Here is a 46631-nt window from a genome sequence, read left to right on the forward strand (position 1 = left end):
CGCCATACGTCCTGCGGGCAAGGCGCAGCAGCGACCAGGCGACCAGCGCGAGGACGACCAGCGAGCCGGCCTGGATCTCGCCCCGGTAGGCGCTGCCCTCCCCGACCAGCGCCTGCAGCCAGCCCTGCGCGAGCTTCCAGTAGGAGGCGTGCGAGATCGCCTTGCTCGTGCGGGTCACCGGGCCGACGGAGTCGGGACCCGCGACGGCGTACCCGGCGACCACGACCGCCAGCGCTACCCCCGCCATCACCGCCAGCCGTCCCGGCCGGCGTCGCAGCTCCCACGCGGGGCCGAGCGCGGCCAGGCCGGCGTTCACCTTGACGGCCACGCCCAGGCCGAGCAGCAGCCCCGATCGGGCGGGACGGGACCGGGCGAGCAGCGCCGCCACCATGCAGGCCACGGCCAGCGTGTCCACGTGCATGCCGGCGACGAGGTGGTGGAGCAGCAGCGGGTTGGCCGTCCACAGCAGTGCCGCCCGCAGCCTGAGCCGGGGGTCGTCCCGCGTGAAGCGGTCCACGAGCAGCCCCGTGGCCACGAACGCCGCCGCGTTGACCAGGGCCAGCACGAAGACCGTCAGCCTCAGGGAGTCGCCGCCCGCCCAACTCGCCAGCGCCTGCACCGCCGTCGCGACGGGGCCGTACACGCTGGGCTCCTCCCGCCAGGGCGCCTCCACGGCGTCGGCGACGGGATCGCCGGGCAGGTCGACTGCTCCGTGCGTGTACGGGTTGAGGCCGAGGGCGACCATGCGCCCGTACGCGGCGTAGTTGAGGTGGTCACCGGAGCCGGACGGCGGCAGGAACGCGAGCACGCCGGCGGCGAGGCAGCCCAGCGCCACGAGCCGCCCGGCCAGGCCGCCGTCGCGCAGGGTGCGCAGACCGGCCAGCGTGCCGAGGCCGCCGATCAGGACGGCGGCGGCGGCCAGCGCGACCACCAGGTGCGGCGCGGGCCCCACCCCCAGCGAGAACGGCGGCAGCCAGGCGGGCCCGCCCAGGTCCGGCACCATCGCGGACGGCCCGAGGAGGCCGATGACGACCGTCAGCAGGATCGAGCCGCCGATCGCCGCCAGGGTCGCTCGCGCCGCCCAGTTGCCGCGTCCGGCGCCGCGCGTCTCGACTCTCACCCGCAAATTCCAGCACACCGCCGACCCGGGTCAGTCCGGGCTCGCTCCCCGAACGGATCGGGTCCCCGGCCGAACGGGGCAGGCCGGGTCCGCCTCCTGAAGAGGTCAGGTCCCCAGCCGAACGGGCCGTGCCGGGTCCGCCTCCCGAACGGGTCGGGTCCCCGGCCGAACAGGTCGGGTCCCCGGCCGAACAGGTCGGGTCCCCGGCCGAACAGGTCGGGTCCCCGGCCGAAGGGGACGGGGTCCCCGCCCAAGCGGGGACGGATTACCAGACGAAGGGGACGAGCCCCCCAGCGAGGGGGATTACCGGACGAAGGAGACGAGTGCCCCCTAGGGGGACGGGTGCCGTGTCCCGGGGCGGGCGGCCGGGGCCGGCGGCGTGCACGACACCGACTCCGGCCTCCCCCCGCGGCGCCCGCCCGGGGACTTCGCGGGGAGCGTCGCCGTATGGGTGGTTTGCGGGGAGCGGATCAGCGGTTGGTGCGAAGTTTGTTGAGGTTTTGGGCGATGAGCGGCTCACGGGCCGCCAGGGCCAGCCCCACGTCCCTGAGCTGTCTGGCGCGGTGGAGCTGGGCGCGCCAGTCGGTCCCCGTGGCGCGGTGGCTCATCTCCACCTCGACCTCCGCCACCCGGAATCCCTTGCGCAGCAGGTCGATGGTCAGCCCGGTCTCGACCCCGAACCCGTGGGCGAGCGGCCGGGCGGCCTCGAAGGCGGCACGGGTGAGGCAGCGCTGGCCGTTGAGCGGCTGCCTGGCCTCGAACCCCGTGGCGCGGCGGATGCCGTCACGCGCCAGCCGGACGACCATGCCGTGGCCGCCGAGCTTGACCCGCGTGGCGAAGACGGCGACCGTCATGTCGGCCTCGCCCGCGCGGACCGGCGTCACGAGCGCGGCCGCCGCGCCGGCGGTGTCGCCGAGGTCGGCGTCGAGGAAGAGTAAGTGGCGCGGCACCGGCCCGTCGAACAGGCGCACGGCCTCGGCGCCCGTCTCCATGGCGGCGGCCTTGCCGCGGTTGCGGCTGTGGCGCACGACCCGCGCCCCGGCCGCCCGCGCGACCTTGCCGGTCTGGTCGGTGGAGCCGTCGTCGACGACGACCACCAGATCGACGCCCGGCAGGGCCAGGGCCGCCGTGACGGTGGCGCCGATGCGGTGGGCCTCGTCCTTGGCGGGCACCACGACCGCGGTGTCGCCGGCGGGCTCCGCCGTGGCGTCGGTCACACCGTGTTCCCCAGCCGTCATGATCCCTCGGCGATGAGAAACTCCTGCGGCACCTCGTCGTGCACGGTGAACACCGAGTCGAGCCCGGTGACCTGCAGGATCTTGCGTACGGCCGGCCGGGGAGCGGCCACGTGCAGGGAACCGCCGCGCTCCTTCGTCCGTTTGAGCGCCGACAGCAGGACGTTCATCCCCGTGGAGTCGCAGAAATCCACGCCGGACATGTCGATGACCACGCGGCTGGGCCCGTCCTGCAGCAACCGGGTGAACTCCGACTGCAGGTGGGGTGCCGTATAGAGGTCGATTTCGCCGGAGATCGCAACGAGTGCATGGCCGGCATGTGATCGAGTCGAGACCTTGAGCTCCACAGGGGCAGGCTAGCGGCGCGGAGCGCCGCGGTCACGTTGTCACGCCGAGCGGGTCACCCCCGGTTTTTGTCATCAGTTTGGGCTCCATGGAGACGGAGAGTACGCGAAGCTTGACGGTGTGACACCGGCACGGCCGGAAGGGGGCGGCCCGGCACCTCCGCATCCGGTCACCACTTTCACCGAGAAGGAGGGGCTGGGCGAGACACGGGCCCGCGTAACGCGATGAACACTGAACAACCCGAAGATCCTCAGCGTCAACGGCTCCGCGAACATCTGGAGACCATCCTCATCCGCACCGAGAAGGCCGCCTCCTGGCACGAGGAGGCGGGGCGCCTGCGCGGCCTGGTCAACCACGAGGGGTTCGTCCCCGTGCGCACCCGGCTGGCGGTCGAGGACCTCGACTTCCTGTCCGGGGCCCGCGAAGACCTGATCACGTTCACCGAGCTCACCCTGAGGCTGCTGGACCTGCACCAGCCTCGCGACGCAGGCGGCATCACGAGCGACACCGCGCATCCCATCCTGCGGTGCCGGAGTTGCATGTGGCGCTGGCCCTGCCCGACATTTCGTGCGATGTCGGAGGCGTTCGGCACGGCCTTCTCCCCCTTGCCGGAGTCCGCCTGACGGCCCCCTGACAGCCCTCCACGACGCCTGATCGTCGCGGCCGGCACGAGCCGAGCCGCGCGCCGGCCGCCGCCGATCAGCGCACCAGGGGGAGCCGGATCTCGAAACGGCACCCGGGCCCCTCGTTGACCACGTCGATCATCCCATCGTGGGCCTCGACGATGCCCTGGGCGATCGCCAGGCCGAGCCCGGCTCCCCCGTCGGGTGTCGGCGTCCGCGCGGCCTCTCCCCTGAACGCCACGTCGAACACCCGCGGCAGGTCCGCCTCCGGGATCCCGCCGCAGCAGTCGGAGACCGACACGCAGGCCATCCCCGCCGTGACCCCCGCCCGCAGCACGACGGTCCGGTCGGCGGGCGTGTGGCGGATCGCGTTGACCACGAGGTTGCCCAGCGCCCGGCCGAGCGCGCCGGCGTCGGCCTCCACCGGCACGGCGTGCGCGGCCTCGGCTGCCAGCCGCACGCCCTTGGCCCGGGCCAGCGGCTCGGCCCCGGCGACGGTGTCGGCCACCAGGTCGGCCAGCCCGATCCGGGCCCGGGTGAGCCGCAGCGCCCCGGCGTGGATGCGCGAGAGCTCGAACAGGTCGTCCACCATCGCGGACAGGCGTTCGACCTCCAGCCTGATCTGCCCGTGGTAGCGGGCGACGGTCGCCGGGTCGGACACCACCCCGTCCTCCAGCGCCTCGGCCATCGCGCGCATCCCGGCGAGGGGGGTGCGCAGGTCGTGGCTGACCCACGCCACCAGCTCGCGCCGGGCCTCCTCCAGGGCTCGTTCGCGGGCGTTCGCCTCCTGCAGGGTGTTGGCGATCGTCTGGAGCTCGGCGGGCAGCCCGCGCGGTGCGGTGAACGGCAGGTGCCGGACGGCGGCGACGAGCCGCCTGCTCTCTCCGACCACCCGCCGGGCCAGCACGAACGCGACCCCGAGCCCGACCAGCCCGCCGACGGCGACGACGCTGAGCACGATGTCGCGCACCCGGCCCTCGATGATCATCATGAGCGTGATGGCCACCACGCCCGCCAGCGTCGCCGTGACGGAGACGACCATGACGACGGCCAGCATGACGCCGATGGACCGCCTGCGCAGCGACCACATCGCCCACACGCCGAGCAGGGCCACCGTCAGCCCGAGCCCGGCGGTGACCGCCACGATCACGCCCAGGTCGCCCATCTCGGCGGCCCGCGCGAGCCCGGCGGGGCGGGTCATCCCGCCGTCTCCAGGGGCTCGTAGCGGTAGCCGACGCCCCACACGGTGACGATCCTGCGCGGCTCGGTCGGGTCGGCCTCGATCTTCTCGCGCAGCCTCCTGACGTGCACGGTCACGGTCGAGGAGTCGCCGAACGACCAGCCCCACACCTGGTTCAGCAGCGCCGACCGGCTGAACGCCTGCCGAGGGTTGCGCATCAGGTGGGCCAGCAGGTCGAACTCGCGGGCGGTCAGCGCCACCTCCGCGCCGTCCAGTCGTACCTCGTGCGCCCCCACGTCGACGACCAGACCCGCGTCGCGCAGCACCCCGGTGCCGGCCGTGACGGACGCGCCGCGCGCCCGCCGCAGGACCGACTGGACGCGCAGGGCGAGCTCGCGCGGGCTGAACGGCTTGGTCACGTAGTCGTCGGCGCCCGTCTCCAGGCCCACCACGCGGTCGATCTCCTCGCCCAGCGCGGTGAGCATGATGACCGGGACGGGCCAGCGTTCGCGCAGCTTGCGGCACACCTGCAGCCCGTCGAGCTTGGGCAGCATCAGGTCGAGCACCATGAGGTCGGGCGGCCGGGCCAGCGCCCGCCGCAGCGCCTCCGCCCCGTCGCCGACGCACTCGACCTCGTGCCCGTCGCGCTCCAGGTAGCGCGCCACCACCTCGGCGACGGTGGGGTCGTCCTCGACCACGAGGATGCGGGTGTTCACGCCTTCACGGTACGACCGGGCCATGGCCCGCCGACACCCACGTCATGGGTTCGTAAGCCTCGCGGATCTTGCCCGCAGGACGTACGGTGGGCTCATGAGTCGAGTCGTCATGCTCGTGCTGGGCGCGCTCCTGGCGCTCTTCGTGCTGTTCAACTTCGTGCTGCCCATGATCATGGGTCTGCTGAAGGTGGCGCTGATCATCGGGGTGGTCGCCCTGCTGGTCTTCATCGCGGTGACCCTGGTCGGCAAGACGTCCCGCTGAGCCCATGACCCTGTTCCTGCTCGATCCCTGGCTCATGGGCGTCACGATGGTGGCGGTCCTGCTGTTGGTGAGCTGGGCGGGCAGGCTGCTGCCGCTGGGCGCCGCCGAGCCGGCCGGCTTCCCGCTGGTGTACGGCCGGCGCACGGCCTTCCAGCGCCAGCGCGATCCCGACGCCGCCGGTCGGCCCCGCCCACGGGCGCCCTCACCCTGCCCCGCTTCCCGCTAGCGGGGCTCCGTCTTCGACGAGCCCTGATTCCGTCTTCCTCTGTTTGAAGGGCTCATGATCGAATCTCTCGTCACGTTCGTCGTCGGCATGTCCGGGGGCCATGCCGCCCTCGCCATCGTGCTGTTCACGCTGGCGGTACGGGTGCTGCTGCTCCCGTTGAGCGTCCGGCAGGCGCGCAGCGCCAAGGTCAAGGAGCGGCTGGCGCCGGAGCTGCGCCGGCTGCAGAAGCGGTTCGGGCGCGATCCGCAGCGGCTCAGCAAGGAGGTCTCCGCGCTGTACGCCAGGGAGGGCAGCTCGCCGTTCGCCGGGATCATGCCGGGGCTGGCCCAGGCGCCGTTCCTGTGGCTGATGTACCAGGTGGCCACGCATCCGACCGCGCTCGCGGGTCAGCAGTTGCTGGGGGCTCCGCTGGGTCAGCAGGTGGCAGGTGTGGTGGCCAATTATGGACTGATCAGTTGGCCATTTTCGGTCTTTGTGGTGATCATCGCACTGGTCGCACTGGTGGCCTGGCTCTCGTCGCGGAAGATCCGGTCCACGCTGACCGAGGAGCAGCCCGAAACGTTGCGGAAGATCATGCCGTTGCTGCCGTGGGGGTCGGTGGTCGCCGCGGCCGTGCTGCCGCTGGCCGCCGGGCTCTACCTCCTGGTGTCCACGGCGTGGACCTTCGGCGAGCGTGCCGTGCTCGCCGCGCGGGCCGGCTAGCCGGCCTCCCTCAGCGCCGCGACGTGCCCGTTCACCGAGCCGTTGCCGTTGGGCGCGGGCAGCACGGCCCACACGGTCGTCATCTCGCCGTCGTGGCGAACGCCCCAGCTCTCGGCCACGTACTCGACGATGCCGAGCCCCCTGCCCCCCAGCGATGAGAGGGTGGGGCGGCCCGCGCGCGGCTCGGTGGCGGCGCCCCCGTCGCTCACGGCCACCTCGATCCGATCGCCACTGCGCAGCCACGCCACCTTGACCATGCCCGACGGCAACGGATGGGCGTGTCTCAGCGCGTTGCTGAGCAGCTCGCTCACCACCAGTACGGCGTCGTCGATCGCGGCGTCGAAAACGCCGAGACCGTGCAGGTCAGTGCTCAGACGCTGGCGGGCAACGGCGACGCTGGACGGCGCGTACGGCAGCAGCACCACGCTTGACACACCCACCTCCCCGTCTACCAGTGCCCCCCGCGGGAACACTCCCCGGTACGACCGAAATGCCCCGTTACTCGATCCCAGAAACCGCATCTCGATCACAGCTTGTACACATTGGACTGTAGGTCAGCACATCCGTGACCACCTCGTTACCGCATCGGTGTGTCGTTTCCAGTAGGGGAGGCGGCGCCCATGACGAGCCGCATCCGGGTGCCGCCGCCGTCACGCGGGTGGGCGCTCACGTCGCCGCCCTGCGCCCTGGCGAGGCTGCGCACGATGTAGAGGCCGAGCCCGACCCCGCCGAACCTCCTGCGGTCGCCGCTGTCGACCTGGACGAACCGTTCGAAGATCCGCTCCCGGTCGGGCGGGGCGATGCCGACGCCCTCGTCGTCCACGACGACGACCACCCCGTCCTCCTCCGTCCACGCCTCGACCCGGATCAGGCCGCCCGCCGGGCTGTACTTGAAGGCGTTCTCCAGCAGCTGGCCGAGCACGATCTCGGTGGCCAGCGCGTCGCCCAGGACCGGCGGCAGGTCCTCCGGGATGGTCACCTCGACGCGGTGCCGGTCGGACAGCCCGGGCAGCCCGAGCGTCGCCGCGTGGATGCGTTCGGCCAGGTCGAACGCCTCGACCCGGACCTTCAGCTCGTCCGCGCCGGCGCGCGAGCCGAGCAGCAGGTGGTCCATCAGCCGCCCGAGCGACCGGGCCCGCTCGGCGATCGTGTGGACGGCGGAGCGGCGCTCGGGGTCGGTCAGCTTGTCCCAGCGCGCGTCCAGCGTGCTCGCGAACCCGCGCACGATCGTGATCGGGGTGCGCAGCTCGTGGCTGGTGGTGGCCAGGAAGAGGTCCTTGGCCTCCTCCAGCTCCTTGGCCTGGGTCACGTCGCGGAAGTCGACCACCACCTCGCCGGTCTCCTCGATCTGGGCGCCCACGACGTCCAGCCAGCGCCCGTTCGGCAGCCGGAAGGTGAGCTTCTCGCCCGGCCCCGGCAGCGCGAACGGCGGCGGCAGGTCCAGCACCGCCTCGGCAGGCAGGGCCGTCAGCTCGGTCGCGGCCGGGTTCCACCGGATCACCCGTCCCTCGCGGTCCAGCACGGCGATGCCGTCGGCGCTCGCGTCGAACAGCGCCCGCTCGTGGGCCCGCTGGCGGATCGCCTCCTGGTAGGCCATCGCGTTGCCGACGGCGATGCCGGCGTGCCCCGCGAGCAGTTCGAGCAGCTCCAGCTCCAGGTGGCCGGGCCGGTCGTCGGCGAACAGCGCGTACAGCGCCCCGTACGGGCGCCCGCCCACGGCGGCGAGGCCGAGCGCGATGGTGTGCAGGCCGGACAGCTCCGCCCAGACCAGGTCGCCGAGGCCGTCCGACTCCAGCAGGACGGTCCTGCCGGTGCGCAGCAGCTTGCCGACGAGGCTGGTGCGCAGGTCGGCCGTCGCGCCCTTGAGCGTCTCGGGCAGCCGGTGGGTGCTGACCAGGCGCAGCCGCTCGCCCTCGATGAGCACGAAGCCGCCGCCGTCGGCGCCCGTCAGCTCGGTCAGGCTGGCCGCGATCCGGTCCAGGACGGCCGACAGCTCCAGCTCGGCGTTGATGTCGGCGACCACGTCCGTCAGCCGGCGCACGAGCTGCGCCCGGCGCGCCACCGGCACGCCGGCCGCCTCGCCGGCCTCGACGGGGTGGTGCTCGCAGACGTAGCCCACCACCGAGCTGCCGATGACCAGCGCGCTCGTGTCCACCCGCACGTCGATCACGCCGCCGTCGGCGCGTAACCGCCTGGTCTGCAGCGTCACCTGGCCGCCCGTGCGCACGCGTTCGAGCACCGCGTTGTGCTCGGCCGTCAGCTCGTCCGGGACGATGGGCGCCCGGCGGCCCAGCATCTCCTCGGCGCTCCAGCCGAAGAGCCGCTCCGCCGCCGGCGTCCACACCAGGACGGTCTGGTCGCGGTCGAGCGCGATCAGCGCGTTGGGCGAGGCGGCGAGCACCGCACGGGCGATCTCGTCGTCACTGCCGGCCCACTCGTCACCCACATCTCCATAGTGCCCGTGGCGAGGTGCCTGCGTCGCGGGATCCGTCCGATACGCTGCGGTCACGGCTTGCGACGGGAAGAGGGTGCGAGGATGGCGAGCAGCGATCTCGATGCTCTGCTGCGGGTCACCTCCCCCACCTATCGCGGGGAGTCGCCTCCCGACATCGCGTTCGGCACCTACGACGGCGCCGTGGGCAGGATGGTGCTCGCGGTGTCCGGCAAGGGCCTCGTGTCGTGCAGCTACGACGACGAGCACGTCGTGTTCGAACGGGTGTCGCGGCACGTCGGCACGTTCATCGGCCCCGACGCCCGCCGGCTCGACCCGGTGCGCCGCGAGCTCGACGCCTACTTCTCCGGCCGCCTGCGCGCCTTCGCCACGCCGGTCGACCTGGCCCTCGCCACGTCGTTCGCGCGCACGGTGCTGCAGAAGACGATGGCGGTCCCCTACGGCACGACCACCACCCTCGACGAGATCGCCGAGCGCATCGGGCGGCCGCGCGCGCTGCGGGCCGTCGGCAACGCGCTCAGCTCCAACCCGGTGTGCGTGGTGGTCCCCTGCCACCGCGTCGTCCCGGGCGACGGCGCGCTCGGCGACTACGCCGGCGGCGCCGCCGCCAAGCGCCACCTGCTCACCGTCGAGACGCGCGCCCTCGCCTGACCGCCGGCGTCTTGGCCTCGGGCGGACCCGAGGCTCTCAGCCGGCCACGCGCTGATCATGACCGTGGCGCCGGCGGGAGCGGGTGACCGCGCCCACCGCCAGCGTCACGAGCGCCGCCACCAGGGCGGCGCCGAGCGCGCCGTTCATCCACGGCTGCCGGGTGAAACCGATCGCGTCCCGCACCGCGGCCCACCAGGCGTCCCACGCCTCGACGGTCGGGGTCGAGGTGGTCAGCCAGTACGCGGCGAAGCCCAGGACCCAGGGCACCAGCATGGACCAGCGGGCGGGCGCGCCCTCCTCGGTGTTCCACCGCGCGACGCCGCCGAGCACGAAGTAGTCGACGGCCAGGACCGCGAACATCGGCACGAACACCGCCCCGATCACGCCGAGGAAGGCCCCGTACGACGTCACGTCCACGACCAGCGCGATGCCGATCGTCAGGACGCCCACCACGGTGGAGAAGACCCTCCGGTCCACCCGCGGCATGAGGTTCTGCAGCGACACGGTGGTGGAGTAGACGTTCGCGAACGACTGGTCGGTCTCCCGCAGCACGAGCACGGCGAAGAACAGCGCGCCGAGCGGCGCGGCGACGAACGGCCCGAACACCGCCGTGCTGTCGGCGGTCACCGCGGCCGACCCGGCGATGGCCACCGCGTAGACGCCGAGGCCGAGGCAGGCCACCTGGGCCAGCGTGTAGCCGCCGACCACGCCGCCGAAGGCGGCCGTGCTCGACCTGGAGTGCCGGGCGAAGTCGGCGGCGAGCGGCACCCAGGAGACCGACAGCGCGATCACGTAGTCGACGGCCGGCGCGAAGGCCGCCCACGAGCCGCCCGTCTCCGGCCGGGCCGTGCCCAGGAAGTCCACGGAGAACCAGATCATCGCGATGATCACGGCGATCGTCACGTAGCGGCGCAGCACCCGTACGGCGCCGAGCGGCCAGATGCTCAGCGCGGTGGTGATCACTCCGGCCACGATCACCCACACCGCGTACGGCACCGCGGAGCCGAAGATGGCGCTCGCTCCCATGGCGATCACCCACAGCTCGAAGGCGCCCCAGCCGACCATCTGGACGATGTTGAGCACGGTGGGGATGTACGACAGCCTGGCCCCGAACAGGCCGCGCAGCAGGACCATCGCCGGCTGCCCGGTCTGCGTGCCCGGCACGGCGGCCAGGCCCACCATGGCCGTGCCGATCAGGCTGCCGACGAGCGCGGCCGTCAGGGCGGCCAGCAGGCTCAGCGGGGCGTCGCCGAGCGGGTTGATCAGGAACAGCGCTCCTGAGAAGCCCAGGAGGCTGACGCCGAGGTTGGCCCACAGGGCGCCCTGGTCGAGCAGCCCGAGGGTCTTGGGGGGTTCTCCTTCGAGGGTCAGCGGCACCTCGTCGGCGACGTGCGACATCGCACTCTCCCTACGCCGGCATTACCCGGACAGGTTCATGCGGTCGGCAGCGGCGGTAGCTGCCCTCTCAGCCCGGTTGCCCCGAGCTCCCGCGGGTGTGTGTTTCGCCCGAATTATGTCACTAGATCGAGAAATGTCACTAGATCAGGCGACAAAGGGCGGCTGCCCGGTCTCGCTGACCATCGGGCGGCGGGCGAACTCCCAGGACCGCATGCCGCCGCCGACGTTGACCGCGTCGCGTCCGAGCTGGTTGAGCCAGGCCGCCACCTGCAGCGACCGGCCGCCGACCCGGCAGACGACGTAGACCTTGCGGTCCTCGGGCACCTCGGCCACCCGGCCCTGGATCTCCGACATCGGGATGTGCACCGCCTCGGGCGCGTGACCGGCCACCCACTCCTGGGGCTCGCGGACGTCGAGCAGGAAGGCGTCGGAGGGGACCTGGTGGGCCTCGATCTCAGGAACCGTCATGCGTCCATCATCTCGCGCCCGCGGCCACGGGCGGCACGAGCGGCGGCGCCTCGACCGTCTCGGGTCAGGTCCGGCGGGGCGCCGCTACTTCAGCAGGCGGGACAGGCGGCGGTCGGCGAGCGGTTTGCCGCCCGTCTGGCAGGTGGGACAGTACTGCAGCGAGGAGTCGGCGAAGGAGACCTCCCGGATCGTGTCACCGCACACGTCGCAGGGCTGCCCCGCCCGGTTGTGCACCCGGAGCCCCGACTTCTTCTCCGCCTTGAGGTCCTTGGCCGCGAGGCCGTGCGCCCGCTCGACCGCCTCGCGCAGCGTCGTGACGATGGCCTCGTGCAGGTCGGCGATCTGCGCGTCGGTGAGCGTCGCAGCGATCTTGAACGGGGACATCCGGGCGGCGTGCAGCACCTCGTCGGAGTAGGCGTTGCCGATGCCCGCGATGACCTTCTGGTCGCGCAGCAGGCCCTTGATCTGGGTGCGGTTGCCGCCCACGATGCGCTTGAGCGCGTCGACGGTGAAGGCGTCGTCGAGCGGGTCGGGGCCGAGCGCCGCGACACCCGGCACACTGTCAGGATCTTTCGTGACATAGACGGCGAGGCGTTTCTGGGTGCCCGCCTCCGTCAGCTCGAACCCCGGCGCGGCCCCCGCGTCGTCGGGCGCGAACCGCACCCGCACGGCGAGGGGCCCCTTGCCGGGACGCACCGGTTTGGCGCCCGACAGGTCGTCGCGCCAGCGCAGCCACCCGGCACGCGCCAGGTGGATCACCAGGTGCAGCCCGTCGCAGTCGAGGTCGAGGAACTTGCCGTGCCGCGCGACGCCCGTGACCGTCAACCCGCCGAGCGCGCTCACCGGCGGGTCGAACGTCTTGAGCGCCTGGATCGCGACGACGTCGACCGCCAGGACGGTGCGGCCCACCGCGCGCTCCCGCAGGAAGGCGGTCAGGGACTCGACTTCGGGAAGTTCCGGCATGTCACCAGGGTACGGCGCGCCCCCGACGATCCACAGCCTGTGGACGACGCGCCGCCAGGACCGGCCCACGTCCCACAGGACGAGGCGGGCACCGGGGGACGTGGCGCGCTCTCAGGGCACGTCCCAGAACGCCAGCTCGTGCGCCATCCCCTCCGTGAACAGCGCCTCAGCCCGCGCGGGGTCCGGGCCGGCCTCGTCGATCATCTCGCCGATCCGCGCGGCCAGCGCCGCGAAGCCCGGGTCGGCGTAGGTGTCCACCCAGGCGCGGTAACGCGGCTCGGCGGGCGGGTTCTCCGCCAGCTTCCTGCCCAGCGTCGAGTACCCCCACATGCACGGGTAGAGCGCCGCCAGCCCCTCCCCGTAGTCCGCGGCGGACTCCAGCAGGAACGCCGTGTACGCCGCGCAGGCCGGCCCCTTGCGCGCCCCCTCCAGGTCGGCCCCGAACTGGGCCGACATCGACCGGTGCAGGTTCAGCTCGTCGTGGAACGTCGCATGCGCCAGGTCCACCAGGTCGCCCAGCCGCCCGTCCGGCGCCTGCCAGGCCAGCCGCGCGAACACCCGTACGTAGTCGAGCAGGAACAGGTAGTCCTGCTCCAGCCACGACCGGAACACCGGCTCGGGCAGGTCGCCCCGCCCGATGCCCGCCACCGTGGGATGGTCGAGCTGCGCCCGCAGCAGCGGAAGACCGATGGCGTGCAACTTCTCCGAAAGCGTCATGAGGGCACGTTAATGTCAAAACCATGACTGTGACGATCGCCGAGGAACTCCTGCTGCTCGCCCACGCCGAGGACGACGGCAGGCCGCTCATCGGCGGCACCCAGCTCGACCCCGCGCTGGCCGGCGCGATCCTCGCGGAGCTCGCGATCAACGAGCGGATCGAGCTGTCGGCGAAGAAGGTGTCCGTCCGCGACGCCACCCCGCTCGGCGCCGCGGAGCTCGACGCGAGCCTGGCCCGCATGGCCGAGGAGCGCAGGGAGCGCAAGCCCGCCTGGTGGGTGCAGAAGCTCTACTCCGCCAAGCTGCGCAACCGCCTGCTGACCGGCCTCGCCGACGCCGGCGTGCTGAGCGAGCGGCGCGGCAGGGTGCTCGGCGTCTTCCCCACGGCCCGCTGGCCGGAGGTGGACGGCAGCGTGGAGGCGGAGGTCCGGTCGCGGGTGGCCGCCGCGCTCGCCGGGCAGGACCCCGACCCGCGCACCGCCGTCCTGATCGCCCTCATGCGCGCCGCCAAGCTCGACAGGAAGGCGTTCCCGGGAGCCGACAAGAAGCGGATCAAGGAGATCGCCGAGGGCGCCTGGGCGGCCGACGCCGTCGCGCAGACCATCGCGGCGATCAACTCGGTGGTGGTGACGGCCGCCATCGCCGCCGGCGCCGCCGCCGTGGGGGGCGGCTCCTCCTGACCCCGCCCGCGGGGCCGTACCGGATCGGCCCCGCGGGGTCACGCCGGGGAGGTGCCCCGGACGAGCCGCGTCAGCCCGCGTCGAGGATGTCCTTCGGCACGGGCTTGTCCTCCTTGAGCGCGTCGAACAGCCTGATCGCCTTGGCCCGGTCCCACCTGACGGCCGTGCCTCCGCCCGCGATCTCGCTGCCGCCGAACGGCACCACCGTGGTCACCGGGCTGTCACCCATCGCCAGGCCCAGCGACAGCAGGTCGAACGCGCCGGTGCCGTCGTCGACCGTGACCGCCTCGGTGGCGCTCATCGCCAGCGGGATCGAGGTGAACGGGTTGAGCAGCACGCCCGGGCTCGCGGCCTTCTTCACCACCGCGCCGAGGAACTGGCGCTGCCGCTTGGTGCGCTCGAAGTCGGGCAGCGCGCCGCCCTTGCGGGTGCGCACGTAGCCGAGCGCCTGGCCGCCGTCGAGGACCTGGCGGCCCTTCTTCAGCTTGAGCCCGGCCTTGGGGTCGTCCACGGCGGCCCGTACGTCGATCTCGACACCGCCGATCGCGTCCACGATGCCCACGAAGCCCGCGAACCCGATCTCCATGTAGTGGTCGACGCGCACACCGGTGACGGTCTCGACCGTCTGGGCCAGCAGTCTCGGCCCGCCGATCGCGTAGGCGGCGTTGAGCTTGTTGCGTCCCTTGCCGAAGACGGTGACCGCCGAGTCGCGCGGGAGGCTGACCAGCGTGGGCCGGTCACTGCCCTCGGGGATGTGCAGCAACATCATCGAGTCGGTGCGCTGGCCGGCCGAGCGGCCGGTCGCGAGCTTGCGGCGCTGGGCGGCCGACAGGCCCTTGCGGCTGTCGGAGCCGACGAGCAGCCAGTTGCTGCCGGGGGTGTCGGCGGGGCGGCCCTTGTAGTCGGCGAGCACGCCCTCGATCCCGGCCAGCCGCGAGTCGATCCAGAAGAACATCCCGACGGCGGCCACCAGCAGCACCGCCAGGACCGCCGCGACGATCTTCGCGATGGTCCGGCCCGACGGCCTGCGCCGCGGCCCTTTCGGCCCGGCCGCGGCCGGCGGACGGGGGCCGGACGGCGGCGGCTCGCCCTTCGACGACCTCAGCGGCCTGACGGGGCTGTTGCCCGAACGTTGCCTGCCGTACACGCGCGAGCCTCCCCGTGGCGGCTCGCCCGCGGCGGCGCCGGGCCCGGCCGCGGGCGTCGCCGGGAGTTTGGCGGTCGGCGCCGCGGCGCCCCCGGAAGGCGGCATCGGGGGACGCTGATGCGCGGGCGCCCCGCCGGACAGCGGGCCGCCGTCGTGCCGGGGAGGCAGCGGGCGGCCGTCTCCTGGCGAGCGCATGGCCCGCGTCCGGTCGTCCTCAGACACTTCGCTCTACTTCCCCTCGGTTGCCATAAACGCTACGTCCATCCCTTGACCATTGCAGAGGTGTTGCCAAGCTTTTCCCACGGAAAAGTACACACAGCCGGCACTCGGACCCTCCGGGAAACATCGAGGCGGCAGCGGTCGTTAGCGTTATGGACCACCTCTATGGAAGGATGATCGTGTCCACTCCGGACCCTTGGAGTAGCAGCCCGTGCGCGAGCACGGGTTCCCCTGCGAGCTCACCATGGTGAGCGCCTATATGGGCCTGCTGGCCCTCTTCCTGCTCACCGCCGCGACCGGCTACTTCGTCGCCCAGGAGTTCGCCTTCGTGGCCGCCGACCGCGGGGTGCTGCGCGAGCAGGCCGCGGCCGGCGACAAGGCCGCCGACAAGGCCCTGCGGGTGACCGCCCGCCTGTCGTTCATGCTCTCCGGCGCCCAGCTCGGCATCACCGTGACGGCGCTGCTGGTCGGCTTCCTGGCCGAGCCGGCCATCGCCACCCTCGTCCGTCCCTGGCTGGCGGACACCGGGCTGCCTGACGCCGCCGTGACGGGCGTCTCCGTCGCCGTCGGCGTGTTCCTCGCCACCGTCGTCCAGATGGTGCTGGGCGAGCTGGCCCCCAAGAACCTCGGCATCCCCAGGCCCGAGCAGGTCGCCAAGTCGCTGGCCGGCTCGACGCTCGCCTACCTGGCCGTGGTCGGCCCGGTGGTGCGCCTGTTCGACTCGGCGGCCACCGGCCTGCTGCGGCGCGTCGGCATCGAGCCCGTCGAAGAGGTCGAGCACGGCGCCACCCCCGAGGAGCTCTCCCGGATCATCGCCGAGTCCACCGAGGCCGGCGAGCTGCCGCCCCGGCTTTCGGAGCTGCTGGAGCGGGCGCTGGAGTTCGGCGACCGCACCGCCGAGGAGATCATGGTCCCGCGCCCGCGCGTCGTCGTGCTGCGCGACTCCCAGCCGATCTCCGACCTCATCGGCGTGATGCGCGAGTGCGGCCACTCCCGCTACCCCGTCCTGGCCGGCGACGGCGACGTCGTGGGCATGGCCGGCGTCCGCGAACTGCTGTCGTCCGGCCTGGACGACGGCGGGGACGACGGCGGGGACGACGGTGAGCACGGCGGCGGGCACGACCGGCCGGTGCGCGACGTCATGCGCCCCGCCCGGCTGGTGCCCGACTCGCTGCCGCTGCCCGCCGTCCTGGAGGCGATGCGCTCGGCCGGCGACGACATCGTCTGCGTCATCGACGAGTACGGCGGCCTGGCCGGGGTCATCACCATCGAGGACCTGGCCGAGGAGCTGGTCGGCGAGCTGGTCGACGAGAACGACCCCGAGCCCGCCGGCGTGGTGGAGCGACCCGGCGGCGCCTGGGACGTGCCCGGCAGCCTGCGGCTCGACGAGGTCGAGCGGGCCACCGGCATCGCGCTGCCCGAGAGCGACGACTACGACACGCTCGCCGGCCTCGTGCTGGCGCGGCTCGGCCGGATGCCGGACGCGGGCGACAAGGTCGTCGTGCCCACCGCGCCCGAGACCGATCCGTTCGCCCAGAACGAACACGAGCACCTGGCCGAGCTGACCGTCCTGTCGCTCAACCGCCGGGTGCCCGAATGGGTGCGGCTGGCGCCGCTGCGGCACGCGGAGGCCGTCCGATGACGACCCTGATCCTCTTCAGCCTCGCGTTGCTGGCGCTGAACGCCCTGTTCGTGGCGGCCGAGTTCGCCTTCGTCAGCTCCCGCAGGCACCGCCTGGAGGAGACGGCGAGCGGCGGCAACCGCCTGGTCCGGATCGCCGCCAAGTCGGCGGTCGGCGGCTCGCGGCAGCTCTCGCTGATGCTGGCCGGAGCGCAGCTCGGCATCACGGTGTGCACGCTGATCCTCGGCCAGGTCACCGAGCCCGCCATCGAGCACTCCCTGGAGCCCGTCTTCGCCGCCATCGGCGTGCCGGAGCAGCTCAGGATGCCGATCGCGCTGACGCTCGCGCTGGCCCTGGTGACGTTCCTGCACATGGTCATCGGCGAGATGGCGCCCAAGTCGTGGGCGCTCACCCATCCCGAGCGTGCCGCCCTGCTCCTGACGCTGCCGTTCCGGGCGTTCGTGACGGTGATGCGGCCGCTGCTGTCGGCGCTGAACGGCCTGACGAACGTGATCCTGCGCCTGTTCGGCGTGCAGCCGCGCGACGAGCTGGCCACCACCAGGACGCCCCGCCAGCTCGCCATGCTGGTGGGCGAGTCGGGCCGGATGGGCCTGCTCGACCGCGAGGAGCACGACCTGCTGACGCGGGCGCTGCGGCTGCAGGCCGAGGGCATCGAGCGGCTGATGGTGCCGATCGGCGAGGCCGTCACGGTGCCCCCGTCGGCCGACGCCGCCCGCATCAGGAAGGTCGCCCGCGACAGCGGCCACCTGCGGCTGCTCGTCGGCGAGCCCGGCGAGGTCAAGGGTGTCCTGCACGCCCGTGACGCGCTGCTCCAGCCCGCCCGTACGGCCGGCGACCTGGCCCGCCCGGCACCGCGGCTGGCGTGCGTCACGCAGGTGCCGGAGGCCGTGACGGCCCTGCAGGAGGCGCGGGCGCACGTGGCACTGGTCACCGGCCAGGACGGCGCGGTCATCGGCCTGGTGACGCTGACGGACCTGATCGGCGAGCTGCTCGACACGCGCGTGAAGGCGGCGTGACCCGACTGCGGGCGCGTCCGCTGAGTCCCCGGTGACCGGGGAGCGCGCCCCGTGACGGTTCCGTCACCGGGGAGCGCGCCCCGGAGCCCCTGTCGCCGCCGTGAGGTGCCGGACGCCCTCGTCCCCGGGGCCGCTCAGGCGAGGCCGGCGAGCTCGCCGCGGGAGGCGACGCCCAGCTTGGGATAGGCCTTGTACAGGTGGTAGCCGACGGTGCGAGGGCTCAGGAAGAGCTGGGCGGCGATGTCCTTGTTGGACAGTCCGCGGGCGGCGAGCTGGACGATCTGCCGTTCCTGCGGTGTCAGGCCGGTCGTGCGGTCCGGTACGGGCGCGGTGGTCAGATCGCCGGCGGCCTGGAGCTCGGCCCGGGCACGGTTGGCCCAGGGGGCGGCGCCCAGGCGCTCGAAGCTCTCCATGGCCTCACGCAGGTGGCCGACAGCGGCGCCGCGCCGGCGGGTCCTGCGCAGCCACTCCCCGTACAGCAGCCGGGTACGCGCGTGCTCGAAGACCGGCCCGCCGGCATCCAATGCCGCGAGGTAGTGCGCCTCGGCGTCGTCCCCGGCGAGCAGCGCCAGGCACCGCTCGATGAGGTGGCGCTGGTCGAGGCGCGCATACCGGGCCAGGGCAGGCCTGGCCCTTTCCGGCTCGCCGCTGCGTACGGCCGCCTCCACCAGGTCGGGCACGCACCGGATGGCCGAGACGTGGTACCAGCCGGGCCCTTCCGTGAGCGCTTCGAGCCGGCCGAGCGCCGTCTCCGCCCGGCCCTGTCCCAGGTCCATCAGCGCGTGGGCCCAGTCGGTCCACATGGCGCCCTGCATGGGCGCGGCCGGGCCACGTGCGACCTCGGCGGTGAGCCGGTGATGGCCCTCCTCGTCGCCTTCGACGGCGGCCAGGTAGGCGAGCAGACCCCTGTTCAGCGCGGCCCACTGGTGCTGGCCGGTGTTCTCGGCCAGGCGCAGGGCGGTGGTCGCGGCGGTGCCCGCCTCGTGGAGGCGGCCGCTGTGGAAGAGCTCGGCCTGCGCCTGGAAGTACAGCACCATGGGCAGGACACCGATGCTGCCCTCCGCGTGGCAGCGGGCGACCAGGCGGGCGGACAGCTGCAGGGTGGCGGCGTCCAGCCCGGCGATGAGCGGCGTGCCGCAGGCCATGGCCGCCAGCCCGGGCGGGTACGCGGCCATGGCGTGCCCGGCATCGGCCACGGCCTGCTCCAGCGGGCTCACGGCGGCCGGGTCGCCGCCGAACAGCCGGGTGAGGGCGGCGTCCTGGAGGCGGGCCAGGGCGGCGACGGGCTCGTCGAGGGCGTTCTCCGACATGGCCCGCGCCAGGCGTGCCGACACCTCGAACAGCTGGGCCTCGCCGGCGTACCAGGCGGTCTGGTAGGCGCGGACCAGCAGGGCCGGGTCCATGAGGGCGGCTTCGGTCATCAGGCGGTGCGCCTCGCCGTACTGCCCCCGCCCGAAATGGATGGTGGCCTGCGTGTGGACGATGCGCGAGCGCAGGGCGGGCTCGACGGTGAGCGCGTCGGCCTCGCCCGCGAGCGCCTGAGCCCAGTCCAGGTTGCCCGCCTCGGCGGCGGACTCGGCAGCGAGGGTGAGCCGGCGGGCGCGGGCCTCCCGGGCGCGGGCCTCGTCGTCGCGGTGGGTGAGCGCGGCGGCGCGCTGGTACGCGGTGGCCGCGGCGGCGTACCCGTGCCGGCGCGCGGCCCGCTGGGCGGTGCGTTCGAGCTCCGCCGCCACGTCCTCGTCGGGGCCGACGGTCGCCGCGGCCAGGTGCCAGGCCCGCCGGTCCGCGTGGTGATCGCCGATCAGCGCCTGGGCGAGCGCGGCGTGCACGGCCAGCCGTGAACTGATGGGGGCCCGCTGGTAGACGGCCTCGCGGATCAGCGGATGACGGAAGCGGACGTGCTGCCCGGCGGTGGTCACGAGCCCTTCGGCCTCGGCCGGGCGCAGATCGGCGGGAGTCACGCCGAGCAACGCGGCCGCGGCGAGCACCTCGTCCAGGCCCTCTCCGGCGGCGGCCACCAGCAGCAGGGTCTGGGTCGCGGCCGGCAGGTGGTCCACCTGGCTGTGGAAGGCGGCCTGCAGCCGGCTGCTCAGCGGAAGAGCGCCCGGCCCGTGGGGGTCGTGACGCAGGGCGCCGGGCAGTTCGATGAGCGCCAGCGGGTTGCCCTGCGCCTCGGCGAGCACCCGGTAACGCTGGCCCGGCGTCAGGCTGCTTCCCTTCAGCAGAGCGGCCGCGGCCGACGAGGGCAGGCCGGTCAGCGTGATCTCGGGCAGCCCGTACGTGTCGTCCTCGCGGGTGGTCATGATGAGGGCCAGGCCCTCGGCGTCCAGCCGCCGGGCGGCGAAGACCAGTGCGGCGCGGGAGCCGGGGTCCAGCCAGTGCGCGTCGTCGATGAGGCACAGGACGGGACCGTCTTCGGCCACCTCCGCCAGCAGTGACAGCGCGGCCATGCCGACGAGCAGCGCGTCGGCGCCCTGCGCCTCCGTCAGGCCGAGCGCCGCCTCCAGCGCGCGCCGCTGCGGAGGCGGCAGCTTGCCCGTCCTGTCCAGGGCCGGGCGGAGCAACAGGTGCAGCCCCGCGTACGCCAGCTCGGTCTCGGACGGCACGCCGCTGCGCCGGATGACCTGGATGCCCTCGGCGCGTCCCGCGGCATGGTCGAGCAGCGCGGTCTTGCCGATTCCCGGCTCGCCCTTGATCACCAGAGCGCCGCTGCGCCCTGACCGCACCGTGGCGAGAAGGTCGTCGATGACTGATGTCTCGGCCTCTCGCCCGTACAGCATGAGCTCCCTTTACCGATACAAGTCGTTAATCGCGACAGATGCCCATTATGGGAGGTTTCTCTAGCGTTCCTGCTCATGCAGAACATCGACGAGCTCATCGCTCGCTACATCGCCACCTGGAACGAGACCGACCGCGCCGCCCGTCGCACGGCCATCGAGGAGCTGTGGTCCCCGGACGGCGTCTACACCGACCCGATGGCGGTCGCCGCCGGCACCGACGCGATCGACGCCACCATCGCGGCCGTCCAGGAGCAGTTCCCCGGCTTCACCTTCAGCTTGGCGGGGCCGGTCGACGCCCATCACGACATCGCCCGCTTCACCTGGGAGCTGGCGCAGGACGGCGCCGAAGCCCTGGTGGTGGGCTTCGACGTGGCGGTGATCACTGCCGAGGGTCGCATCGACCGCGTCCACGGCTTCCTCGACAAGATCCCCACGGGCGCGTGACCATGGCACTGGACGGGCTCCGCCCGGACGTACGCGCACCCGCCTGGGATGCGCGCGACGAGCTGGAGCGCTGGTTGCTCGTCCGTGCCACGTCCTCGACGTCATGGACGGTCCGGAAGGGACCGATCGGTGTCCGGCGTCACCGTCGGCGCTTTCCCTGCTCGCTGCGGGCGACTGTGAGCTAAATCACACAAAGAGTCAGCAGGGACCCGCAAGCGGCCACGTCCACCGCCCGCCCGTGGAGCACAGCCGCACCACCAGGCCGCGAGAAGGAAGAAGCCCCGGCTCTTGCGAACCGGGGCTGCTTTCGTCAGTGTGGGTCTGCCGAACTCATCGGCGACCGGAGTGGGCGAGGAGGGATTTGAACCCTCACGTCCTTGCGGACACACGGACCTGAACCGTGCGCGTCTGCCGTTCCGCCACCCGCCCTTGTGGGTGCGGAGAAACATTAGCACGGAACAGCCGGTGCTACTGAACCCGGATACGATCGCATAAGACACGGGAGCGGAGGAGCTGGGCGCGAGCGCCGACGAGCGCCCAGCCGGCCGTCCCGTGGGACGAGCGGGCCAGGCGCGCGGGCGCCCGGGGCCGCGATCATATGCACGGAGGAAGGGAGGTACCCGGTGGGAGTCCTTCAGCGCTTCGAGCGAAGGCTCGAAGGCTTGGTTGAGGGGGCCTTTGCGCGGGCGTTCAAATCTGACCTTCAGCCGGTCGAGGTCGCCAGCGCGGTTCAGCGTGAGATGGACGAGCGGGCGGCGATCGTCGCCCAGGGTCGCACGCTCGTGCCCAACGACTTCGTGGTGGAGCTGTCGACGACCGACAGCGAACGGCTTGAGGTCTACACCGACAGCATCAGCCACGAGCTGGCCAACCTCGCCAGGGAGTACGCCAAGGAGCAGGGCTACTCCTTCGTGGGACCGGTCCGGGTCCGTTTCGAGACCGCCTCCGATCTGGCGGTGGGCTTGTTCCGCATCAGGTCCGGCGTCATCCGTGGCGCGACGGTCGAGCAGGACGAGATCCGCCAGCCGGCGAGCGACCTGCCTCCGTCCCGGCCCAACGCCTTCGGCGGGCGGCCCAGGCTGCTCGTCTCCACCCAGGACGACCCGCAGGGTGACCGCTCCTACGAGCTGACCACTCCGGTGACCCTGCTCGGCAGGGGCACCGACTGCGACCTCCGCCTGGTCGATCCCGGCGTCTCCCGCCACCACGCGGAGCTGCGCGTCGAGGGGCAGCAGGTGCTGCTCGTCGACCTGGGGTCCACCAACGGCACTTTCGTCAACGGCCAGCCGGTACGCAGTATCGAGCTCCAGAACGGCACGCGAGTGACGCTGGGGCGTACGACACTGGTGTTCCGGCGCGATTAGGGGTAGACAAACGGTCCATGTCCGAGCTCACGCTGCTGCTGATCCGGCTCGCCTTCCTGGCGGTGCTGTGGTTCTTCGTCATTGCCGCAGTCGGCGTGATCCGGACAGACTTGTTCGGGTCGCGTACGACTCCCGCGGGTCCACGAAAAGCCGCGAAACCCGCCAAACCGGCGGCGAAACCGAAGAGCAAGAAGAACGAGCCACGCCAGCTCGTCGTCACAGGTGGCCCGTTGCAGGGCACCACCATTAACCTCACGGAGACGCCCATCACCATTGGCCGGGCCAATGACGCCACGCTGGTGGTCACCGACGACTACGCCTCCAGCCGGCACGCCCGGCTCTTCCCTCAGGACGGTCAGTGGATCGTGGAAGATCTCGGTTCGACCAACGGCACGTATCTCGACCGCTCGAAAGTCACCCGCCCGACACCGGTGCCGCTCGGAGTTCCGATCCGCGTCGGCAAGACAGTCATTGAATTGCGCAAATGACCATCGCACTCCGCTACGCCGCCCGCTCGGACGTCGGCCTCCTCCGCGAAGGGAACGAGGACTCGGCGTACGCCAGCGGCCGCCTGCTCGCCGTCGCCGACGGCATGGGCGGGCACGCACACGGCGAGGTGGCGAGCTCCGTCGCCATCTCCGCAATGGCCTCGCTCGAAGAGGTCCAACAGGGCGGTGACCTGCTCAACGCCATCGAGGCAGCAGTGCGCGACGCCAACCGCAGGCTGCACGAGATGGTCGGGCGGGACCCGAGCCTCAAGGGCATGGGCACCACGCTCACCGCCATGCTCTGGAACGGCACCCAGGTGGCTCTGGTGCACGTCGGCGACTCGCGCGCCTACCTGCTCAGACGCGGGGAGCTCTACCAGATCACCCACGACCACACGCTGGTGCAACAGCTGGTCGACGACGGGCGCATCACCCCCGAGGAGGCGGCGACGCACCCGCAGCGCTCGATCCTGCTGCGGGCGCTCGACGGCAGCGGCGAGGTCGATCCCGATCTCACCCTGCGCGAGGCCCAGATCGGCGACCGCTACCTGCTGTGCTCCGACGGGCTGTCGGGAGTCGTGAGCGCGGAGACGCTGCACGCCACGCTGACCAACATCGACGACCCCGAAGAAGTGGTCCGGCAGCTCATCGACCTGGCCAACCGGGGCGGCGGGCCCGACAACATCACCTGCGTGCTGGCCGACGTGCTGGAGATCGGCGAGGGGCAGCAGCTTCCGGCCGAAGCGGCGGTCGTCGGCGCGGCGGGCATGAACCGCCTGCACCCGGCCCCTCCCGACACCTCACCGGGGCAGCCCGGCGCGGTCACCGCGCCGCAGCCGGTGCTCCCCGGCGACGACGACGGCTTCGAGGAGCCGGGGGCGCGCGCGTCACGGCGGCCGCCCAGGCGCCGCCGCCTGTGGCCGGTGCTCGTCTCCGTGCTCGGCGTCGGCGCCGTCACCGCGGGCGTCGGCGGCTACTTCGGCTGGCAGTGGACCCAGGAGCAGTTCTTCGTCGGCGCCACGAGCGGCGAGGTGGTGGTGTTCCAGGGCATCCAGCAGGAGGTCGGCCCCTTCCAGTTCTTCTCGGTCGCCAAGCGCACCGGCAGGCCCCTGTCCCAGCTCTCCGCGCCCGACCAGGCGCTGATCAGGGACGGCATCGAGGTGAAGAGCGTCGCCGAGGGCATCACCAAGATTAACGACATGGAGTTCACGACGGAGGAGAAGACGTCGCCGCCCGCGAGCGCGTCACCGACCCCCAGCAGCACGAAGACGAAGCCCTAGAGACGGCGAAGCCCCGGAGACAGCGGAGAGCGCCCATAAGACCCCGCACAGACCGTAGAGACCGCGTAGACAAGGCCACAGAGACGAAGCCCTGGATGAGCAGCCCCAGATGACCGATGTGACAGACTCCCCCGTCCCCATGCCCGCCAAGCGGCGCGTGGCGCAACTCGGCATGCTGGCGTTCGCTGTCGGCATCGTCATGTTCGCCTACGCCAACGTGGGGCTCGCCGTGGACGGCCAGGTCCCCGCCGGCATGCTCACCTACGGTCTCGGCCTGGGCGGGCTGATGCTGGTGGCCTACCTCGTCCTGGCCAGGTTCGCGCCGTGGGCCGACCCCCTCATCCTGCCGCTGGTCACCCTGATCAACGGCCTCGGCCTGGTGATGATCTACCGGCTCTCCGTGGCGAAGTCCGACCTGCCGTCCGCCACGCTGGCCTCGCCCACCAGCCAGCTGATGTGGACCTTCTTCGGCATCGCGCTCTTCACCGTCACGCTCGTCTTCCTGCGCGACCATCGCGCGCTCCAACGGCTCACCTACACCGCGGGGGCCGCCGGCCTGCTGCTGCTGGTCTCACCGTTGATCCCGTTCCTCGGCCAGGAGATCAACGGCGCCCGGATCTGGATCGGCATCCCCGGCCTCGGCCAGCTCCAGCCCGCTGAGTTCGCCAAACTCGCGCTCGTCGTCTTCTTCGCCGGCTACCTGGTGGCCAAGCGCGACGTGCTCGCGCTCGCCGGCCGGCGGCTGCTCTTCATCGACCTTCCCCGTGCCCGTGACCTCGGCCCCATCCTCATCACCTGGGGGATCAGCCTCGGCGTGCTGGTCCTGCAGAAGGACCTCGGCTCCTCGCTGCTGATGTTCGGCACGTTCATCGCGATGCTCTACATCGCGACCCAGCGCACCTCGTGGGTGCTCATCGGCATCCTGCTCTTCGTGGGCGGCGCCATCCTCGCCGGGATGGTCTTCAACCACGTCCAGGAACGGTTCGAGGTCTACCTCAACCCCGAGGACCCCGAGCTGTTCTTCAAGGTGGGCGGCAGCGGTCAGCTCATGGAGGGCCTGTTCGCGCTGGGCAACGGCGGCATCCTGGGCACCGGGCTCGGCCAGGGGCACCCCGAGCTGATCCCGCTCGCCTTCTCCGACTTCATCTTCCCCGCCACCGGCGAGGAACTCGGCCTCACCGGGCTGATGGCGCTGCTCATGGTCTACGCACTGCTGGTGGAGCGCGGCCTGCGCACCTCGCTCGCCGCTCGTGACCCGTTCTCCAAGCTGCTGGCAGGCGGGCTGTCCTTCCTGCTGGCCTGGCAGCTCTTCATCATCGTCGGCGGGGTGACCAACCTGATCCCGCTCACCGGTCTCGTGACCCCGTTCATGTCCCAGGGTGGTTCGGCCCTCCTGGCCAACTGGATCCTCATCGCCCTCCTCGTACGCACCTCGGACGCGGCCCGGCAGCCGCCACCCCAGGCGATCCAGAACGAAGGAATGACGCAGGTGTTCCAGCGATGAACAGCCCCATCAAGCGGATAGCCGTGGCCTGCCTGGCCATGTTCGCGCTGCTCATGGTCAACGTGAATTACCTCCAGGCGGTGCGCGCCGAGGAGCTCTCCAGCGACGCGAAGGACCGGCGCAACTTCTTCGAGCGCTACGCGGTGCAGCGCGGACGGATCACGGCGGGCGGCAAGGTGATCCTCGCCCAGTCCAAGGAGACCAACGACCCGAACTTCAAGTTCGTCCGCGAGTATCCCGAGGGCAAGCTCTATGCCCATGTCACCGGATTCTTCTCACCGGAGAGCGCCGACGCGATCGAGGCGTCCAAGAACAAGCTGCTCGACGGGTCCAGCACAGACCTGTTGCTGCGGCGCAGCATCGACCTGTTCACCGGCGAACCGACCAGGGGCGCCAACGTCGACCTCACCATCGACCCGAGGGCCCAGGAGGCCGCCCACGAGGCGCTGGGGAAGAGCGGCAAGCGGGGCGCGCTCGTCGCGCTCAACCCCAAGACCGGCGCGATCCTCGCGATGGTGTCGCTGCCCACCTACGAACCGGCCGAGCTGTCGGGCACCGACAAGGGCAAGGTGTTCACGCGCTACGACCAGCTGGCCAAGGACAAGGGCCAGCCGCTGCTCAACCGGACCATCCGCCAGACGTACGCGCCCGGCTCCACGTTCAAGGTGGTGACCGCGGCGGCGTTCCTGGAGGACGATGACTCCCGCGGACCCACCACCACCGTCGAGGCGCCGCAGCGGCTGCCGCTGCCCGGCACCACCATCAGCCTGCCCAACTACGGCGGCGCCGCCTGCGGTGCCGGCCAGGTGCCGCTGGTCTTCGCGCTGGAGAAGTCCTGCAACACGCCGTTCGGTGACATCGGCATCAAGCTCGGCTACGACAAGATGCGCGAGCAGACCGAGAAGTTCGGCATGGGCCTGGACCTCGAGGTGCCCATGACCGTGGAGAAGAGCGACTTCGGCAAGGAGGAGGACAAGGCGGCGCTCGCCATGTCCGCCATCGGCCAGCGCAGCGTCCGGATGACGCCCCTGCAGATGGCCATGATCGCCGCCGGCATCGCCAACGACGGCACGGTGATGAAGCCGTACCTCGTCAACAAGATCACTGACAGCAAGGGCGACAGCATCGAGGAGGCCGAGCCCGACGAGCTGACCGAGGCCGTGAGCCCCGAGACGGCGGCCAAGCTGCGCGAGATGATGGTCAGCGTCGTCAACAACGGCACGGCCAACCTGGCGCAGATCCCCGGCGTGCAGGTGGGCGGCAAGACCGGCACCGCCGAGACCAGCGACGGCAAGCCGCCGCACGCCTGGTTCATCTCCTTCGCCCCGGCCAACGACCCCAAGATCGCCGTGGCGGTCATCGTCGAGTCGGGCGCCGCCCGGGTCGGCGCCGAGGCCACCGGTGGCGGCACCGCCGCGCCGATCGCGAAGCAGGTGATGGAGGCGGTGCTGAGGTGATTGACGGTAACGTGCTGACCCATGCGGCTCGGTAACCGCTACCACCTGCTCTCCCGCATCGCCACGGGCGGTATGGGAGAGGTCTGGCGTGCCCGCGACGAGCTGCTGGGCCGCGAGGTGGCGGTCAAGACGTTGCGCAGCCACATCCACGCCGACCCCTCCTTCCGCGAGCGGTTCCGCAACGAGGCGCGCATCACCGCCGGGCTGACCGATCCGGGCATCGCCCAGATCTACGACTACGGCGAGCAGAGCGACGGGGCCTACCTCGTCATGGAGCTCGTGCACGGCGAGCCGCTGTCGGCCATCCTGGGTCGCAACGGCCCGCTGGGGCCCGACGTGACGCTGGACGTGCTCCACCAGACGGCCAGGGCGCTGCACGCCGCCCACGCCTCCGGCGTGGTGCACCGCGACATCAAGCCCGGCAACCTGCTCGTCACGCCCCAGGGCACGATCAAGGTGACCGACTTCGGCATCGCCCGCGCCCTGGAGGCCGCGCCGGTGACGCAGGCGGGCACCGTGCTCGGCACCGCCCAGTACGTCAGCCCCGAGCAGGCCCAGGGTCTCACGCTCACCCCGGCCACCGATCTCTACTCCCTGGGCGTGGTGGCCTACGAGTGCCTGGCGGGGCGCACGCCGTTCCAGGGCGACAGTCAGGTGGCCATCGCGCTGCGGCACCTCAACGAGCTGCCGCCGCCGCTCGGCGTCGACGTGCCCGCCCCGGTGCGGGAGCTCGTCATGGCGCTGCTGGCCAAGGACCCGGCGGCGCGGCCGGGGTCGGCGCGTGAGCTGGCCGACCGGGCGGCCATGCTGCGGGAGACGCTGGCCGACGCCGGACGGGGCTCCGACCTCAGCATGCTCACCGACCCGGCGGGGTTCCGCGTCCACGAGCCGCATTCGGGGCCGCACTCAGGCCCTCATTCGGGGGGACCGTTTTCCGGGCCGCGTTTCGGGGGCCCGCAATCCGGGCCGAATCCCGGTGGTTCAGCTCATGGCGAAGCGCCTGCCACGGACGACCCGCGGACGGCGGCCACCCATGCCGGGGCCGCCGGCGACGTCCCGACGCGGACGACGGGCGGCGGAGCCGTCCGGCACGTCCCGCGCCGGCGGCACCGGGGCGCGCGGGTGCTCGCGTCGCTCGTCGCCACCGCGGGATGCCTGGCCGTGGTCGGTTTCGGCGCCATGACGCTCACCCAGCAGCAGTCGCCCGCCAGGCCCCCCGACGTCGCCGAGCCGAGCGGGTCGTCGGCGCCGCTGCCGCCGCCCACGACGAGGGAGCCGCGGCCCGTCAAGACCAAGACACGCACCCGGCGACCTCCGGTGGTTCCGGTCAAGTCGCAGCGGCCGGTACCCTCACGGTCGGCTACCGTTACAAGGTCGGCGACACCCACCCGGAAGCCGACCCCGAAGCCCACCCCGTCCACCCGGACACCGACGCCGACACCGACCCCCACGCCACCGACGACAACGCCAACTCCGACAACGAGCGCCTCACCTGACCCGGGCGACACGAACCCGCCGAAGGGGGAGACGTGATGTGTCATGGGGTCGATGATGGACAGCGGCGGCCCACGCGCGAGGCCGTACCCAAGATGAACGGTAAGGGACAGTGCAGGAAATGACTCAGCCTCGGCGACTCGGAGGTCGCTACGAGCTCGACGGTGTCGTCGGGCGCGGCGGCATGGCCGAGGTGTACCGCGCCCGAGATCTCCGGCTGGACCGCATAGTCGCGATCAAAACCCTCCGGTCCGACCTGGCGCGTGACCACACCTTCCAGGCCCGCTTCCGCCGGGAGGCGCAGTCGGCGGCCTCGCTCAACCACCCGGCGGTGGTCGCCGTCTACGACACCGGCGAGGACGTCACCGACGGCACTCCCGTGCCCTACATCGTCATGGAGTTCGTCGACGGCCGCACGCTGCGCGACCTGCTGCGCCAGGACCGCCGGCTGCTGCCCGAGCGCGCGGCCGAGCTGGTCGACGGCATCCTGCGTGCCCTCGACTACAGCCACCGCGGCGGCATCGTGCACCGCGACATCAAGCCGGCGAACGTCATGATCACCCGGGCCGGCGACGTCAAGGTGATGGACTTCGGCATCGCCCGCGCGATGGCCGACTCGGCCGCGACCATGACGCAGACCGCCCAGGTGATCGGCACGGCCCAGTACCTGTCGCCCGAGCAGGCACGCGGCGAGCGGGTCGACGCCCGCAGCGACATCTACTCCACCGGCTGCGTGCTCTACGAGCTGCTGACCGGCCAGCCGCCGTTCACCGGCGACTCGCCTGTCGCGATCGCCTACCAGCACGTGCGCGAGGAGCCCATCCCGCCCTCGCAGATCGACCCCGACATCCCGGCGTGGGCCGACGCGATCGTGCTCAAGGCCATGGCCAAGGACCCGGCGCACCGCTACCAGAGCGCCGGCGAGATGCGGGCCGACATCCAGCGCGCGATGTCGGGCATGCCCGTCGACGCCCAGACGACGGCGCTCACCAACAGCTACGGACCCGGCACGCGCATGATGACCTCCCCCCAGGGGGCGGCCGGTCCGGCCACGCAGCGCACCACCGCCGTCCCGGCGTACGAGTACGACGACGGCCAGGGCGGCGGGCGCGGCGGCCGGCGGCGGGCCGGCGGCGGCGGCAACACGGCGCTCAAGACGGCCGCCTGGATCATCGTGCCGTTGCTGATCATCGGCGCCTTCATCGGCATCGGCTACACCTTCCTCAACTCCGGCGGCACCCCGGCCGACCAGTCCGTCGAGATCCCGTCGCTGGCCACGCAGACCGAGAAGGCGGCGGTGGCGGAGCTGGTGGCGCTGGGACTGAAGGCCGAGGTGACCAAGGAGTTCAGCAGCGAGGTCGACAAGGACACGGTGATCAAGACCGACCCCGACGCCGGCGCCAAGGTCAACAAGGGCGACACGGTCAAGGTCTTCGTCTCCAAGGGGGCCGAGAAGGTCAAGGTGCCCGAAGGGCTCATCGGCCTGGCGCCCGAGGACGCCAGAGCGATCCTCGAGGAGGCGGGCCTCACCGCCACGATCAGCACCAAGAACTCCAGCAAGCCGCAGGGCAAGGTCATGGAGACCGACCCCGCGGCGGGCGAGCCGATCGAGAAGGGCGGCAAGGTCACCCTGTACGTGCCCAAGCAGCTCATCGCGGTGCCGTCCGTGATCGGGCTGACCGATGGCGACGCGTCCAAGGCGATCAAGGGGCTGGGGCTCAAGGTCAGGGTCGACAAGCAGCCGAGCGACCAGCCGGAGGGCACGGTCATCCAGCAGAACCCCGGCGAGGGGGCCAAGGTCGCCCCAGGCACCACCATCACGATCGTCGTGTCGGAGGGCCAGGAGATGACGACCCCCACGGAGCCGTTCCCGACCGATCAGCCCGACCCGACGGTGCCGACCGAGGAGGAGCAGCTGCCGACCGAGGAGCCGACGGCCGACGTTCCGATCGAGGACGACGACCTGGGCTGACGCCTGCGTGACGAAGGGCCGTCCTCGCCTCTTGGGTTCACGTGGTCGTCGCAACACCTTGATCTTGAGGAGTTGCGACGACCATGTCGTTGTCGGAGGAGTTTGCTGGGCAGCGCGATGAGTTGCTGAGGCTGGTCGATGCCGGGGCCGGGGTGCGGTCTCCGGAGCCGTGAGCTTTCGCGAGCCCTCTGCCCGCACACCGCGCCAGGTCTCCGGAGCCGCCAGATCTGCGGAGTCGTGAGGGTCTACGAAGTCGTGAGGTCTACGGAACGAGGTCTCCGGGGCGTCGGAGCGGCCCGCAACGTGAAACGCCCCCGCCGCTCGGGGGCAACGGCGGGGACGTTCATACGTGTGTCGTCCGGGACGGATCGGGCGTTACACGATCCCGTCCAGCCAGTTGGCGAGCAGCCGGTGACCGTGCTGGGACAGCACGGACTCCGGGTGGAACTGGACGCCCTCGATGGGCAGGTCGCGGTGACGCAGCCCCATGATCACGCCGTCGGCGGTGCGGGCGGTCACGTGCAGCTCGGCCGGCACGGTCTCGGGTCGTACGGCGAGCGAGTGGTAGCGGGTCATCGGCACCGGGGACGGCAGCGTGGCGAACACACCCTTGCCGTCGTGGACGATGTCGCTGGTGAAGCCGTGGACCAGCTCGGGCGCCCGCGACACGGTGGCGCCGTAGGCGACCGCGATGGCCTGGTGGCCGAGGCAGACGCCGAGCAGCGGCCGGCGCAGCCCGGCGGCGTGATGGACGAGGGCGACGCTGACGCCGGCCGCCTCGGGCGTGCCGGGACCGGGGCTGATGAGGATGCCGTCGAAGCGGTCGGCGTCGGACACCACGACCTCGTCGCGCGGGCGGACGTCGCACGTGGCGCCCAGCTCACGCAGGTACTGCACGATGGTGTGGACGAAGCTGTCATGGTTGTCCACCACCAGCACGGCGGTCATCGGGTTACGGTCACCTCGTCGAGCGTCACGATGGGTTCGAGCAGCGGGAACACGCCATACCAGACTACGGCCGCCGCGACGGCGACCAGCACGGCGGCCACCAGCAGCCGGACGACGGTGTTGCCCGGCAGCCTGCGCCAGAGCCAGCCGTACATGTGATCATTCCTCTCTCGGCTCGGTCCTGGCGAGCACGCCGTGCACGACGAGCCGCTGGGCGGCTGAGTACTCGGGGTGGCAGGTGGTCAGCGTGATGCTGGCCCTGCGCGGCCGGCGTCCCGGCTTGCCGGGCACCGGCTCCACCACCTCCAGCGCGGTCGGCTGGACGATGTGCTGCCGGGTGACGCGGTAGGTGTAGCGCGCCTCGCGGGCGTCCACGACGATCTCGTCGCCGGGGCGGAGCTTGTCGATCTCGTTGAACGGCGCCCCGTAGGTCGTGCGGTGGCCGGAGACGACGAAGTTGCCGATCTGGCCGGGCAGGGCGGTGCCGGGGTAGTGGCCCGGCCCCTTCTTGAGGTGCTCGGGGCTGACGCCCTCGATCACGGCGTAGCGGTAGTCGGCGCCGATCTTCGGGATGCGCAGCAGCGCCACCGCCCCGCCCAGCCGGACCCTGCCCAGAGGCCGGTCCTGCGCCAGCCGCGGCCCGCCCGCCATCTCGCGGGCGAGCTCCTCCTGCAGGAGCGGCTGCTGGCGTCCGGTGTAGGCGCCGGTGCCCCAGAGCAGGTAGGCGCAGAACAACAGCAGTATCAGGCCCGCGGTGATGCTCAACTCGCCCACGGTCCGCAACATGGCCCTCACCCTAGGTAGCGTAAGCGCGGGCCGACCACCTGCCGGGGATCGCCAGGACGTGCGCGTGGCGACTATCCTGGGGCCCGCTTCAATTACGCTTAACGAAGAGCCTGCGGACGATCCGGATGCCCAGGCCCCCAGCAGGAGTGGTCCAAGTGCCCAAGTCGAAGACGCGGAAGAAGGCGGTCTACACCCCGCCGCAGAAGTCGCAGCAGGTCAAGGTCAGCCCTCGCTGGCTGGCGCCGACCATGGTGGCCGCCTGGATCATCGGCATCCTGTGGATCGCCGCCTGGTACGTCGCCCCCAACGCGCCGTTCCTCGGCGACCTCGGCCAGTGGAACCTGCTCATCGGGTTTGTTTTCATCATCTTCGGTGTGGTGCTTTCCACCCGCTGGCGTTAGTTCTTTCCACACCTTTTTCCACACCCTGGGGATCAGGCCAGCGAGGCCAGGATGGCCCCCGTTCTGACGAAGACGAGCGCGAGCAGGATGGCCAGCGCTCCGATGAGTGCTGCCACCTGCCAGAGGGTCCGGTTGCCCTTGGGGGCGTAGGCGAGGGCAGCGGCCAGCGCCGCGCCGGTCACAAGGCCGCCGATGTGCCCGGTCCAGCTGATGGTGGGGAACAGGAACGTGATCACCAGGTTGAGACCGATGAGCACGGCGATGCCGCGCACGTCCATGTTCAGCCGGCGGTTGACCACGAAGATCGCGCCGAACAGTCCGTAGACGGCGCCCGACGCCCCGACCGAGGGCTGATCCAGCGGATCGAACCACAGGCCGAGCACCGAGCCGCCCAGCGCGCTCAGCACGTACAGCGCCAGGAAGCGGGTGTGCCCGAAGGCGCGCTCCAGGTAGGGGCCGACGACGTAGAGCGCCCAGGTGTTGACCACGAGGTGGAAGATCCCGCCGTGCACCACGGCGGCGGTGATCAGCCGGTGGTACTCGCCCATGGCCACCCCGGCGGGCCACATGGCCAGTTGCAACGTGACCCTGTTGCCGAGCAGATACTGGGCGCCGAAGACGATCGCGTTGAGGGCGAGGATCGCCCAGGTCACATAGGGCGTGCGGACCACGGAGCCGCCGAACGTCGACCTCGCCTGGCGGACGCCCTTGTTGCCCTCGGCCACGCACTCGGGGCACTGGAAGCCGACGGCCGCGTCGCGCATGCAGTCGGGGCAGATGGGGCGGTCACAGCGCTGGCAGCGGACCCAGGTCTCCCGGTCGGGGTGCCGGTAGCAGGTGGGCACCTCTTCGGCGGGCTGCTCCGGGGGCAGAGGCGAGCTGGGCGGCTGGCTGGTCATGCCCGCAGCCTAATTCCTCAGGTCCCCTGCCGCGTCCGCCCGCGCGGGCTGCCACCTCCGCGGGCTCGGCGAGAAGCCGCGCGTGAACGACGGGCCGCGTGAACGACGGGCCGCGTGGACGACGGGCCGCGTGGACGACGGGCCGCGGTGGACGACGGGCCGCGCGGGTGGGCGGGCGGCGTCGCGGCCCGCCCACCGGTGCGGACCAGGTCAGCCCTGGACGCGGTCGATGGTGACCGACTCCAGCACCACGTCCTCGACCGGCCGGTCGCCCCGCGCGGTCGGCGTCTTGGCGATGGAGTCGACGACGTCCTGCCCCTCGACGACCTCACCGAAGATCGTGTGGCGCCCGTTGAGGTGCGGCGTCGGCACGACCGTGATGAAGAACTGCGAGCCGTTGGTGCCCTTGCCGAAGCGGATGCCGGCGTTGGCCATGGCGAGCAGGTAGGGACGGTTGAAGTACAGGTCGGGGTGGATCTCGTCGTCGAACTCGTAGCCGGGGCCGCCGATGCCCTGGCCGAGCGGGTCACCGCCCTGGATCATGAAGCCGGAGATCACCCGGTGGAAGATGGTGCCGTCGTAGTAGCGGCCGGTGCTCTTCTCGCCGGTGCCCGGGTGGGTCCACTCGCGGGCGCCCTCGGCGAGCTCCACGAAGTTGCGCACCGTCTTGGGAGCCTGGTTGGGGAAGAGTTCGACCTTGATGGTGCCGTGATTGGTCTGCAGGTTCGCGATCAGCTTCTCAGCCACGAGACAGCTGCCCCCCTCTATGTACAGGGTTGGTTTGTTGCACTTTGGATGCGTATGGCCGTTCGGCCGTCGCTCCTCATCCTCCCACGGCGGCCGTGATTGAGCCGCCTTGTACCGGGAAGGTCAGGCTCGGGGCCCCAACGACAGGGGAGGTTGACGTGTCCCTGACACTGAGAAAACGCCGCGTGGCCTTTCAGGTTCCCGCCACGTGGATGGGCCGGATGAAGGCCCAGGCCGCTAGGACCGGCCAACGCATGACCCCGGTGGCCGCCCAGGCCAGAGCCCAGGCCAGGCTGGCCGCGGGTCAGGCCCGGATCGCCGCCGAGCAGGCTCGGATAGCAGCCGAGCAGGCTCGGATGGCCGCTCACCACCGCATCGAGGATGCCCGCTACTGGGCCGCCCCGATGCTGGAGGAAGCCGCCCACCGGGTGGAAGACCAGCTCGCCCCCAAAGTCAGCTCGATGCTGACGGCGGCAGCCGACCGGATCGACCCGACGCCCGCCAAGTCACGGCGCTGGCCGGTCATGGTCCTGATCACCGGGATCGCTGTGGGCGCCATGGGCTACATGGCTTACCGCCGTAACGCCCAGCAGTGGACCGAGCAGATGAAGGACTCCGCCTCCGACGCATCGCGCTGGATCAGCGAGAAGGCGGACCAGACCGCCGAGTCCACCGAACAGACGGCCTCCACGGTGTCCGAGAGGGCGGATGAGGCGTCCCGGAAGATGCAGTGACCGGAGCGGAGTGCGCCCCCTGGGAACGGGGGCGCACTTTCGCGTTCCGGGGCTTCTCACCGTTCCCCATCGCTCCCTCGCACATGGAAGTTCAGGGAGCGGCTGGGTAGTCTCCCAGCGTGTCACAGCAGTATTTCTCCGTGGACCAGGTCGCGGAGCTGCTCGACCTGCACGTGCGGACCGTCCGCTCGTACGTGCGGGACGGCAAGCTCAAGGCGACCCGCATCGGCAAGCAGTACCGGGTCACCCGTGCGGACCTCGAAGCGTTCCTCGGCCGCCCGGTGTCGCCGCCCACCGCGACCGGCGGCCACGCCGAGGTCTCGGCCATCGTCCAGGTGGACGCGATCGACCGCGAGGCGACCGTGCGGCTGACCAACACCGTGATCGCCGTGGCCACCGGCCGGCCGCGCGACGGCGAGCGCCTGCGCGTCGAGACGGTCTACGACGAGGACCGGGCCAGCCTGAAGATCATTGTCGTGGGCGCCCTCTCCGGCACGGCCGAGCTGCTCAGGATCATCGACACCCTGGTCGGCGAGCTTGGATGAGGCCGGGCCCCGGGGGCGCGCTCCGCTCGGGCTCCGGCTCATGCCCCGGCCGCATGCCCGGGGACGTAGGCGGCTCCCGCACGGCCCGGCTTCCCCACCGCCCGGATCCGGCCGGCGTGGGACGCGGGCGTGGGAAAGCGGGCGGCATGGCCGAGGGGGCGCCGGGCCGGGGGTGAAGGTCGCGCCTGCCGGACGCCCCGGTCGTCCGGCAGGCGGACCCGCCGAGGAACTGCCGGGAGGGCCGCTGCGGGCTGCTACTCGGCAGTGCAGGTGACGGTCTCGGCGCCCTCCGGCGCGGGGACGGGCTTGCCGTCCGGGCCGACCGGGGCCTGGAGAGGCTTGCCGTCAGGCCCCACAGGAACGGCGGTGGCGACGAGCGGCTCGCCGTCCGGGCCGACGGGGGCGGAGACGGGCTTGCCGTCCGGGCCGACGGGGGCGGGGACGGGCTTGCCGTCGGCCCCGACTGCGGGCTCGGCCGGTACCGCCGTGGCGGCGTGACCCTTCTCGAGGTCCGGGCCGCCGCGCCGCTCGACCCGGTGCGCCGTGCCCTGCTCCGCCGCGAGGTCGCTGACCCTGACAGCAGTGGGCGGCTCCGCCTCCGCCACGAGGATGCTGCCGTCCGGCCCCTTGCGCGCCTCGATGGCCTTGACCCTCTCGGCGAACGCGATGACCTGGCCGTCGCTCGTCCTGCAGACGACCTTCGAGCCCGCCGGGGCCGGGGTTTCGTCGGCCAGCGCGGACCCGGCCAGGCCCGTCAGCACGAGGACGCCCACCGCGCCCAGGACCGCGATACGCCGCTTGAACATGCGTGTCTCCTTCGTCCGGAAGATGATCTGACGGCCCGAGGCTGACGTACCGCACCTGAAGCGACCCTGAAGACAGCCGAAGTGATCTTCAGGTTGGCTTTAGGTGCGATGGGCCACTCTGGTCGGTGTGCGCGTGCTACTGGTGGAGGACGAACGGCGGCTGGCGGAGCTGGTCAAGGGCGGGCTGGCGGGCGAGGGGTTCGCGGTGGACGTGGCCCACGACGGGCGCGACGGCCTCTGGATGGCCACGGAGAACCCCTACGACGTGATCGTCCTCGACGTGATGCTGCCCCGGATGAACGGCTACACGGTCTGCGCGCGGCTGCGCGAGGCGGGCAACTGGACGCCGATCATGATGCTCACCGCCAAGGACGGCATCCACGACGAGGCCGAGGCACTCGACACGGGCGCCGACGACTACCTGACCAAACCGTTCTCGTACGTGGTGCTGCTGGCCCGGCTGCGCGCCCTCGTCCGGCGCGGCGGGCGGGAGCGGCCGGTGTCCATCACGGTGGGTGACCTGGTGCTCGACCCGGCCGGGCTGCGTTGTCGCAGGGGCGAGGTGGACGTCGCGCTGACGCCGAAGGAGTTCGCGGTGCTGCACGGGCTGGCCCGGCGGGCCGGGGAGGTGGTGTCCAAGAGCGAGTTGCTGGCGCAGGCGTGGGACTTCAGCTACGACGGCGACCCGAACATCGTCGAGGTCTACGTCAGCGCTCTGCGCCGCAAGATCGACCAGCCGTTCGGCCGTTCGACGCTGGTCACGGTACGTGGAGCGGGCTACCGGCTGGAGGCGGGATGAACGTGCGCGGCGCGGTGGCGAGCGGGCTGTCGTCGGTCCGGCTGCGTGCCACCCTGGCGGCGACGCTGGTCGTCGCGCTGGCCCTCGGGGTGACGGCGGTGGTGCTGGTGACGGCGTTGCGAGGCAGCCTGGAGTCGGCCGCCGGCAGCGAGGCGGCCCGGCGAGCCGTGGCAGCGGTCCCGTACGTGCGGGAGGGCCAGGCCGTGCCGGCGACCGAACCGGCTCCGGCGATGGTCGCGGTCGCGCCGGGCGACACGGTCCTCACCGGCGCCAGGGCCGGCACGACCGTCATGGAGGAGCCGGGCGACCGGGTACGCGGGATCGACGGCGCCGACGTCGTGGTCGCCACCACCGGCGCCCCGGCGACGAGCTGGGCCGAGCCGGGCCACTACGCCGTGGCCGCCGTGGACGTCGCCACCAGTGAGGGGCAGGCCACGGTGTGGGCGAGGGTGTCCCTCGACGGGGCGAGGCAGGCGCTGGCGACGCTGAACGGGGTGCTGCTGCCGGGGGTGCCCGCGCTGCTGCTCGTGGTGGCGGGGATGACGTGGTTCTCCGTCGGCCGGGCGCTCGCGCCGGTCGCCGCGATCCGGGCCAAGGTCGCCGACATCACGGCCCGCGACCTGCACCAGCGGGTGCCCGTACCCCGGTCCGGCGACGAGATCGCCGCGCTGGCGACCACCGTGAACGGCACCCTCGACCGGCTGGAGACGGCCGTGGAACGGCACAAGAGGTTCGTCGCCGACGCCGCGCACGAGCTGCGCAGCCCGATCGCGACCCTGCGCGCCCGCCTGGAGCTGGCCCGGCCCAGCGAGCTGACGGCGGAGGCGCTGGCCGACGTCGAACGCCTGCAGACCCTGGCCGGCGACCTGCTCCTGCTGGCCAGGCTGGACGCGGGCGAGCCGTTGCGCGCGGACGACCTCGACCTCGGGCAGGTCGCCGCCGAGGAGGCGGTGCGCGCCCGGCGGCGCCCCGAGGTGCGGCTGGAGCTGGACGTCGAGCCCGACGTCGTGGTCCAGGGCTCCCGCGGCCACCTGGCCCGCCTGGTGACGAACCTGGTGGACAACGCCGTACGGCACGCGGCCGGCCGGGTCGAGGTCCGGGTCAGGTCCCGGGACGGGCGGGCGGTGCTGGAGGTGTTCGACGACGGGCCGGGGGTGCCTCCGGAGCAGCGGGAGGCGGTGTTCGACCGGTTCACCAGGCTGGACGAGGCGCGGGCCAGGGACGCAGGCGGCGCCGGGCTCGGCCTGCCGATCGCCCGGGACATCGCCGCGCTGCACGGCGGCACGCTGGCGGCGGTGGACGGCGGCTTCGCCGCGAGCTTCCCCGCCGCCTCACCCAGCGCCGCCCGCGTCGTCCCCGCCGTCGCCGCCGGCCGTCGGCCGCCGGTCAGGCGACCTGGGCGTCGAGCTGCAGGAAAGCCCTCTCGATCACCTGGTGGGTGACGTCCTCCGGGTAGGGGAAGCGGTGGATCAGGTCGCGCAGGCCCTCGACGTGCGCCCGCCGTGCCAGGTCGGCCACCTCGGCCAGCTCGGCCCGCTGCGCCTCGGCGAACGCCCGGTCCACCACCCTGCCGTGGCCGGGCACGACCACCTCGCCGGGCAGCTCGGCCAGCATGGCCGCGGTCGTCGCGGGCCAGTCGATCGGGTAGGAGTCGCTGAACGCGGGGGGCGCGCCCTCCTCGACCAGGTCACCGGCGAAGATGACGCCGGCGTCGGGGACGTGGGTGACGACGTCGTTGCTGCTGTGGCCGAGGCCGAAGTGGCGCAGGTGCACGGTCCGGCCGCCGATGTCGAGCGTGGCGGCCGTGGTGAAGGTCTGGTCGGGAGCCGACAGCGACACCTCCTCCACCTCCTTGCGCCGGGCTTCCGGCAGGGTGCGGAGAACGGCCGCCCGTTGCTGCTCCCCGTAGTCCTCGATCTCCTCGGCGCACCGGACGTGCCCCCAGATCTCGGCCGGGCGGAACAGCGCGTTGCCGAAGCAGTGGTCGAAGTGGGCGTGGCTGTTGACGACGGTCCACGGGCTGGAGGTGACCGTGCGGATCGCCTCGATCAGGTCGGCGGCCTCCCGGTGCGACATACGGGTGTCGATCACCAGGCAGTGGTCGTCGCCCACGATCAGGCCGACGTTCAGGTCGAACGACCTGTGCCGCCGGACGTAGACCCGGTCACCTATCTCGCGCCACCGCTCGTTCATGGCCGGGACTTTACCGACTCACGCCCTGAGGTAGGCGAGGACGGCCAGCACCCTGCGGTGCCCGTCGGCGGCGGGCGGCAGGTCGAGCTTGGTGAAGATGCCGGCGATGTGCTTGGCCACGGCCGCCTCCGTGACGAACAGTTCGCGGGCGATCGAGCCGTTCGACCGCCCCTCCGCGATGAGTGCGAGGACTTCGCGCTCGCGCGGGGTGAGCCGGTCGAGCGGGTCGCGCCGCCGGCGCAGGAGCTGCCGCACCACCTCCGGGTCGACGACCGTGCCGCCCCGCGCCACCCGGTCCAGCGCGTCGACGAACTCCTTGACGTCGCCGATGCGGTCCTTGAGCAGGTAGCCGATCCCGGCGCCGCCCCCGGAGTCGAGCAGTTCGGCGGCGTAGGTCTGCTCCACGTACTGGCTGAGCACCAGCACGGCCAGGTCCGGATGGCGGTCGCGCAGCTCCAGGGCGGCGCGCAGCCCTTCGTCGGTGAAGCCGGGCGGCATCCGCACGTCGGTCACGACGGCGTCGGGCCGGTGCTCGGCCACCGCCGCGACCAGCGAGGGAGCGTCGCCGACCGAGGCGAGCACGGTGTGGCCGAAACGGTCGAGCAGCCCGGCCAGGCCTTCGCGCAGGAGGACGGCGTCTTCGGCGATCACCACGCGCACGGGATCTCCACTCTCATCCTGGTCGGCCCGCCCGCGGGGCTGGACAGTGACAGTCTCCCGCCGACCACGGCGAGCCGGTCGGCCAGCCCCGTCAGTCCGGTGCCCCCGGCGGGGTCGGCGCCGCCCCGGCCGTCGTCGTGGATCTCCAGCAGGAGCGCCCCGCCCCTGACCCGGCCGCTCACCGTGGCCCGGGTGGCCCGGCTGTGCTTGGCGACGTTCGCGAGCGCCTCGCTGACCACGTAGTAGGCGGTGACCTCCACGCCCGTGGGCAGCCGTGCGGCCAGCGGCAGGTCCACGTCCACCGGCACCGGCGAGCGGCCGGCCACGTCGCGCACGGCGGCCGGCAGCCCCCGGTCGGTGAGCACCTGGGGGTGGACGCCCCTGATCAGTTCGCGCAGCTCCGCCAGCGCCTGCTTCGCCTCGTCGTGGGCCAGCCCGACGAGCCTGCCGACCGGCGTGTCGGGGGGGCAGGTCGAGCCTGGCCATGCCGAGGCTCATCGTCAGCGCGACGAGGCGCTGCTGGGCGCCGTCGTGCAGGTCACGTTCGATGCGGCGCCGTTCCAGCTCGAACGCGTCGACGAGGCGGGCGCGCGAGCGCTTCACCTCGCGCAGCTCCGACGACTCGGGGGCGAGGATGGCCCGCACCATTCCCGCCCGCGCGCCCGCCCAGGCGGTGACCGTGTACGCGGCGACGGGCAGCAGCAGGACGCCCGCGACGGAGGCCACGCCCAGGACGACGTGGTGGCCGGCGGGCTGCACGACCGGCGACAGGACGAGCAGGACGGGCCCGGCGACGGTGACGCCGAGCATCACCAGGTCGATCCACCACAGGGCGAGCATCGTGACCGCTCCCAGGGCGGCCTCCCGCCACCCGCGGCGGGGCGTGACGGGCAGCGGCAGGCGGTCCACCAGCCGCAGCCGCCACCTCTCGAACCTGCCCAGCGCCGGCGTCGCCGCGACCGCCGCGGCGACGACGGCCACCACGCCCGCCGTCGCCTCCTCCGCTGACAGCACGGCCACCGGCACCGCCGCGGCGAGCCCCAGGAGCGTGCCGGTCAGCAGGTACGCCGCCGACCGCCACGGCCAGGGCGACCGCAGGTAGCGGGTCGGCCGCTGCGTGAGCGCTTCCAGCGCGGTCCCGTCCAGCACGTCCGCGACACTATCCGCGGCCTGCGAGGGCGGTCAGTAGTGCTGGGTACACCTTTCCGGGCTCGCCGCCCCCAAGGGGCGGCCGCCGTGCCGCCGTGCCGCCGTGCCGTCGAGCCGCCCGCCGCTCTCCGCTCGCGCGGTAGGGCGTGGCGCGTGGCCAGGCGCGGCGTGATCGCCACAATGGGAGGGAACCACCTGGCCGGCCCGGGTGCGAGCACGCCGCCCGTCCCGGCAGGAGGAGCACATGCGTTCGGTCGCGGCCCTGGTGGCGGTCACCGCCTCGCTGCTGGGCCCCGGTGTTCCGGCCCTGGCGCCGCCGGTCCTCGCGGCGGGCGGGGACCCGCCGGTCCTGGCCGCGGGCGGGGACCCGCCGTCCGACGGGTGGAAGCGGCGCACGTCCCTGCTGGTCATGCCGCAGCGCCCGCGCCAGAACAACGTCGTGCGGATCCTCGCGCACTGCCCCACGGCGGCCAACCACGCGCTCATCGGCTCGACCGCCTTCCGGTTGAAGGGCTCGGCGCGGCTGTACCGGGAGGTGGGCCTGGGTCTGTCCGACCGGGGTCTCGGCCGCCGGAGCGTCGTCATCTCCTACTACGCCCCGCTGGGCCACCACGAGGTTCGCATGACGTGCGTCAAGGTGACGATCGACAAGCGGAGCCGCGTCAGCCACCGCAAGGTGATCAGCCGGTATGTCGTGCCGCTCCAGGTGCGCAGGTTCCGCATATCCCAGTTCTTCTGAACGCCGCGGATCCGTACGGGCGGAAACCTCCTTGAACGTCCCGAGTGCGCCTTGCCAGACTGGACGACGGTAACCGCGCCCACCTCGGGGAGGCCTCATCGAGATCGCCTGCGACGAGTCCGGCTCCGAGGGCGAGAAGCTCATCGGCGGCAACACCGCCGTGTTCGCGCACGCGGGGGTCCACCTGAGCCGCGCCGCGGCGGCCGGCTGCATCGACCATGTCCGCGCGCGGGCGCCCTCGCCGACCGTGGAGTACAAGTCCGGCATCATCCGGCGCGGCAAGCACCGCGAAGCGCTGAAGTGGATGCTCGGACCGGCCGGACCGCTCCTCGGCCACGCCCACGTGCTGCTGATCGACAAGGCGCTGTTCGCGGCCGGCAGGCTGGCCGGGCTGCTCGCGGCCGGCCCCGAGCTGGCCGGGTTCCTGCACCGGGAGGGGCCGCGCACGTTCGGGCAGGAGCGGTGGAACGCGTTCCTGGCGGCCTTCACCGGGGTGCTGCGCGGCCGCAACGGCCGCGTCCCCGCCACCGACGCCGGCCCGGCCTTCGACGTGCTCGCCGCGCTGTGCCTGGCCGCCCCGCCCGGCCGGTTGCGCGACGTCCTCGGCGAGCTGCGGCGGACGAGGACGGACGTGGAGGCGCTCCTCCACGGCGACCGGCCGCCCGCGCTCCCCTCCCTCGACCCGCTCATCCCGGCCATCGCCGGGGCCGTCGCGCACTGGGGCGCGGGCGGCGTCCCGGTGTCGATCGTGCACGACCGGCAGACCCTGCTCACCGACGAGCGCATCGCCCTGCTCAAGGCGCTGCTGGGCCCGTCGCTGGCGGGCCTGCGGCTGGTCGACTCCCGTACGGACACGCGGATCCAGGTCGCGGACCTGCTGGCCGGAGCCGCCCGCAAGATCGCTGAGGACGAGCTGCTCGGCCACGGCGACCCGGAGCTGACCGCGCTGCTGCACCCCTACGTCACGCCCGCCTCGATCTGGGCGCCCACCGGGGCGCCCCTGCCGTAGCGTCCGGCCATCAGGCGCGGCGACGAGCACGTCATGCTCGTACGCGACTGACCGGGCGGGTCAGAAGAGGGTGGGCGGCTCGGCCGGGACGGGGTCGGGCAGAGGGTCGAGCCGCGGGAGCAGGGCCCGTACGGCGTCGTGGAAGCGGCGGGCCAGGGGCAGCGCGTCGGCGTTGTCCGGGGTGTGCACGAACACGGTGGGCGAGCGGCCCTCGCGCAGCCAGCCGGCGACCGTGTCGACCCAGTGCTGCCAGCCCTCGACCGTGCGGTCGGGGTCGTCGCGGCCGAGGTAGCGCACGATCGGGCGGTCGGTGAGGGCGAGCGACCGGCGCGGCACACGAGGTTTCTTCGTCCAGGCGTCCCGTTCGGCGTCGGTGGTCGGCGGGCTGCCGAACAACGTGACGGTGTCGAACGGCACCCACTCGGCGCCGACGCCCGCCAGCACCCGCTCCAGCTGCCGCGCCGCCCGCTCGTCGGCGAAGAACGCCCGGTGCCGGACCTCGACGGCGCTCCGGTGCGAGCGGGGCAGCCGGCGCAGGAACGCGGCGAGCGCGCCGAGGTCGTCCGGCCCGAACGAGCCCGGCACCTGCACCCACAGGGCGTGGACGCGCGGCCCGAGGGGCTCCATCGCCTCCAGGAACGAGCGCAGTTCCTCGTCGGCGCCGGTGAGGCGGTGCTCGTGCGTGACGGGCCTGGGCAGTTTGACGACGAACCTGAAGTCGGCCGGCGTCTGCCGCGCCCACGACTCCACCGTCGCCTTGGCCGGCGTCGCGTAGAACGTCGTGTTGCCCTCCACGGCGTTGCACCAGGTCGCGTACGCCGCCAGCCGCTCGCCGGGAGGCAGCGGATGCGGCAGGAACCTCCCCTGCCACGGCGTGTGCTGCCACATCGCGCATCCCACATGAAGCCGCATGCCCCCGACGCTACCCAAGATCGGGCCTGCCGGGACACGCCGCGCAGCACCCGGGCCCGTCCGGCCCGGGGGCCGTGCCCGGCTCCGCGGCCGGGCCCGGAGCGGACGTATGGTCGAGATCATGAGGTATCCCACCCCGCTCCGTCCCGGTGACCGGATCGGCGTCACCGCCCCGTCCAGCGGCGTGCACGAGCACCTGCGCGACCGCCTGCAGGCCGCGATCCACACGGTGGAGGAGCGCGGGTACGAGGTGGTCGTCGGGGCGTGCATGGACGGCGCCGGCCACGTCAGCGCCCCGGCCCCCGACCGGGCCCGCGAGCTGACGGACATGCTCACCGACCCGCACATCAGGGCCGTCGTGCCGCCGTGGGGCGGACAGACCGCCATCGACCTGCTGCCTCTGATCGACTGGGAGGCGGTGCGGCGGGCCGACCCCACCTGGATGGTGGGCTACTCCGACCTGTCCACCCTCACCACGCCGCTCACCCTGCTGACCGGCGTCGCGACCGTCCACGGCAACAACCTGATGGACACCCCCTACCACGCGCCCGACGGGCTGCTCACCTGGCTCGACATCGTGACGATGGAGCCGGGCGCGGAGTTCCGCCAGACCCCGCCCAACCGCTACCGGGCGCAGGGCCGCGACGACTACCAGACCAATCCGAAGGCGAACGAGTTCACCCTCGACACTCCCGGCCACTGGACACGGCTGGACGGCGACGGCGACGTCGCGGTCGAGGGCCGCCTGATCGGCGGCTGCGTCGACACCCTGTGCAACCTCGCCGGCACCCCCTACGGCGACATCGCCGCCTTCGCCCGCTCCTCGGCCCCCGAAGGCCTGATCGTCTACGTCGAGGCGGCCGAGCACGACGCGGGCACCATCTGCGCCCACCTGCACGGGATGCGCCTGGCCGGGTTCTTCACCGGCGCCAACGCCGTCCTCGTCGGCCGCACCCGGGCCCCCGGCATCGCCACGCTCACCCAGCACGAGGCGGTGCTCGACGCGCTCGGCGGCCTGGGTGTGCCGATCATCGCCGACGTCGAGTGCGGTCATGTGCCGCCGTACCTGCCCCTGGTGAACGGGGCGCGCGCCCGCGTGGTGCTGAGCGGCGACCGGGCCGAGATCACCCAGACCCTGGCCTAACCGCCCGTGGCCGGCGGTCAGGAGTGGGCGGCGCGGATCTCCGTCACGGTGAACTCGTCCACGACATGCCGGTTCTGCACCAGGAACCCCACCACGCCCGCCACCGCCTCCGCGCCCAGCCCGGCCCGGACCTGCGCGCTCAGAAGGTAGACGAGCGGGGTCGACGGCTGGGTGAGCGCCAGGTCGCGGTCGTGGCGGTGCACGTCCTGCAGCGTCCTGATCGGGATCGGCCGCTCGGTGGTGAACCACACCGCGACCTCCCACAGCGGCAGCGCAGGATCGACGTCGGCCGAGGCGTGGTAGCAGGTGACGCAGCCGTTGCCGGCGTGCTCGCCGTGCGGGCAGGTCCACCGGGCCACGTCCGCGACGCTCTGGCCGTCGGCGCCGACGACCGTCGCCTCGGTGACGCGCCGGCGCGCCGGCCTGGGCCGGTCCTCCCACGGTGGCGGAGAGTCGCTGCTGATGATCGGATCCCTTCGTCGCGATGTCCCGGCACTTCGGAGCCTAGTCGCGTGACCCGCCCGCCACCCCTCCGCGCTCCCCCGCCGCCGCCACGCGTCTCGCCGTCTCGACCCTCCTGCCGCCGCGACCGGTGGTTCAGCAGGTGCGGAGCATGTTGAGCAGGGCGGTCCGCTCGTTGCGGGTGACGAAGAGGCGGTAGTGGTGCTTCACGGTGATCCACGAGGTGGCGTAGCGGCACCAGTAGGCGCGGCGCGGGGGACGCCAGCTCTGCGGGCCCTGCCCGCCCTTGGCGATGTTCGCGGAGTGGCTGACGGTGATCAGCTCGGGGCGGGTGAGGTCGTTGGCGAAGGCGCGCCGCCGCGCCTGGCTCCACCTCTTGGCGCCCGACCGCCACGCGTACGCCAGCGGCACCAGATGGTCGACGTCCACCTGCTTCTCGCTCTTGAGCCATCTGCCGTCGTACGGGCTGTACCACAGGCCCTTCACCGGATGGCAGGACGCGTTCCTGCGCACCCGCCGCCCGTCGCGGGCCAGGACGACCTCACGCGCGTCGCACCGGCCCTTGTGGTGCGCCCATCGCGTCTGGAACCGCTCGCGGCTGTAGCCGCGGATCGACAGGGCCCTGGCGACCTTGAGCCGGCCCAGCAGGTAGCGGGCCCGCGCCCCGGCGGCCTCGGCCTGTGACCGCTCGCGCGACTCGGCCGCCGCCTCGGTGGTGGCGGTGACGGCGGTGATCGGAAGGATCGAGAGGGTGAGGGCGGCCACGTGAGCCGTCCTCCTGAGGGAGATCATGTTCCACCCATATCAACAATTCCGGGCGACGGCAGCCTCACGTTCCCCAGCGGAGACGGCGGCGAGGACCGCGACGAGGACGGGCATCCCGGCGACCAGCGCGGCGATCGCCGGCCAGGGGGTCTCGAAGTCCACCCGCGGCACCACCTGCCAGTTGCTGGTGGACGCCGTGATCGGCCACGAAAGCGACAGGCCGATGACGCATCCGGCAGCCGCGCCCGGCAGCGTTCCACAGGCCGCCGCGAGTCCGGCCCGGCTCGCGGCGAACCACCGCGTGCTCGCGGTCCGGCCGCCCCGGAGCCGGAGCAGCACCCGTCCCGCCCGGCCGCCGGCGCCGGTCCGGCGGGGCGCCGCCCCCGCG

At 72.4% G+C, this 46631-nt stretch carries 50 protein-coding genes, 1 tRNA gene, 2 pseudogenes and 1 riboswitch (1 of these 54 only partly in view); of the genes and pseudogenes, 25 read left to right on the forward strand and 28 right to left on the reverse strand.

Annotation, left to right across the window (positions count from 1 at the left end; genetic code table 11):
• The 3 genes and pseudogenes from mptB to CXR44_RS18950 all read right to left on the reverse strand — a co-directional run.
• Positions 1 to 1003: pseudogene (mptB, locus tag CXR44_RS41000) on the reverse strand (polyprenol phosphomannose-dependent alpha 1,6 mannosyltransferase MptB) (its annotated part extends 32 nt beyond the left edge of the window); the annotation flags it as partial.
• A gap of 587 nt (positions 1004 to 1590) precedes the next feature.
• On the reverse strand, positions 1591 to 2358 hold the full coding sequence (locus CXR44_RS18945; protein WP_101787416.1) for a glycosyltransferase family 2 protein: 768 nt from the start codon (positions 2356 to 2358) through the stop codon (positions 1591 to 1593).
• Positions 2355 to 2702 carry an STAS domain-containing protein gene (locus tag CXR44_RS18950; protein ID WP_101787417.1) on the reverse strand — a complete coding sequence of 116 codons (348 nt, stop codon included), beginning with the start codon at positions 2700 to 2702 and terminating at the stop codon, positions 2355 to 2357. Before CXR44_RS18950 ends, CXR44_RS18945 begins: the two co-directional genes overlap by 4 nt.
• 222 nt (positions 2703 to 2924) lie before the next feature.
• Here CXR44_RS18950 and CXR44_RS18955 point away from each other — a divergent pair, with 222 nt between their 5' ends.
• Complete coding sequence (locus tag CXR44_RS18955) at positions 2925 to 3323, forward strand: hypothetical protein (RefSeq protein WP_101787418.1); 399 nt, start codon at positions 2925 to 2927, stop codon at positions 3321 to 3323.
• A 76-nt stretch (positions 3324 to 3399) separates the two neighbouring features.
• On the opposite strand, the gene CXR44_RS18960 is transcribed toward CXR44_RS18955, so the two are convergent.
• A complete protein-coding gene (locus tag CXR44_RS18960; protein ID WP_219601894.1) occupies positions 3400 to 4524 on the reverse strand; it encodes a sensor histidine kinase in 1125 nt (374 codons plus the stop codon).
• Positions 4521 to 5219, reverse strand: coding sequence for a response regulator transcription factor (locus CXR44_RS18965; protein ID WP_101787699.1), 699 nt, complete (start codon positions 5217 to 5219; stop codon positions 4521 to 4523). Before CXR44_RS18965 ends, CXR44_RS18960 begins: the two co-directional genes overlap by 4 nt.
• 94 nt (positions 5220 to 5313) lie before the next feature.
• Between CXR44_RS18965 and CXR44_RS39510 the strand changes: the two genes are divergently transcribed.
• Genes CXR44_RS39510 through CXR44_RS18975 form a run of 3 tightly spaced genes read left to right on the forward strand, consistent with a single transcriptional unit; the run spans position 5314 to position 6409 of the window.
• The gene (locus CXR44_RS39510; protein WP_180903609.1) at positions 5314 to 5481 is read left to right on the forward strand and encodes a hypothetical protein; all 168 of its coding nucleotides are present in this window, start codon (positions 5314 to 5316) and stop codon (positions 5479 to 5481) included.
• Between the two features lie 4 nt (positions 5482 to 5485).
• On the forward strand, positions 5486 to 5707 hold the full coding sequence (locus CXR44_RS18970; RefSeq protein WP_101787419.1) for a DUF6412 domain-containing protein: 222 nt from the start codon (positions 5486 to 5488) through the stop codon (positions 5705 to 5707).
• 54 nt (positions 5708 to 5761) lie between these two features.
• Positions 5762 to 6409, forward strand: a complete 648-nt coding sequence (locus tag CXR44_RS18975; protein ID WP_101787420.1) for a YidC/Oxa1 family membrane protein insertase — start codon at positions 5762 to 5764, stop codon at positions 6407 to 6409.
• Here the strand turns inward: CXR44_RS18975 and CXR44_RS18980 are convergent.
• Both CXR44_RS18980 and CXR44_RS18985 read right to left on the reverse strand, forming a co-directional pair.
• Positions 6406 to 6849 carry an ATP-binding protein gene (locus CXR44_RS18980; protein WP_245899267.1) on the reverse strand — a complete coding sequence of 148 codons (444 nt, stop codon included), beginning with the start codon at positions 6847 to 6849 and terminating at the stop codon, positions 6406 to 6408. The two genes, CXR44_RS18975 and CXR44_RS18980, sit on opposite strands and share 4 nt — an antisense overlap.
• A 137-nt stretch (positions 6850 to 6986) precedes the next feature.
• Positions 6987 to 8855 carry a sensor histidine kinase gene (locus CXR44_RS18985; RefSeq protein ID WP_101787421.1) on the reverse strand — a complete coding sequence of 623 codons (1869 nt, stop codon included), beginning with the start codon at positions 8853 to 8855 and terminating at the stop codon, positions 6987 to 6989.
• 90 nt (positions 8856 to 8945) lie between these two features.
• Between CXR44_RS18985 and CXR44_RS18990 the strand changes: the two genes are divergently transcribed.
• Positions 8946 to 9512: a methylated-DNA--[protein]-cysteine S-methyltransferase gene (locus tag CXR44_RS18990; protein ID WP_101787422.1), complete on the forward strand. Its 567-nt coding sequence runs from the start codon at positions 8946 to 8948 to the stop codon at positions 9510 to 9512.
• A 36-nt stretch (positions 9513 to 9548) separates the two neighbouring features.
• On the opposite strand, the gene CXR44_RS18995 is transcribed toward CXR44_RS18990, so the two are convergent.
• The 4 genes from CXR44_RS18995 to CXR44_RS19010 all read right to left on the reverse strand — a co-directional run bounded on the left by CXR44_RS18995 (position 9549) and on the right by CXR44_RS19010 (position 13058).
• Positions 9549 to 10910, reverse strand: a complete 1362-nt coding sequence (locus tag CXR44_RS18995) for a purine-cytosine permease family protein (RefSeq protein ID WP_101787423.1) — start codon at positions 10908 to 10910, stop codon at positions 9549 to 9551.
• Positions 10901 to 11013, reverse strand: a riboswitch (TPP riboswitch). It overlaps the preceding gene by 10 nt.
• 41 nt (positions 11014 to 11054) lie before the next feature.
• The gene (locus CXR44_RS19000; protein WP_101787424.1) at positions 11055 to 11378 is read right to left on the reverse strand and encodes a rhodanese-like domain-containing protein; all 324 of its coding nucleotides are present in this window, start codon (positions 11376 to 11378) and stop codon (positions 11055 to 11057) included.
• 84 nt (positions 11379 to 11462) lie between these two features.
• Positions 11463 to 12341, reverse strand: a complete 879-nt coding sequence (locus CXR44_RS19005) for an Fpg/Nei family DNA glycosylase (RefSeq protein ID WP_101787701.1) — start codon at positions 12339 to 12341, stop codon at positions 11463 to 11465.
• A gap of 111 nt (positions 12342 to 12452) precedes the next feature.
• Positions 12453 to 13058: a TenA family protein gene (locus CXR44_RS19010; protein ID WP_101787425.1), complete on the reverse strand. Its 606-nt coding sequence runs from the start codon at positions 13056 to 13058 to the stop codon at positions 12453 to 12455.
• 23 nt (positions 13059 to 13081) lie between these two features.
• Here CXR44_RS19010 and CXR44_RS19015 point away from each other — a divergent pair, with 23 nt between their 5' ends.
• Positions 13082 to 13738, forward strand: a complete 657-nt coding sequence (locus CXR44_RS19015; RefSeq protein WP_101787426.1) for a GOLPH3/VPS74 family protein — start codon at positions 13082 to 13084, stop codon at positions 13736 to 13738.
• Positions 13739 to 13808: 70 nt separating this feature from the next.
• Here the strand turns inward: CXR44_RS19015 and CXR44_RS19020 are convergent, their stop codons facing one another.
• A complete protein-coding gene (locus tag CXR44_RS19020; RefSeq protein WP_245899268.1) occupies positions 13809 to 14990 on the reverse strand; it encodes an LCP family protein in 1182 nt (393 codons plus the stop codon).
• Between the two features lie 325 nt (positions 14991 to 15315).
• Here CXR44_RS19020 and CXR44_RS19025 point away from each other — a divergent pair, with 325 nt between their 5' ends.
• A complete protein-coding gene (locus CXR44_RS19025; RefSeq protein WP_425437440.1) occupies positions 15316 to 16746 on the forward strand; it encodes a hemolysin family protein in 1431 nt (476 codons plus the stop codon).
• Positions 16743 to 17762, forward strand: coding sequence for a hemolysin family protein (locus tag CXR44_RS19030; RefSeq protein ID WP_101787428.1), 1020 nt, complete (start codon positions 16743 to 16745; stop codon positions 17760 to 17762). Before CXR44_RS19025 ends, CXR44_RS19030 begins: the two co-directional genes overlap by 4 nt.
• Positions 17763 to 17896: 134 nt before the next feature.
• Here the strand turns inward: CXR44_RS19030 and CXR44_RS19035 are convergent, their stop codons facing one another.
• Positions 17897 to 20542, reverse strand: a complete 2646-nt coding sequence (locus tag CXR44_RS19035; RefSeq protein ID WP_101787429.1) for an ATP-binding protein — start codon at positions 20540 to 20542, stop codon at positions 17897 to 17899.
• Positions 20543 to 20617: 75 nt separating this feature from the next.
• On the opposite strand from CXR44_RS19035, the gene CXR44_RS19040 reads away from it, so the two are divergent.
• A complete protein-coding gene (locus CXR44_RS19040; protein WP_101787430.1) occupies positions 20618 to 20986 on the forward strand; it encodes a nuclear transport factor 2 family protein in 369 nt (122 codons plus the stop codon).
• A gap of 346 nt (positions 20987 to 21332) precedes the next feature.
• On the opposite strand, the gene CXR44_RS19045 is transcribed toward CXR44_RS19040, so the two are convergent.
• Positions 21333 to 21415: transfer RNA gene (locus tag CXR44_RS19045), tRNA-Leu, on the reverse strand.
• Between the two features lie 194 nt (positions 21416 to 21609).
• Here CXR44_RS19045 and CXR44_RS19050 point away from each other — a divergent pair.
• The 7 genes from CXR44_RS19050 to pknB all read left to right on the forward strand — a co-directional run bounded on the left by CXR44_RS19050 (position 21610) and on the right by pknB (position 30545).
• Positions 21610 to 22350: an FHA domain-containing protein gene (locus tag CXR44_RS19050; RefSeq protein ID WP_101787431.1), complete on the forward strand. Its 741-nt coding sequence runs from the start codon at positions 21610 to 21612 to the stop codon at positions 22348 to 22350.
• A gap of 17 nt (positions 22351 to 22367) precedes the next feature.
• Positions 22368 to 22838 (forward strand): FHA domain-containing protein FhaB/FipA, encoded by a 471-nt coding sequence (locus CXR44_RS19055; RefSeq protein ID WP_101787432.1) that lies wholly within the window; start codon positions 22368 to 22370, stop codon positions 22836 to 22838.
• Positions 22835 to 24118, forward strand: a complete 1284-nt coding sequence (locus CXR44_RS19060) for a Stp1/IreP family PP2C-type Ser/Thr phosphatase (RefSeq protein WP_101787433.1) — start codon at positions 22835 to 22837, stop codon at positions 24116 to 24118. The genes CXR44_RS19055 and CXR44_RS19060 overlap by 4 nt, the downstream gene beginning before the upstream one ends.
• Before the next feature lie 109 nt (positions 24119 to 24227).
• Positions 24228 to 25622, forward strand: coding sequence for an FtsW/RodA/SpoVE family cell cycle protein (locus tag CXR44_RS19065; RefSeq protein WP_245899269.1), 1395 nt, complete (start codon positions 24228 to 24230; stop codon positions 25620 to 25622).
• The gene (locus CXR44_RS19070) at positions 25619 to 27079 is read left to right on the forward strand and encodes a peptidoglycan D,D-transpeptidase FtsI family protein (protein ID WP_101787435.1); all 1461 of its coding nucleotides are present in this window, start codon (positions 25619 to 25621) and stop codon (positions 27077 to 27079) included. Before CXR44_RS19065 ends, CXR44_RS19070 begins: the two co-directional genes overlap by 4 nt.
• A 21-nt stretch (positions 27080 to 27100) precedes the next feature.
• Entirely contained in the window at positions 27101 to 28612 is a 1512-nt protein-coding gene (locus CXR44_RS19075) for a serine/threonine-protein kinase (protein WP_101787436.1), read from the forward strand.
• A gap of 82 nt (positions 28613 to 28694) precedes the next feature.
• A complete protein-coding gene (pknB, locus tag CXR44_RS19080; RefSeq protein WP_101787437.1) occupies positions 28695 to 30545 on the forward strand; it encodes a Stk1 family PASTA domain-containing Ser/Thr kinase in 1851 nt (616 codons plus the stop codon).
• A gap of 375 nt (positions 30546 to 30920) precedes the next feature.
• Here pknB and CXR44_RS19085 read toward each other — a convergent pair whose 3' ends face one another.
• Genes CXR44_RS19085 through CXR44_RS19090 form a run of 3 tightly spaced genes read right to left on the reverse strand, consistent with a single transcriptional unit; the run spans position 30921 to position 32279 of the window.
• Positions 30921 to 31493 (reverse strand): anthranilate synthase component II, encoded by a 573-nt coding sequence (locus tag CXR44_RS19085; protein WP_101787438.1) that lies wholly within the window; start codon positions 31491 to 31493, stop codon positions 30921 to 30923.
• Entirely contained in the window at positions 31490 to 31648 is a 159-nt protein-coding gene (locus CXR44_RS39515; protein WP_180903551.1) for a hypothetical protein, read from the reverse strand. The genes CXR44_RS19085 and CXR44_RS39515 overlap by 4 nt, the downstream gene beginning before the upstream one ends.
• Before the next feature lie 4 nt (positions 31649 to 31652).
• On the reverse strand, positions 31653 to 32279 hold the full coding sequence (locus tag CXR44_RS19090; protein WP_180903553.1) for a class E sortase: 627 nt from the start codon (positions 32277 to 32279) through the stop codon (positions 31653 to 31655).
• Positions 32280 to 32434: 155 nt separating this feature from the next.
• On the opposite strand from CXR44_RS19090, the gene CXR44_RS19095 reads away from it, so the two are divergent.
• Positions 32435 to 32680: a cell division protein CrgA gene (locus CXR44_RS19095; protein WP_101787440.1), complete on the forward strand. Its 246-nt coding sequence runs from the start codon at positions 32435 to 32437 to the stop codon at positions 32678 to 32680.
• Positions 32681 to 32712: 32 nt separating this feature from the next.
• On the opposite strand, the gene CXR44_RS19100 is transcribed toward CXR44_RS19095, so the two are convergent.
• Positions 32713 to 33579: a rhomboid family intramembrane serine protease gene (locus CXR44_RS19100; RefSeq protein WP_180903555.1), complete on the reverse strand. Its 867-nt coding sequence runs from the start codon at positions 33577 to 33579 to the stop codon at positions 32713 to 32715.
• 210 nt (positions 33580 to 33789) lie between these two features.
• A complete protein-coding gene (locus CXR44_RS19105; protein WP_101787441.1) occupies positions 33790 to 34326 on the reverse strand; it encodes a peptidylprolyl isomerase in 537 nt (178 codons plus the stop codon).
• 158 nt (positions 34327 to 34484) lie between these two features.
• Here CXR44_RS19105 and CXR44_RS19110 point away from each other — a divergent pair, with 158 nt between their 5' ends.
• Positions 34485 to 35060: a hypothetical protein gene (locus CXR44_RS19110; protein WP_144070008.1), complete on the forward strand. Its 576-nt coding sequence runs from the start codon at positions 34485 to 34487 to the stop codon at positions 35058 to 35060.
• A gap of 119 nt (positions 35061 to 35179) precedes the next feature.
• Positions 35180 to 35605, forward strand: coding sequence for a helix-turn-helix domain-containing protein (locus CXR44_RS19115; protein WP_101787443.1), 426 nt, complete (start codon positions 35180 to 35182; stop codon positions 35603 to 35605).
• A 254-nt stretch (positions 35606 to 35859) separates the two neighbouring features.
• Here the strand turns inward: CXR44_RS19115 and CXR44_RS41710 are convergent, their stop codons facing one another.
• Positions 35860 to 36411: a hypothetical protein gene (locus tag CXR44_RS41710; protein WP_101787444.1), complete on the reverse strand. Its 552-nt coding sequence runs from the start codon at positions 36409 to 36411 to the stop codon at positions 35860 to 35862.
• A 127-nt stretch (positions 36412 to 36538) separates the two neighbouring features.
• Between CXR44_RS41710 and CXR44_RS19125 the strand changes: the two genes are divergently transcribed.
• Both CXR44_RS19125 and CXR44_RS19130 read left to right on the forward strand, forming a co-directional pair.
• Positions 36539 to 37210 carry a response regulator transcription factor gene (locus CXR44_RS19125; RefSeq protein WP_101787445.1) on the forward strand — a complete coding sequence of 224 codons (672 nt, stop codon included), beginning with the start codon at positions 36539 to 36541 and terminating at the stop codon, positions 37208 to 37210.
• Positions 37207 to 38652, forward strand: a complete 1446-nt coding sequence (locus tag CXR44_RS19130; protein WP_180903557.1) for a sensor histidine kinase — start codon at positions 37207 to 37209, stop codon at positions 38650 to 38652. Before CXR44_RS19125 ends, CXR44_RS19130 begins: the two co-directional genes overlap by 4 nt.
• Here CXR44_RS19130 and CXR44_RS19135 read toward each other — a convergent pair.
• The 4 genes and pseudogenes from CXR44_RS19135 to CXR44_RS41015 form a co-directional block, all read right to left on the reverse strand.
• On the reverse strand, positions 38597 to 39403 hold the full coding sequence (locus tag CXR44_RS19135; RefSeq protein ID WP_101787446.1) for an MBL fold metallo-hydrolase: 807 nt from the start codon (positions 39401 to 39403) through the stop codon (positions 38597 to 38599). The genes CXR44_RS19130 and CXR44_RS19135 overlap by 56 nt on opposite strands.
• A gap of 18 nt (positions 39404 to 39421) precedes the next feature.
• The gene (locus CXR44_RS19140) at positions 39422 to 40063 is read right to left on the reverse strand and encodes a response regulator (protein WP_219601896.1); all 642 of its coding nucleotides are present in this window, start codon (positions 40061 to 40063) and stop codon (positions 39422 to 39424) included.
• Positions 40051 to 40428: a sensor histidine kinase gene (locus tag CXR44_RS41010; RefSeq protein ID WP_245899292.1), complete on the reverse strand. Its 378-nt coding sequence runs from the start codon at positions 40426 to 40428 to the stop codon at positions 40051 to 40053. The genes CXR44_RS19140 and CXR44_RS41010 overlap by 13 nt, the downstream gene beginning before the upstream one ends.
• Before the next feature lie 130 nt (positions 40429 to 40558).
• Positions 40559 to 40627 (reverse strand): annotated as a pseudogene (locus CXR44_RS41015) (histidine kinase); the annotation flags it as partial.
• Here CXR44_RS41015 and CXR44_RS41020 point away from each other — a divergent pair.
• The 3 genes from CXR44_RS41020 (at position 40611) to CXR44_RS19155 (ending at position 42960) form a co-directional block, all read left to right on the forward strand.
• A complete protein-coding gene (locus CXR44_RS41020) occupies positions 40611 to 41165 on the forward strand; it encodes a hypothetical protein (protein WP_245899293.1) in 555 nt (184 codons plus the stop codon). The pseudogene CXR44_RS41015 and the gene CXR44_RS41020 sit on opposite strands and share 17 nt — an antisense overlap.
• Before the next feature lie 291 nt (positions 41166 to 41456).
• Positions 41457 to 41951 (forward strand): hypothetical protein, encoded by a 495-nt coding sequence (locus CXR44_RS19150; RefSeq protein ID WP_101787447.1) that lies wholly within the window; start codon positions 41457 to 41459, stop codon positions 41949 to 41951.
• A 160-nt stretch (positions 41952 to 42111) separates the two neighbouring features.
• Complete coding sequence (locus CXR44_RS19155) at positions 42112 to 42960, forward strand: hypothetical protein (RefSeq protein WP_245899270.1); 849 nt, start codon at positions 42112 to 42114, stop codon at positions 42958 to 42960.
• 60 nt (positions 42961 to 43020) lie between these two features.
• On the opposite strand, the gene CXR44_RS19160 is transcribed toward CXR44_RS19155, so the two are convergent.
• Positions 43021 to 43872: a DUF72 domain-containing protein gene (locus CXR44_RS19160; RefSeq protein ID WP_101787449.1), complete on the reverse strand. Its 852-nt coding sequence runs from the start codon at positions 43870 to 43872 to the stop codon at positions 43021 to 43023.
• Between the two features lie 121 nt (positions 43873 to 43993).
• Between CXR44_RS19160 and CXR44_RS19165 the strand changes: the two genes are divergently transcribed.
• The gene (locus tag CXR44_RS19165) at positions 43994 to 45016 is read left to right on the forward strand and encodes a S66 family peptidase (RefSeq protein ID WP_101787706.1); all 1023 of its coding nucleotides are present in this window, start codon (positions 43994 to 43996) and stop codon (positions 45014 to 45016) included.
• Positions 45017 to 45033: 17 nt separating this feature from the next.
• Here the strand turns inward: CXR44_RS19165 and CXR44_RS19170 are convergent, their stop codons facing one another.
• The 3 genes from CXR44_RS19170 to CXR44_RS40195 all read right to left on the reverse strand — a co-directional run.
• The gene (locus tag CXR44_RS19170; protein ID WP_101787450.1) at positions 45034 to 45375 is read right to left on the reverse strand and encodes a hypothetical protein; all 342 of its coding nucleotides are present in this window, start codon (positions 45373 to 45375) and stop codon (positions 45034 to 45036) included.
• 238 nt (positions 45376 to 45613) lie between these two features.
• Positions 45614 to 46270 (reverse strand): HNH endonuclease family protein, encoded by a 657-nt coding sequence (locus CXR44_RS19175; RefSeq protein ID WP_101787451.1) that lies wholly within the window; start codon positions 46268 to 46270, stop codon positions 45614 to 45616.
• A gap of 12 nt (positions 46271 to 46282) precedes the next feature.
• The coding region (locus CXR44_RS40195; protein ID WP_219601898.1) for a hypothetical protein at positions 46283 to 46631 on the reverse strand (349 nt) is incomplete at its 5' end.

It is taken from the genome of Nonomuraea indica (assembly GCF_002850745.1).
GTDB lineage: Bacteria > Actinomycetota > Actinomycetes > Streptosporangiales > Streptosporangiaceae > Nonomuraea > Nonomuraea indica.

Bases quoted from the DNA above. Each gene is read 5' to 3' on its own strand.
- CXR44_RS18945 (WP_101787416.1), bottom strand. From the start codon at position 2,358: ATGACGGCTGGGGAACACGGTGTGACCGACGCCACGGCGGAGCCCGCC.
- CXR44_RS18955 (WP_101787418.1), top strand. From the start codon at position 2,925: ATGAACACTGAACAACCCGAAGATCCTCAGCGTCAACGGCTCCGCGAA.
- CXR44_RS18960 (WP_219601894.1), bottom strand. From the start codon at position 4,524: ATGACCCGCCCCGCCGGGCTCGCGCGGGCCGCCGAGATGGGCGACCTG.
- CXR44_RS39510 (WP_180903609.1), top strand. From the start codon at position 5,314: ATGAGTCGAGTCGTCATGCTCGTGCTGGGCGCGCTCCTGGCGCTCTTC.
- CXR44_RS18970 (WP_101787419.1), top strand. From the start codon at position 5,486: ATGACCCTGTTCCTGCTCGATCCCTGGCTCATGGGCGTCACGATGGTG.
- CXR44_RS18975 (WP_101787420.1), top strand. From the start codon at position 5,762: ATGATCGAATCTCTCGTCACGTTCGTCGTCGGCATGTCCGGGGGCCAT.
- CXR44_RS18990 (WP_101787422.1), top strand. From the start codon at position 8,946: ATGGCGAGCAGCGATCTCGATGCTCTGCTGCGGGTCACCTCCCCCACC.
- CXR44_RS18995 (WP_101787423.1), bottom strand. From the start codon at position 10,910: ATGTCGCACGTCGCCGACGAGGTGCCGCTGACCCTCGAAGGAGAACCC.
- CXR44_RS19000 (WP_101787424.1), bottom strand. From the start codon at position 11,378: ATGACGGTTCCTGAGATCGAGGCCCACCAGGTCCCCTCCGACGCCTTC.
- CXR44_RS19005 (WP_101787701.1), bottom strand. From the start codon at position 12,341: ATGCCGGAACTTCCCGAAGTCGAGTCCCTGACCGCCTTCCTGCGGGAG.
- CXR44_RS19010 (WP_101787425.1), bottom strand. From the start codon at position 13,058: ATGACGCTTTCGGAGAAGTTGCACGCCATCGGTCTTCCGCTGCTGCGG.
- CXR44_RS19015 (WP_101787426.1), top strand. From the start codon at position 13,082: ATGACTGTGACGATCGCCGAGGAACTCCTGCTGCTCGCCCACGCCGAG.
- CXR44_RS19020 (WP_245899268.1), bottom strand. From the start codon at position 14,990: ATGCCGCCTTCCGGGGGCGCCGCGGCGCCGACCGCCAAACTCCCGGCG.
- CXR44_RS19030 (WP_101787428.1), top strand. From the start codon at position 16,743: ATGACGACCCTGATCCTCTTCAGCCTCGCGTTGCTGGCGCTGAACGCC.
- CXR44_RS19035 (WP_101787429.1), bottom strand. From the start codon at position 20,542: ATGCTGTACGGGCGAGAGGCCGAGACATCAGTCATCGACGACCTTCTC.
- CXR44_RS19040 (WP_101787430.1), top strand. From the start codon at position 20,618: ATGCAGAACATCGACGAGCTCATCGCTCGCTACATCGCCACCTGGAAC.
- CXR44_RS19055 (WP_101787432.1), top strand. From the start codon at position 22,368: ATGTCCGAGCTCACGCTGCTGCTGATCCGGCTCGCCTTCCTGGCGGTG.
- CXR44_RS19060 (WP_101787433.1), top strand. From the start codon at position 22,835: ATGACCATCGCACTCCGCTACGCCGCCCGCTCGGACGTCGGCCTCCTC.
- CXR44_RS19065 (WP_245899269.1), top strand. From the start codon at position 24,228: ATGACCGATGTGACAGACTCCCCCGTCCCCATGCCCGCCAAGCGGCGC.
- CXR44_RS19070 (WP_101787435.1), top strand. From the start codon at position 25,619: ATGAACAGCCCCATCAAGCGGATAGCCGTGGCCTGCCTGGCCATGTTC.
- CXR44_RS19075 (WP_101787436.1), top strand. From the start codon at position 27,101: ATGCGGCTCGGTAACCGCTACCACCTGCTCTCCCGCATCGCCACGGGC.
- pknB (WP_101787437.1), top strand. From the start codon at position 28,695: ATGACTCAGCCTCGGCGACTCGGAGGTCGCTACGAGCTCGACGGTGTC.
- CXR44_RS19085 (WP_101787438.1), bottom strand. From the start codon at position 31,493: ATGACCGCCGTGCTGGTGGTGGACAACCATGACAGCTTCGTCCACACC.
- CXR44_RS39515 (WP_180903551.1), bottom strand. From the start codon at position 31,648: ATGTACGGCTGGCTCTGGCGCAGGCTGCCGGGCAACACCGTCGTCCGG.
- CXR44_RS19090 (WP_180903553.1), bottom strand. From the start codon at position 32,279: ATGTTGCGGACCGTGGGCGAGTTGAGCATCACCGCGGGCCTGATACTG.
- CXR44_RS19100 (WP_180903555.1), bottom strand. From the start codon at position 33,579: ATGACCAGCCAGCCGCCCAGCTCGCCTCTGCCCCCGGAGCAGCCCGCC.
- CXR44_RS41710 (WP_101787444.1), bottom strand. From the start codon at position 36,411: ATGTTCAAGCGGCGTATCGCGGTCCTGGGCGCGGTGGGCGTCCTCGTG.
- CXR44_RS19130 (WP_180903557.1), top strand. From the start codon at position 37,207: ATGAACGTGCGCGGCGCGGTGGCGAGCGGGCTGTCGTCGGTCCGGCTG.
- CXR44_RS19135 (WP_101787446.1), bottom strand. From the start codon at position 39,403: ATGAACGAGCGGTGGCGCGAGATAGGTGACCGGGTCTACGTCCGGCGG.
- CXR44_RS41020 (WP_245899293.1), top strand. From the start codon at position 40,611: ATGCGGCGCCGTTCCAGCTCGAACGCGTCGACGAGGCGGGCGCGCGAG.
- CXR44_RS19150 (WP_101787447.1), top strand. From the start codon at position 41,457: ATGCGTTCGGTCGCGGCCCTGGTGGCGGTCACCGCCTCGCTGCTGGGC.
- CXR44_RS19160 (WP_101787449.1), bottom strand. From the start codon at position 43,872: ATGCGGCTTCATGTGGGATGCGCGATGTGGCAGCACACGCCGTGGCAG.
- CXR44_RS19165 (WP_101787706.1), top strand. From the start codon at position 43,994: ATGAGGTATCCCACCCCGCTCCGTCCCGGTGACCGGATCGGCGTCACC.
- CXR44_RS19175 (WP_101787451.1), bottom strand. From the start codon at position 46,270: ATGATCTCCCTCAGGAGGACGGCTCACGTGGCCGCCCTCACCCTCTCG.